General features: G+C 73.0%; 45 protein-coding genes (1 of these 45 running past the window's edge). 25 read left to right on the forward strand and 20 right to left on the reverse strand.

The features are described 5' to 3' along the window. The first annotated feature begins 317 nt into the window (after nt 1-317). Nucleotides 318-767, forward strand: coding sequence for a PTS sugar transporter subunit IIA (locus tag ACQB60_RS15940; protein WP_384848842.1), 450 nt, complete (start codon nt 318-320; stop codon nt 765-767). Between the two features lie 78 nt (nt 768-845). Continuing rightward, nucleotides 846-2,516, forward strand: coding sequence for a phosphoenolpyruvate--protein phosphotransferase (ptsP, locus tag ACQB60_RS15945; protein ID WP_496926651.1), 1,671 nt, complete (start codon nt 846-848; stop codon nt 2,514-2,516). Between the two features lie 75 nt (nt 2,517-2,591). On the opposite strand, the gene ACQB60_RS15950 is transcribed toward ptsP, so the two are convergent. Beyond that, nucleotides 2,592-3,485 carry a DUF8829 domain-containing protein gene (locus ACQB60_RS15950; protein ID WP_496926652.1) on the reverse strand — a complete coding sequence of 298 codons (894 nt, stop codon included), beginning with the start codon at nt 3,483-3,485 and terminating at the stop codon, nt 2,592-2,594. 87 nt (nt 3,486-3,572) lie between these two features. Then, the gene (locus ACQB60_RS15955) at nt 3,573-5,552 is read right to left on the reverse strand and encodes an acetoacetate--CoA ligase (protein WP_496926653.1); all 1,980 of its coding nucleotides are present in this window, start codon (nt 5,550-5,552) and stop codon (nt 3,573-3,575) included. Between the two features lie 214 nt (nt 5,553-5,766). On the opposite strand from ACQB60_RS15955, the gene ACQB60_RS15960 reads away from it, so the two are divergent. Continuing rightward, nucleotides 5,767-8,127 (forward strand): glycoside hydrolase family 31 protein, encoded by a 2,361-nt coding sequence (locus ACQB60_RS15960; RefSeq protein WP_496926654.1) that lies wholly within the window; start codon nt 5,767-5,769, stop codon nt 8,125-8,127. Between the two features lie 21 nt (nt 8,128-8,148). Here the strand turns inward: ACQB60_RS15960 and ACQB60_RS15965 are convergent, their stop codons facing one another. Further along, nucleotides 8,149-8,682 carry an NUDIX domain-containing protein gene (locus ACQB60_RS15965; RefSeq protein ID WP_496926655.1) on the reverse strand — a complete coding sequence of 178 codons (534 nt, stop codon included), beginning with the start codon at nt 8,680-8,682 and terminating at the stop codon, nt 8,149-8,151. 71 nt (nt 8,683-8,753) lie between these two features. Here ACQB60_RS15965 and ACQB60_RS15970 point away from each other — a divergent pair, with 71 nt between their 5' ends. The 6 genes from ACQB60_RS15970 to glpK all read left to right on the forward strand — a co-directional run bounded on the left by ACQB60_RS15970 (nt 8,754) and on the right by glpK (nt 14,668). Further along, nucleotides 8,754-9,563 (forward strand): M15 family metallopeptidase, encoded by an 810-nt coding sequence (locus ACQB60_RS15970; RefSeq protein WP_496926656.1) that lies wholly within the window; start codon nt 8,754-8,756, stop codon nt 9,561-9,563. A 117-nt stretch (nt 9,564-9,680) separates the two neighbouring features. Further along, a complete protein-coding gene (locus ACQB60_RS15975) occupies nt 9,681-10,175 on the forward strand; it encodes an FBP domain-containing protein (RefSeq protein WP_496926657.1) in 495 nt (164 codons plus the stop codon). Between the two features lie 198 nt (nt 10,176-10,373). Next, the gene (locus ACQB60_RS15980; RefSeq protein ID WP_496927091.1) at nt 10,374-10,799 is read left to right on the forward strand and encodes a Zn-ribbon domain-containing OB-fold protein; all 426 of its coding nucleotides are present in this window, start codon (nt 10,374-10,376) and stop codon (nt 10,797-10,799) included. After that, complete coding sequence (locus tag ACQB60_RS15985; RefSeq protein ID WP_496926658.1) at nt 10,796-11,986, forward strand: lipid-transfer protein; 1,191 nt, start codon at nt 10,796-10,798, stop codon at nt 11,984-11,986. Before ACQB60_RS15980 ends, ACQB60_RS15985 begins: the two co-directional genes overlap by 4 nt. 375 nt (nt 11,987-12,361) lie before the next feature. Continuing rightward, entirely contained in the window at nt 12,362-13,117 is a 756-nt protein-coding gene (locus tag ACQB60_RS15990; protein WP_496926659.1) for an MIP/aquaporin family protein, read from the forward strand. Nucleotides 13,118-13,144: 27 nt separating this feature from the next. Further along, nucleotides 13,145-14,668, forward strand: a complete 1,524-nt coding sequence (gene glpK, locus ACQB60_RS15995) for a glycerol kinase GlpK (RefSeq protein WP_496926660.1) — start codon at nt 13,145-13,147, stop codon at nt 14,666-14,668. Between the two features lie 134 nt (nt 14,669-14,802). On the opposite strand, the gene ACQB60_RS16000 is transcribed toward glpK, so the two are convergent. Genes ACQB60_RS16000 through ACQB60_RS16020 form a run of 5 tightly spaced genes read right to left on the reverse strand, consistent with a single transcriptional unit; the run spans nt 14,803 to nt 23,007 of the window. Continuing rightward, nucleotides 14,803-15,408, reverse strand: a complete 606-nt coding sequence (locus ACQB60_RS16000; protein ID WP_496926661.1) for a GTP-binding protein — start codon at nt 15,406-15,408, stop codon at nt 14,803-14,805. Further along, the gene (locus tag ACQB60_RS16005) at nt 15,389-19,072 is read right to left on the reverse strand and encodes a hydantoinase B/oxoprolinase family protein (protein WP_496926662.1); all 3,684 of its coding nucleotides are present in this window, start codon (nt 19,070-19,072) and stop codon (nt 15,389-15,391) included. The genes ACQB60_RS16000 and ACQB60_RS16005 overlap by 20 nt, the downstream gene beginning before the upstream one ends. Nucleotides 19,073-19,105: 33 nt before the next feature. After that, the gene (locus tag ACQB60_RS16010) at nt 19,106-19,501 is read right to left on the reverse strand and encodes a DUF742 domain-containing protein (protein WP_496926663.1); all 396 of its coding nucleotides are present in this window, start codon (nt 19,499-19,501) and stop codon (nt 19,106-19,108) included. Between the two features lie 9 nt (nt 19,502-19,510). Beyond that, complete coding sequence (locus ACQB60_RS16015) at nt 19,511-19,948, reverse strand: roadblock/LC7 domain-containing protein (protein WP_384848884.1); 438 nt, start codon at nt 19,946-19,948, stop codon at nt 19,511-19,513. Further along, a complete protein-coding gene (locus ACQB60_RS16020; protein WP_496926664.1) occupies nt 19,945-23,007 on the reverse strand; it encodes a sensor histidine kinase in 3,063 nt (1,020 codons plus the stop codon). The genes ACQB60_RS16015 and ACQB60_RS16020 overlap by 4 nt, the downstream gene beginning before the upstream one ends. A gap of 372 nt (nt 23,008-23,379) precedes the next feature. Here ACQB60_RS16020 and ACQB60_RS16025 point away from each other — a divergent pair, with 372 nt between their 5' ends. After that, nucleotides 23,380-23,823: a hypothetical protein gene (locus ACQB60_RS16025; protein ID WP_496926665.1), complete on the forward strand. Its 444-nt coding sequence runs from the start codon at nt 23,380-23,382 to the stop codon at nt 23,821-23,823. 137 nt (nt 23,824-23,960) lie between these two features. On the opposite strand, the gene ACQB60_RS16030 is transcribed toward ACQB60_RS16025, so the two are convergent. Both ACQB60_RS16030 and ACQB60_RS16035 read right to left on the reverse strand, forming a co-directional pair. Continuing rightward, the gene (locus ACQB60_RS16030) at nt 23,961-25,256 is read right to left on the reverse strand and encodes an NAD(P)/FAD-dependent oxidoreductase (RefSeq protein WP_496926666.1); all 1,296 of its coding nucleotides are present in this window, start codon (nt 25,254-25,256) and stop codon (nt 23,961-23,963) included. After that, entirely contained in the window at nt 25,253-25,573 is a 321-nt protein-coding gene (locus ACQB60_RS16035) for a bifunctional 3-phenylpropionate/cinnamic acid dioxygenase ferredoxin subunit (RefSeq protein WP_384848895.1), read from the reverse strand. Before ACQB60_RS16035 ends, ACQB60_RS16030 begins: the two co-directional genes overlap by 4 nt. Nucleotides 25,574-25,874: 301 nt before the next feature. On the opposite strand from ACQB60_RS16035, the gene ACQB60_RS16040 reads away from it, so the two are divergent. The 5 genes from ACQB60_RS16040 (at nt 25,875) to ACQB60_RS16060 (ending at nt 32,888) form a co-directional block, all read left to right on the forward strand. Beyond that, nucleotides 25,875-26,705 (forward strand): IclR family transcriptional regulator, encoded by an 831-nt coding sequence (locus tag ACQB60_RS16040; RefSeq protein WP_496926667.1) that lies wholly within the window; start codon nt 25,875-25,877, stop codon nt 26,703-26,705. A gap of 232 nt (nt 26,706-26,937) precedes the next feature. Further along, nucleotides 26,938-28,023 carry an S-(hydroxymethyl)mycothiol dehydrogenase gene (locus ACQB60_RS16045; protein ID WP_496926668.1) on the forward strand — a complete coding sequence of 362 codons (1,086 nt, stop codon included), beginning with the start codon at nt 26,938-26,940 and terminating at the stop codon, nt 28,021-28,023. Then, nucleotides 28,020-30,491 (forward strand): GcvT family protein, encoded by a 2,472-nt coding sequence (locus ACQB60_RS16050; RefSeq protein ID WP_496926669.1) that lies wholly within the window; start codon nt 28,020-28,022, stop codon nt 30,489-30,491. Before ACQB60_RS16045 ends, ACQB60_RS16050 begins: the two co-directional genes overlap by 4 nt. A 58-nt stretch (nt 30,492-30,549) precedes the next feature. Then, nucleotides 30,550-31,704, forward strand: coding sequence for an N-methyl-L-tryptophan oxidase (gene solA, locus ACQB60_RS16055; protein ID WP_496926670.1), 1,155 nt, complete (start codon nt 30,550-30,552; stop codon nt 31,702-31,704). A gap of 11 nt (nt 31,705-31,715) precedes the next feature. Continuing rightward, nucleotides 31,716-32,888, forward strand: a complete 1,173-nt coding sequence (locus ACQB60_RS16060; protein ID WP_496926671.1) for an aromatic ring-hydroxylating oxygenase subunit alpha — start codon at nt 31,716-31,718, stop codon at nt 32,886-32,888. Here the strand turns inward: ACQB60_RS16060 and ACQB60_RS16065 are convergent. The 4 genes from ACQB60_RS16065 to ACQB60_RS16080 form a co-directional block, all read right to left on the reverse strand. After that, complete coding sequence (locus ACQB60_RS16065) at nt 32,885-37,555, reverse strand: coiled-coil domain-containing protein (protein WP_496926672.1); 4,671 nt, start codon at nt 37,553-37,555, stop codon at nt 32,885-32,887. The two genes, ACQB60_RS16060 and ACQB60_RS16065, sit on opposite strands and share 4 nt — an antisense overlap. A gap of 116 nt (nt 37,556-37,671) precedes the next feature. Continuing rightward, entirely contained in the window at nt 37,672-38,565 is an 894-nt protein-coding gene (locus tag ACQB60_RS16070; protein ID WP_496926673.1) for a hypothetical protein, read from the reverse strand. A 103-nt stretch (nt 38,566-38,668) separates the two neighbouring features. After that, nucleotides 38,669-40,195 carry a hypothetical protein gene (locus ACQB60_RS16075; protein ID WP_496926674.1) on the reverse strand — a complete coding sequence of 509 codons (1,527 nt, stop codon included), beginning with the start codon at nt 40,193-40,195 and terminating at the stop codon, nt 38,669-38,671. Between the two features lie 178 nt (nt 40,196-40,373). Further along, nucleotides 40,374-41,066, reverse strand: coding sequence for a GntR family transcriptional regulator (locus ACQB60_RS16080; RefSeq protein ID WP_496926675.1), 693 nt, complete (start codon nt 41,064-41,066; stop codon nt 40,374-40,376). A 204-nt stretch (nt 41,067-41,270) separates the two neighbouring features. Here ACQB60_RS16080 and ACQB60_RS16085 point away from each other — a divergent pair, with 204 nt between their 5' ends. The 5 genes from ACQB60_RS16085 (at nt 41,271) to ACQB60_RS16105 (ending at nt 45,784) form a co-directional block, all read left to right on the forward strand. Next, on the forward strand, nt 41,271-42,572 hold the full coding sequence (locus tag ACQB60_RS16085) for an MFS transporter (protein ID WP_496926676.1): 1,302 nt from the start codon (nt 41,271-41,273) through the stop codon (nt 42,570-42,572). Continuing rightward, nucleotides 42,569-43,345, forward strand: a complete 777-nt coding sequence (locus tag ACQB60_RS16090) for a putative hydro-lyase (protein WP_496926677.1) — start codon at nt 42,569-42,571, stop codon at nt 43,343-43,345. The genes ACQB60_RS16085 and ACQB60_RS16090 overlap by 4 nt, the downstream gene beginning before the upstream one ends. Before the next feature lie 74 nt (nt 43,346-43,419). Continuing rightward, nucleotides 43,420-44,184 carry a LamB/YcsF family protein gene (locus ACQB60_RS16095; RefSeq protein WP_496926678.1) on the forward strand — a complete coding sequence of 255 codons (765 nt, stop codon included), beginning with the start codon at nt 43,420-43,422 and terminating at the stop codon, nt 44,182-44,184. Next, on the forward strand, nt 44,181-44,903 hold the full coding sequence (locus tag ACQB60_RS16100; RefSeq protein WP_496926679.1) for a 5-oxoprolinase subunit B family protein: 723 nt from the start codon (nt 44,181-44,183) through the stop codon (nt 44,901-44,903). The genes ACQB60_RS16095 and ACQB60_RS16100 overlap by 4 nt, the downstream gene beginning before the upstream one ends. Continuing rightward, nucleotides 44,900-45,784 carry a 5-oxoprolinase subunit C family protein gene (locus ACQB60_RS16105; RefSeq protein WP_496926680.1) on the forward strand — a complete coding sequence of 295 codons (885 nt, stop codon included), beginning with the start codon at nt 44,900-44,902 and terminating at the stop codon, nt 45,782-45,784. The genes ACQB60_RS16100 and ACQB60_RS16105 overlap by 4 nt, the downstream gene beginning before the upstream one ends. 69 nt (nt 45,785-45,853) lie before the next feature. On the opposite strand, the gene ACQB60_RS16110 is transcribed toward ACQB60_RS16105, so the two are convergent. The 5 genes from ACQB60_RS16110 to ACQB60_RS16130 all read right to left on the reverse strand — a co-directional run bounded on the left by ACQB60_RS16110 (nt 45,854) and on the right by ACQB60_RS16130 (nt 51,357). Further along, complete coding sequence (locus tag ACQB60_RS16110; RefSeq protein WP_496926681.1) at nt 45,854-46,708, reverse strand: SGNH/GDSL hydrolase family protein; 855 nt, start codon at nt 46,706-46,708, stop codon at nt 45,854-45,856. Continuing rightward, entirely contained in the window at nt 46,705-47,913 is a 1,209-nt protein-coding gene (locus tag ACQB60_RS16115) for a glycosyltransferase (protein WP_496927092.1), read from the reverse strand. Before ACQB60_RS16115 ends, ACQB60_RS16110 begins: the two co-directional genes overlap by 4 nt. Nucleotides 47,914-47,975: 62 nt before the next feature. Then, nucleotides 47,976-49,103: a glycosyltransferase family 4 protein gene (locus ACQB60_RS16120; RefSeq protein WP_496927093.1), complete on the reverse strand. Its 1,128-nt coding sequence runs from the start codon at nt 49,101-49,103 to the stop codon at nt 47,976-47,978. A 141-nt stretch (nt 49,104-49,244) separates the two neighbouring features. Further along, nucleotides 49,245-50,663: a HEAT repeat domain-containing protein gene (locus ACQB60_RS16125; RefSeq protein ID WP_496926682.1), complete on the reverse strand. Its 1,419-nt coding sequence runs from the start codon at nt 50,661-50,663 to the stop codon at nt 49,245-49,247. Between the two features lie 301 nt (nt 50,664-50,964). Beyond that, entirely contained in the window at nt 50,965-51,357 is a 393-nt protein-coding gene (locus ACQB60_RS16130; protein ID WP_496926683.1) for an ankyrin repeat domain-containing protein, read from the reverse strand. Between the two features lie 306 nt (nt 51,358-51,663). On the opposite strand from ACQB60_RS16130, the gene ACQB60_RS16135 reads away from it, so the two are divergent. Then, nucleotides 51,664-51,858, forward strand: a complete 195-nt coding sequence (locus tag ACQB60_RS16135) for a hypothetical protein (protein WP_496926684.1) — start codon at nt 51,664-51,666, stop codon at nt 51,856-51,858. A gap of 49 nt (nt 51,859-51,907) precedes the next feature. Next, entirely contained in the window at nt 51,908-53,527 is a 1,620-nt protein-coding gene (locus tag ACQB60_RS16140) for a hypothetical protein (protein ID WP_496926685.1), read from the forward strand. Between the two features lie 42 nt (nt 53,528-53,569). Here ACQB60_RS16140 and ACQB60_RS16145 read toward each other — a convergent pair whose 3' ends face one another. Further along, nucleotides 53,570-55,069 carry an SCO1417 family PLP biosynthesis transcription factor gene (locus ACQB60_RS16145; protein ID WP_496926686.1) on the reverse strand — a complete coding sequence of 500 codons (1,500 nt, stop codon included), beginning with the start codon at nt 55,067-55,069 and terminating at the stop codon, nt 53,570-53,572. A gap of 64 nt (nt 55,070-55,133) precedes the next feature. On the opposite strand from ACQB60_RS16145, the gene yczE reads away from it, so the two are divergent. The 3 genes in view from yczE to ACQB60_RS16160 are tightly spaced (at most 47 nt apart) and all read left to right on the forward strand, a layout consistent with a single transcriptional unit that may run on beyond the window. Then, nucleotides 55,134-55,859, forward strand: a complete 726-nt coding sequence (gene yczE / locus ACQB60_RS16150) for a membrane protein YczE (protein ID WP_496926687.1) — start codon at nt 55,134-55,136, stop codon at nt 55,857-55,859. Beyond that, a complete protein-coding gene (locus tag ACQB60_RS16155; RefSeq protein WP_496926688.1) occupies nt 55,856-56,623 on the forward strand; it encodes a glycerophosphodiester phosphodiesterase family protein in 768 nt (255 codons plus the stop codon). The genes yczE and ACQB60_RS16155 overlap by 4 nt, the downstream gene beginning before the upstream one ends. Before the next feature lie 47 nt (nt 56,624-56,670). Beyond that, nucleotides 56,671-57,671, forward strand: partial view of an MFS transporter gene (locus ACQB60_RS16160; protein ID WP_496926689.1) — the 5' portion only. It continues 361 nt past the right edge of the window; the window shows 1,001 of its 1,362 coding nt (coding positions 1-1,001); its start codon is at nt 56,671-56,673; its stop codon lies off the right edge, out of view.

The raw sequence follows: 57,671 nt of genomic DNA on the forward strand, positions 1-57,671 counted from the left end.
CAAACTCTATCAGGTCTTTTTCGGGCCTCTGACCACGGTCATCTGCGAACACGCAGAACCGCACTCAGAGACTAAGATCTGACTCGATGGATGCTGCCGAGCCTGGACGCTTGGGGCGTCGCTTGGCCTCAGGCAGGAGTCCGACTGTACATGGGGTATTGGGTCGACGCAAATCGTTTGTGCAGTGCCTCTACGGCTGCCAACCGGGACCTCTCGTGCGGAACCGGGACTTCTTATGACTTACCCTTCTGAACAGTGCGTCGTCCAGGACAGGTAGTGACGGCGGCTACGAATCTCCGCCCCCTGGGAGGCTTGCCATGACCAGCGTGACGTCCCCGCTTGCCGGACGCGCAATTGGGCTCTCTGCTGTACCGGATCCCGTGTTCTCCGGCGCGATGGTGGGTCCCGGTACCGCCATCGACCCCGCGCGTGAGCCCTCTGAGGCTGTCGCACCCGTGGACGGCATCGTCGTCTCGCTTCACCCGCACGCTTTTGTCGTGGTCGACGACCAGGGTCACGGCATCCTGACGCACCTCGGCATCGACACCGTGCAGCTCAACGGTGAGGGCTTCGAGCTGCTCGTCAGCAAGGGTGACACGGTGCAGCGCGGCCAGGGCGTGGTGCGCTGGGACCCGGCTGCCGTGGAGAGCGCCGGTAAGTCCCCGGTCTGCCCGATCGTGGCCCTCGAGGCCACGGCCGAGTCCCTCGCCGACCTCGTGGAGGCCGGCGACGTGAAGGCCGGCGACGCGCTCTTCAGCTGGAAGTGACGTCATCGCCGTCGCTGACGGCAGGTACGACATCCAACCGCGGCGGCTGGGCCCGTCGCACTATCGGAGACGGGTGAAATGGAGACAACGCTGCGAGGCGTCGGCGTGAGCCACGGGGTGGCGATCGGCGAGGTTCGGCACATGGGAACGGCGGTTCTTGAGCCGCCCGCCAAGCAGATTCCCGCGGAGGAGGCGGAGCGCGAACAGGGGCGCGCCCGTCAGGCCGTGGAAGCTGTGGCGGCCGACCTGATGGCGCGCGGCAATCTGGCCGGCGGCGAGGCGCAGGCGGTGCTCGAGGCCCAGGCCATGATCGCTCAGGACCCCGAGCTCATGTCCGACGTCGACCGTCGTATCGCGGTCGGCAGCACGGCGGAGCGCGGGATCTACGACGCGTTCTCGCACTACCGCGAACTGCTCGCCGGGGCCGGTGAGTACATGGCCGGGCGCGTCGCGGACCTGGACGACGTGCGGAATCGTATCGTCGCCCGGCTGCTGGGCGTGCCGATGCCGGGTGTGCCGGACAGCGACAAGCCCTACGTCCTGATCGCGCGTGACCTCGCGCCGGCGGACACCGCTCTGCTGGACCCGGCGCTGGTGCTCGGCTTCGTCACCGAAGAGGGCGGGCCGACCAGCCACAGTGCGATCCTCGCGCGGGCGCTCGGTGTGCCCGCCGTGGTCGCGCTCCCGGGTGCGGGTGAGCTGGTCGAGGGCACCGTGGTGGCCGTCGACGGCAGCACCGGTGAGATCTTTGTCGACCCGACCGCCGAGAAGCGCGAGCAGCTCGAGGCCGCCGCGGCCGAGCGGAAGGCCGCGCTGGCCGCCTCCACCGGGCCGGGCGCCACCTCCGACGGGCACAAGGTGCCGCTCCTTGCGAACGTCGGCGGTCCCTCTGATGTGCCGGCAGCCGTCGAGGCCGGTGCCGAGGGCGTCGGTCTGTTCCGTACCGAGTTCCTCTTCCTGGACGACAGCTCCAAGGCGCCGTCGGAAGAGAAGCAGGTCGAGGCGTACCGCAAGGTCCTGGAGGCGTTCCCCGAGGGCCGGGTCGTGGTGCGTGTGCTCGACGCCGGTGCGGACAAGCCGCTGGACTTCCTGACGCCGGCCGATGAGCCGAACCCGGCTCTGGGCGTGCGGGGTCTGCGGTCGCTGCTCGAGCACCCGGAGGTGCTGCAGACGCAGCTGACCGCGCTGGCCAAGGCCGTCGAGGGGCTGCCGGTCTACCTCGAGGTCATGGCGCCGATGGTCGCCGACCGTGCCGATGCCAAGGACTTCGCGGACGCGTGCCGCGAGGCGGGGCTGCAGGCGAAGTTCGGTGCCATGGTCGAGATCCCGTCCGCCGCTCTGCGGGCGCGCTCGATCCTGCAGGAGGTCGAGTTCCTGTCGCTGGGGACCAACGACCTCGCGCAGTACACCTTTGCCGCCGACCGTCAGGTGGGTGCGGTGTCGCGGCTGCAGGACCCGTGGCAGCCCGCGCTGCTCGACCTGGTCGCGCTGTCCGCCGAGGCGGCGAAGGCCGAGGGCAAGAGCTGCGGTGTCTGTGGTGAGGCCGCGTCCGACCCGCTGCTGGCGTGTGTGCTGACCGGTCTGGGTGTCACCTCCCTGTCGATGGGTGCGGCGTCCATTCCTTACGTGCGGGCGACGCTGGGCAAGTACACGCTGGCGCAGTGCGAGCGTGCGGCCGCGGCCGCACGGGCCGCGGACAGCGCCGAGGAGGCGCGGAAGGCCGCGCAGGCGGTGCTGTCCGGCGAGTAGTCGTGACGGCCGGCCGTCGGGCCGGTGTTTCCGAGGGGCGTTCCACCTATGTGGTGGAGCGCCCCTCGGGCGTTCTCAGTGGGTGTGTCCGGTCTCCGGTTCTCCGTCGTCCAGGTCCGGGGCCGCGCAGTAGTCGACGCCCGGCTCGGGAGGCAGGAGGTCGCCGGTGACGGCGTCGGTGCAGTAGGCGTCGAAGACTTCGGAGGCGGTGAGGGGCGTCAGGCGGGTGCCGTTGAGCCGCCAGCCCTGGACCCGGTCGGGACCGGCGTCGGTGGTGGTACGGAGCACGAGGCCCGCGCGTCGGTGGGTGGCGATGCCGAGGGCCAGGACCGTGGTGAATTCCAGGGCCTCGCTCTCGTCGATCAAGGTGCCTGTGGTGGGCCCGGTCGTGATGTGCAGGGCGGCGAGCACGGGCTCGGCTTCGGTGGGGACGCTGCAGACGAGGTGGCGGGCTCCGGGGTCGGAGGTGTCCAGCACCCGGGTCAGCAGGCTCGCCGCTCTGTTGAACGCGGCCCGGCCGATGTCCTCGCCGCAGTCGGTGCAGGTACCCGCGCGGGCCAGGACCACCGTCGCGTACTCCCACGTGGCGCGGCGCACCGATTCGTCGACCAGGTCCGGCAGGAGGTCGGTGAGCGGGCGGCCGTCGTACGGGAGTGTGGGGCCCGACGAGGCCAGTTCCGCGGTGAAGCGGGTGCGGCTCGCGGGCGCGTCCGGGTCGAGGCCGGCGTCGGAGCAGTACTCCTCGTACTCCACGGGGTCGAAGAGGGCGAGGCTGGTGTGGTTGCCCTGGGCGGCGAGCGCCCGGAGCAGGGCCTCGACCTCGCGGAGATAGGTCTCGTGGTCGTTGAAGGAAAAGGTGCGGTAGCGGCGCATCGCCGCGAAGTCTTCCTCGTCGGCCAACAGGCCGATCGTCCCGGCGACTTCGCGGCGCAGGACGCGTCGCATGGTCTGGTGCTGGCTGTTCGCCATGTTCCCCCCTGCGGACAGTCGATCAATGCTCACTCACCGTAATGGGAGGCACTGACAACGGCCGCGGGAAGGCGGCACGGGCCGGTGTCAGCCGCGGGTGCGGGCCAACTCCTCGTAGAAGCGCAGCAGGTCGAGGTTGTCCACCGAGCCCGGGTTGACCGCCTTTTCCATCGGAGTTCCCTGGAGCAGGCGTTTGACGGGGACCTCGATGCGCTTGCCGGTCAGTGTGTGCGGGATGCCGGGGACTTCGGTGATCTCGTCGGGGACGTGGCGCGGGGAGAGCTGATCGCGAATGGTCTGCTTGATGCGGGTGCGCAGGGCGTCGTCCAGAGTGGCGCCCGGGGCGAGATGGACGAACAGGGGCATCCAGTAGCCGCCGTCGGGCTGTTCCACGCCGATGACGAGGGACTCGCGGATCTCCGGCAGGCGTTCGACGGCCTCGTAGATGTCCGCCGAACCCATGCGTACGCCTTGGCGGTTGAGGGTGGAGTCGGAGCGGCCGTGGATGACGACCGAGCCGCGTGCGGTGACGGTGATCCAGTCACCGTGGCGCCAGACACCGGGGTAGGTGTCGAAGTAGCTGTCGTGGTAGCGGCTGCCGTCGGGGTCGTTCCAGAAGTGGATCGGCATGGACGGCATGGGGTTGGTGACCACGAGCTCGCCGACCTCGTCGACGAGGGGCTTGCCCTGGGGGTCCCATGCCTGGAGGTCGGTGCCGAGGCAGGGGGCCTGGAGCTCGCCGATGTGGACGGGGAGGGTGGGGACGGCCCCGGCGAAGCAGGAGCACACGTCCGTGCCGCCGCTCACGGAGGCGATCCAGAGGTCGCCCGCGGTCTCGGCGAACTCGTCGTGCAGCCACCGGAATCCGTCGGGCGGCAGCGGGGAGCCGGTGGTGGCCACGCACTGCACGCGGGAGAGGTCGAAGTCGCGGGCCGGGTGGACGCCGGCCTTGCGGCAGGCCATGACGTACGCCGCGGAGGTGCCGTAGAGGGTGGCTCCGGTGCGTTCGACCACGCGCCATTGGGCGCCGGTGTCCGGGTAGCCGGGGCTGCCGTCGTACAGGACGATCGTGGTGCCCGTGAGGAGGCCGGAGACGAGGAAGTTCCACATCATCCAGCCGGTGGACGTGTACCAGAAGAAGCGGTCCTCGGGGCCGAGGTCGCAGTGCAGGCCCAGCTGCTTGAGGTGTTCGACGAGGACGCCGCCCTGGGACTGGACGATGGCCTTGGGCAGGCCCGTCGTCCCCGAGGAGTAGAGCACCCACAGGGGGTGGTCGAAGGGGACCTGCTCGAAGACCGGGTCGGTGTCGGCGGACGTGAGGGCGGACCACTCCAGAGCGCCCTCGGGGGCCTCGGTGCCGAGGAGCGGGATGTGGACCACGGCGCGCAGGGTGGGCAGTTCACGGCGGAGCTCGGCGACGGTGTCGCGGCGGTCGTGTTCCTTGCCTCCGTAGCGGTAGCCGTCGACGGTGAACAGCACGACGGGTTCGACCTGTTGGAAGCGGTCGAGGACGGAGCGGGCGCCGAAGTCGGGGGCGCAGGAGGTCCAGACGGCGCCGACGGCGGCGGTGGCCAGGAGGGCGACCACGGACTGCGGGATGTTCGGCAGGTAGCCGCTGACGCGGTCTCCGGGGCGCACGCCGAGGGCACGGAGCTCGGCGGCCAGGGAGCCGACCTGGCGGCGCAGTTCGGCCCAGGTGACCGGGCGCGGCTCGTGCGTCTCGTCGACGTGGAGGAGAGCGGGGGTGTCCGCGCGCGCGGGTTCCTCGGCGGCGCGCAGGGCGTGTTCGGCGTAGTTGAGGGTGGCTCCGGGGAACCAGCGGGCGCCCGGCATGGAGCGGTCGGCGAGCACGCGCGTGTACGGGGTGCCGAAGCGCACGTCGAACCAGTCGGTGACGGCCTTCCAGAACATCTCCAGGTCCTCCACGGACCAGCGGTGCAGGGCCGCGTAGCCGCCGTCGGCGGGTGCTCCGTAGCGCTCGGCCCACGCCTGGAAGCGGGTGATCTGCGCCGTGGCGATCCGATCCTGGTCGGGCTGCCAGAGCGGCGAGGTGTTCGCTGGTGACATGGGGCGGCTCCCGGACTGTACGCGGCGTCTGCGTGTGCCGTGCGCACGAGCTGGGTGTGCGCGTGACACGACTGACACGGACCTTGCCACGTGATCGTCTTCCGCACCAGGGCAGGGCCCTGGTGGCCGAGATCACGACCCTGCCGGGAAACCGTGGGTGAACGGCGATTGAACGACTCACGCGCGCGGGCGGGCGAGTGGCAGGGTGAGCAGCATGAACGGTCGTGACCTGGTGCGTTCGGTGAAGGCGGTCGGCTCGGCGGGCCCGGCCCAGGGGCTGCGCTCGGTGCGCTCCGCGTGGCGCAGAAGGCGGGCCGACGCGACCGGGCTCACGCCGCGCGGGGCCGAGCGGGCCAGGGTGCCGGGCCCGGTGACGGGCGTCGAACCGGGTCCTGGCGGCGGTGTGGTGCGGTTCGCGCGGTCGGAGCTCAGGGTGCGGGTCACGGCGGGCGGCTCGGTGTTCTGGGGCTGGGACGGGGCGCTGCCCGAGCCGTCGTACGCGCTGGCCGGGGAGGCTCCCGAGCCGGATCCACGGGCCGTTCTGGAGCCCGACAAGGACGGCGGCTGGCGGGTGGTGGCGGAGCGCGCGACGGTGGTGGTGTCCCGGTACGGGGCGGTGGAGCTGCTCACTCCGGGTGGTGTGCGGCTGCGGCGTGACCTGCCGCCGCGCTGGTGGGAGCCGGTGGGCGGGGGCCCGGCGCGGTGGGTGCAGCGGTCCGAAGTGGCGGCGGACGCGCGGTTCTTCGGGCTCGGCGGGCGGGCTTCGGGGCCGCGGTTGCGGGACGGGGTCTACCGGTTGTGGAACACCGATCCGGGCGGGTCCTTCGGCCCCGGGGACGACCCCCTGTACATCACGATGCCGCTGCAGATGGTGGTCGCGGACGCGGGCACGCACCTGGTGTTCCACGACAACTCGTGGGACGGCACGGTGATGGTGCACGAGGGCGAGGAGGGCGCGGGTTCGGGCCATGACCGGGGCGGGTCGTGCGAGCTGCGGATGGGTGGGGGTCCGCTGCGGTGCTGGGTGATGGTGGGCACCCCCGCGCGCGTGTTGCACGCGTGGGTCTCCTTGACGGGTGCTCCGGCGCTGCCGCCTTCGTGGGCCCTCGGGCACCATCACGCGCGCTGGGGGTTCGGCAGCGAGCGTGAGGTGCGGCGGGTGGTCGCCGGCTATCGCAAGCGGGAGCTGCCGCTCGACGCCGTTCATCTGGACATCGACCACTTCTCCGGGCACCGGGTGTTCACGGTGGACCGGGAGCGGTTCCCTCATCTGCCGCAGCTCGCCGAGGAGTTGCGCGGGGACGGGATCCGGCTGGTGTCGATCGTCGATCCCGCGGTGGCGTCCGAGCCGGGCAACGAGGTGTACGACAGCGGGACGGCGGCGGACGTCTTCGTGCGGGACGCCGCGGGCCGGACGGTGCGTGGGGTGGTGTGGGCCGGGGAGTCGGTGTATCCGGACTTCACGGACGCGCGGGCGCGGAAGTGGTGGGGCGGGCTCTACCAGGAGCGGCTCGCGCAGGGCTTCGCGGGCTTCTGGCACGACATGAACGAGCCGGTGTCGTTCGCTGCCTTCGGAGAGGCCACGCTCCCCCGCTCGGCCCGGCACAGCCTGGAGGGCCGTGGCGGGGACCATCGGGAGGCGCACAACGTGTACGGCCTCGGGATGGCCCGCGCCGGTCACGAGGGGCTGCGTGAACTGCAGCCCCAGGAGCGGCCGTTCCTGTTCTCGCGGTCCGGCTGGGCGGGGATGCAGCGCTACGGAGGGACCTGGTCGGGCGATGTGGCCACGGGCTGGCCGGGGCTGCGGGCGTCACTGTCGCTGGTCCTGGGGCTGGGGCTGTGCGGGGTTCCGTACTCGGGGCCGGATGTGGGGGGCTTCGACGGCAGCCCGTCCGCGGAGCTGTATCTGCGGTGGTTCCAACTGGGCGCGTATCTGCCCCTGTTCCGTACGCACGCGTCGCTGCGGGCCGGGCGCAGGGAGCCCTGGGAGTTCGGGCCCGAGGTGCTCGGGCACGCGCGTGTGGCGCTCGTGGAGCGGCGGCGGCTGCTGCCGTACTTCATGACGCTCGCGCAGGTGGCACGGCGCACGGGGGCTCCGTATGTGCGTCCCTTGTGGTGGGGCTGTCCCGAGGACCGGGCGCTGCGCGACTGCGAGGACGCCTTCTTGCTCGGTGACTCCTTGTTGGTGGCGCCGGTTCTGGAGCCGGGTGCGCAGCGGAGGTCGGTGCGGCTGCCGCGGGGCCGCTGGTACGACACGGCGACCGGGAAGGCGTACGAGGGGCAGGCCCAGGTGGTGCTCGATGCTCCCTTGTCGCGGATTCCGGTGCTCGCGCGCGCGGGTGCGGTGCTTCCCGTGCGGGGCGCGGACGGGGGCGTCGAGCTGGAGGCGTGGGCTCCGGCTCGGGGCGGCGCCGGGGGCGGTCTGTTGATCCGGGACGCGGGTGACGGGTGGGAGGAGTCCGCGGTCGAGCGGTTCACCTCCCGGTGGCGGGACGGCAGGGTGGTCGTGGAGCGGGAGGGCCACGAGGGCGGGGAGGCCGGGTGTCCGGTCCGGGTGCGGGGGGCCGCGACCTGACCGTGGGGCCTGCGCCCCCGGTCAGATGTAGCGGCCCTCGAACCAGGCCCTGACCGCCGACGTGTGGAGGGGGAAGGCGAGGTCGGTGGGGCGGCGCAGCAGGTCCCAGCCGTCGGTCTCGTCCGTGGCCACGGAGGGTGGGAAGTCGGCTGCCGGGCGCTCGGGCAGCAGCCCGAACAGGAGCAGGTGGCCGTCCGGCGCGCTGAGGGCGTCGGCGAGGCGGACGTCGTGGCTCGCAGCGCTGATGCCCGTCTCCTCCTTGAGTTCACGGACGATGGCGTGCCGCCAGTCCTCCCTGTCGTCGACGTAGCCTCCGGGGAGGGCCACTCCCCCGCGCGCGGGTGCGATGGTGCGGGTGATCACGACGAGGCCGGTGCCCTGGGTGTCGTACGCGGGCTGGAGGGCCACGGCGACGGGCAGCGGGTTGCGGTAGGCGGTCGCACCGCAGTCGGTGCAGGTGCGGGGCCAGCCGGAGACGTGCTCCTCGTAGGGTGCGCCACAGCTCGAACAGTGGGAATCCGGGACGGGGTTGGCGCGGTGCTGGGATGCGGACACGCGCGGACTGTATCCGATGGCGGGGCTTCCGGTCTTTCGCCCCCGGCCCCGGCCCTGATAGACGCAGGGGCATGACAGGACTCGCCTCCGCCCTGCGGAGCCTCACCGCCGCCGCTGCCGCCCTGCTGGCCGTCGCCGCCGCTCCCGCGCCCGCTCAGGCCCACTCCGGGCCGAAGGCGCCGAGGGAGTTCGTGGCCCTCAGCGACGTCGACCCGACGATCATCCAGGAGATCCGGTACTTCACCCCGCACAACTTCGTGGGTGAGCCCGTCGACGGCTACAAGAAGCCGATGTGCATCCTCACCGAGCCCGCGGCGAAGGCCCTGCACCGGGCGCAGCATTCGCTCCTGCGGCGGGGCTACTCCCTGAAGGTGTACGACTGTTACCGGCCCCAGCGGGCGGTCGATCACTTCGTGCGGTGGGCGGAGGACCTCAAGGACACGCGCATGAAGGCGGAGTTCTATCCCCTTGTCGACAAGTCGCGCCTGTTCGAGGACGGTTACATCGCCGCGAAGTCCGGCCACAGCCGAGGGTCGACGCTCGATCTGACCGTGGTCCGGCTCCCGGCGAAGCCCACGCGGCCGTATGTGCCCGGCGAACCGCTCTCTCCTTGTTTCGGCCCGAAGGAGCAGCGCTTCCCCGACAACTCCGTGGACATGGGTACGGGCTTCGACTGTTTCGACCCCAGGGCGGGTGAGACCAAGGACGATCAGTTCACTCCGAAGCAGCTGGCGAACCGGCAGTTGCTGCGGTCGACCATGGAGAGGGCTGGTTTCGTGAAGCTCCCCGAGGAGTGGTGGCACTTCACGTACAAGCCGGAGACCTTTCCCGACACGTACTTCGACTTCCCGGTCTCCCGGAAGTCCCTGTCGCGGCGCTGACCTCGCTTAATTCGCTGGAGTCAGACGGCCGGGGCTCGCTACGGTGCCCGTAACCTAGAGGTCCTAGGTTACGGGCACCGCCCGTCTCGCACCCCCTCACGCCCTGGAGGCTCTCTCGTGCGCCCGCTGACCGAGCAGGACATCCGTACGTCGTTCATCAACTGCTCCAAGGGCGAGGCCAAGCGCCTCGCCGTCCCCCGCGACCTCGACCGTTTCCCTTGGGAGGACCTGGACTTCCTGGGCTGGCGAGATCCGGGGGCTCCCGACCGCAGCTACCTGGTGACCGCACACGAGGGGCGCCTCGCCGGTGTCACGCTCCGCTTCCCCTCCCGCCAGCGGGGCTTCCAGCACCGGAGCATGTGCTCACTGTGCCTGACCACGCACCCGGGAAGCGGCGTCTCCTTGATGACCGCCCGCAAGGCGGGCGCGGCCGGACGTGAGGGCAATTCGGTCGGCGTCTACATGTGCACCGACCTCGCCTGTTCGCTCTACGTACGCGGCAAGAAGCCACTGGAGCCGGGAGCGCGCTTCGAGGAGACCCTCACCGTGGAGCAGCAGATCGCGCGGACCACGGGCAACCTGACAGCCTTCCTGGAGCGGCTCCACGACTGATGGCACCACCCGCGCGCGAGAGGGCGTCCGGGGCCACCCCCGTCGGCTCCGGACACCCTCTCCGATACTCGGACGCGAAAGCGGTGTCCAGGGTTCAGCCGATTCACCCCGGTGACGGCGCGCCGGGAGCGTGGCACACTTCTGACGTTCCGTCAGATCCAGTGCTGTGGAGGGACCTTGTCGCGTACGCGCACACCCGTGGTGCCCCAGTGGTTCGGCGGCGAGGGGGATGCCTTCCGGCTCCTCGGCACCCGCTGCTCGGCCTGTGAAGCCGTGTTCTTCCCCCGGGAGGACGCCTTCTGCCGCAACCCCGGCTGCTCCGGCGGCGAGCTGGTCGAGGTGCCGCTCTCCCGGCGCGGCACGATCTGGTCGTACACGGACGGCCGCTATCGCCCTCCCGCGCCGTATGTGTCCGATCCGGAACTCACCTGGCAGCCCTACACGTTGATCGCTGTGGAGCTGGCGGCGGAGCGCATGGTGGTGCTCGGCCAGACGGTTCCCGGGATCACCCCGGCCGACCTGGAGATCGGCATGGAGGTGGAGGTCGTCCCCGGCGTCCTGAACGAGGACGAGGAGACGACCTGGACGACGTGGCAGTGGCGGCCGGTGGGGGTGGGCGCATGAGCGGCGAGGTGGCCGTGCTCGGCGCGGGGATGCATCCGTGGGGCAAGTGGGGCAAGGGGTTCATCGAGTACGGGACGGTGGCGGCCCGGGCGGCGCTCGCCGACGCGGGCGTCGACTGGCGCGACGTCGGCTCGATCGTCGGCGCGGACACGGTGCGCGGCGGCTATCCCGGATACGTGGCGGGGGCGACGTTCGCGAAGGCGCTCGGCTGGCAGGGCGCGCGTGTGGCGAGCGTGTACGCGGCCTGCGCCTCGGGGGCACAGGCCGTCAACACGGCCCGCGCGCAGATCCTTTCGGGGCTCGCGGACGTGGTGCTCGTGGTGGGCGCCGACGCCGCTCCCAAGGGATTCTTCCGGCCCGCGGGCGGCGACCGCCCCGACGACCCCGACTGGCTGCGCTTCCGCGTCCTCGGGGCGACCAACCCCGCGTACTTCGGGCTCTACGCGCGCCGCAGGATGGCCGTCCACGGGGACACGCTGGAGGACTTCGCCCAGGTCAAGGTGAAGAACGCGGCGGCGGGCGCGCTCAATCCGAACGCGCGCTACCGCAAGGCCGTCACGGCCGAGGAAGTGGCGGCCTCAGCCGTCGTCGCCGACCCGCTGCGGCTGCTCGACATCTGCGCCACCTCGGACGGCGCGGCCGCGCTCGTGCTCTCCAGCATGGAGTTCGCGCGCCGGCACGGCGCGGCCGACCCGGTGCGCATCCGCGCGGTCTCCACGGTCACGCCCACCTACCCGACCACCGTCCTGGACCTCCCGGACATCGCGACGGACTCCGCCGCCGTGGTGGAGCCGGGCGGCAGGTCCTTCCGGGCGTCCATCGCCCACGCCGCGTACGAGGAGGCGGGCATCGGCCCGGAGGACCTCTCCTTGGCGGAGGTGTACGACCTCTCCACCTCCCTGGAGCTGCAGTGGTACGAGGAGTTGGGGCTGTGCGGCGAGGGTGAGGGCGCCAAGCTGCTGCGCGAGGGCGCGACGGCTCTGGGCGGACGGATACCCGTCAACACCAGTGGCGGTCTCGCGTCCTTCGGAGAGGCCGTCCCGGCCCAGGCGATCGCCCAAGTCTGCGAGCTCACCTGGCAGTTGCGGGGCACGGCGGGCGACCGGCAGGTCGAGGGCGCGCGGGCGGGGATCGCCGCCAACCAGGGCCTGTTCGGGCACGGTTCATCGGTCGTGGCGGTGCGCTGAGGCGGCCTTCGGCGTTCGGGGCGGGCCCTGGGGTGAACGCGGCGCACCGGTTGAGCCGGTGCCGTCCGCGACCTTGACGCTCCATCACGGCCGGTGAACACTTCCGGGTGTCAGTCGGCATCGCCGCCCTCGGCTCCGCGCCGCTGAGCTCCTGCTCCGCGCGATGGGTCTGCACAAAGGCCCAGCTCAACCGGGTATCCCCCATGGGCGATTCGACTGCGACGGCACGCTCGCCATGGAGGCCGGGCGGGGCGCGGGACGACCCCTGCCTCGGGCCGACGTAGCCAGCGGTAGTCAGGCAGTAGTCGTGGGAACCGCACCCTGCACGGAGTACCGGGGGCGCACCAACCCCCGGGCGAGGGCCTAGGAGCCGCCATGTACTCGAATAGGGACATCTTCGTCGGTGAGACCATCGGCACCGCACTCCTGATTCTTCTCGGCGCCGGCGTGTGCGCCGCCGTCACCCTCAAACACTCGAAGGCGAAGGCGTCCGGGTGGATCGTCATCGCCTTCGGCTGGGGTTTCGGCGTGCTGGCCGGCGCCTACACCGCGGGGCCGCTCTCCGGCGGGCATCTGAACCCCGCCGTGACGCTCGGCATCGCCATCGACACCGACAAGTGGGACCAGGTCTGGGTCTATCTGCTCGGTCAGATGGTCGGCGCGATGCTGGGCGCCATACTCGCGTATCTCGTGTACATGGCGCAGTTCAACGCCAATGTGGCGCGGGGCGTCAAGGACGACGACCCGGCTCCGGACGAGCCGACGCCGACGCTCGGGATCTTCTCGACCATCCCCGAGATCCGTAACCCCGTCGCCAACCTGATCACCGAGATCATCGCCACGATCGCCCTGGTGCTTCCGGTGCTCGCCTTCGGCCTCACCAAGGGCCTCGGCCAGTCCGGCACGCAGACGCTGATGGTCGCCTTCGTAGTCGTCGGCATCGGTCTCTCGCTCGGCGGCCCGACCGGATACGCGATCAACCCGGCGCGCGACCTGGGCCCCCGCATCGTGCACACCTTCCTGCCGATCCCCAACAAGGGGACATCCGACTGGAGTTACGCCTGGGTCCCGGTGGCCGGGCCGCTGATCGGCGGCGCCCTCTCGGGGCTCATCTACAACGCAGCGTTCTGACCGCAGCCTTCTGAGCAAGGGGTAGCCATGCCGGACAGCTCCGAGAAATTCGTCGCCGCGATCGACCAGGGCACCACCTCGAGCCGCTGCATCATCTTCAACCAGGACGGCGCGATCGTCGCGGTCGACCAGCGGGAACACCGCCAGATCTTCCCCAAGCCGGGCTGGGTGGAGCACGACGCCACCGAGATCTGGTCCAAGGTGCAGGCGGTCGTCGCGGGGGCGATAGCCAAGGCCGGGCTCCGCGCCGATCAGCTCAGCGCCCTCGGCATCACCAACCAGCGCGAGACCACGGTCCTGTGGGACCGCGCCACGGGCAAGCCCGTGCACAACGCGATCGTGTGGCAGGACACCCGCACGTCGGCGCTCTGCAACGAACTGGGCGGCGCGGACGGGCAGGATCGATTCCGCGAGCGTACTGGTCTGCCGCTCGCCAGCTACTTCTCCGGGCCCAAGGCCGCCTGGCTGCTCGACAACGTGCCGGGCCTCAGGGCGCGCGCCGAGCGGGGCGAGATCGCCTTCGGCACCATCGACTCCTGGCTGATCTGGAACCTCACGGGCGGCACGGACGGCGGCGTCCACGTCACGGACGTCACCAACGCCGGGCGCACCATGCTGATGAACCTGGAGACCCTCCAGTGGGATCCGTCCATCCTGTCCGCGATGAACGTCCCCGAGGCGGTCCTGCCGGAGATCAAGTCCTCCGCGGAGGTCTACGGGACGGCCGTCGGGCAGCTCTCCGGGGTCCCGGTGGCCTCGGCGCTCGGCGACCAGCAGGCGGCGATCTTCGGGCAAGCCTGCTACGACACGGGGACGGCGAAGAACACGTACGGGACGGGCAGCTTCCTGCTGCTCAACACCGGCAACCGGCCCGTCGCCTCCAAGAGCGGGCTGCTGACCACCATGGGCTACAAGATCGGCAGCGAGGCCCCGGTGTACTGCCTGGAGGGGTCGATCGCCATCACGGGCGCCCTGGTGCAGTGGTTCCGCGACCAGCTCGGCATCATCCGCCACGCGGACGAGATCGAGCCGCTCGCGGCGAGCGTGGAGGACAACGGCGGCGCCTACATCGTCCCCGCCTTCTCCGGTCTCTTCGCCCCCTACTGGCGCTCGGACGCGCGCGGGGTGGTCACCGGGCTCACCCGGTACGTCACCAAGGCGCACCTCGCGCGTGCCGTCCTGGAGGCGACGAGCTGGCAGACCCGCGAGGTCGTCGACGCCATGTACCAGGACTCCGGGGTGCAGATCACCACCTTGAAGGTGGACGGCGGCATGACCAAGAACAACCTCCTGATGCAGCACCAGGCGGACGTCCTCGGAGTGCCGGTGATCCGCCCGAAGGTGGCCGAGACGACCTGTCTGGGGGCCGCGTACGCCGCCGGGCTCGCGACGGGCGTGTGGAACGACCTGGACGAGCTGAAGGCGCACTGGCAGCGCGACGCCGAGTGGGCCCCGCAGATGGACGCGGAGGCCCGGGACCGCGAGTACCACAACTGGCACAAGGCGGTGGAACGCAGCTTCGGCTGGCTGGAGGACGGCCAGGAGGGCTGAGGCCCCACTGACGGCACGCGCGCGGGGTGGCTCTCGCGCGCCACGCGCGCGTGGTCGAGACTGCGGCCCGTACCCCGGTCGGCGGGGGTGCGGGCCGTAGCAATGTGCGGGGGGGGCGTGCGGAGGGGCGGGGCTCAGGTGGTCGCGGGCTGCCGGGCGGACGCCGCCGTCGCCATGGCGTGCTCCACGACGCCGATGAGGACGTCCTTGACGGACTGCCTGTCGCGGGCGTCGCAGAGGACCACCGGCACGCCGTCGTCGAGGTCCAGGGCCTGCCGCACGTCCTGGGCGGGGTAACGGGCCGCGCCGTCGAAGCAGTTGACGCCGACGACGAAGGGTATGGAGCGGCGCTCGAAGTAGTCGACGGCCGCGAAGCAGTCCTCCAGGCGGCGGGTGTCGGCGAGCACGACGGCGCCGAGGGAGCCGGTGGAGAGCTCGTCCCAGAGGAACCAGAAGCGGTCCTGGCCCGGGGTACCGAACAGGTAGAGCACCAGGTTCTCGCGCACCGTGATGCGGCCGAAGTCCATCGCCACGGTGGTGGTGTTCTTGTTCGCCACGCCACTGGTGTCGTCGACGGGGCGGCCCGCCTCGCTCAGGGGCTCCTCGGTGCGCAGCGGCTTGATCTCGCTGACGGCGCCGACGAGCGTCGTCTTGCCCACTCCGAAGCCGCCTGCCACCAGGATCTTCAGCGTGACCGGCTCGACGGGTGCGGTGCCGCGCTCAGAACGCTTGAAGATCATCGCTCGTTTCTCCTGCTGCCGTTGTGTCGGGGGCTTCTTGGGTGTCGGGGGTTTCGTCACGGGGCGGCGGCCCGTATCCGCCGCCCCCGGGGGTCTCGATGACGAGGACGTCGCCGGGACGCACGTCCGCCGAGTCGCTGCCGCCGAGGTGGTCCACGGTCCCGTCGGCGCGCTCCACGCGGCCCGTGCCCAGGGCGCCGGGGGCACCGCCCGCCATCCCGTACGGCGCGACCGTGCGGTGCTGCGCCAGCGTGGAGACGGTCATGGGCTCGCGGAAGCGAATGCGGCGCACCGCCCCGTCCCCGCCCCGCCAGCGGCCCGCGCCGCCGCTGCCGCGCCGCACCGCGAACTCCTCGAGCAGGACCGGCAGTCGCCACTCCAGGACCTCGGGGTCGGTGAGCCGCGAGTTGGTCATGTGGGTCTGTACGACGGACGCGCCGTCGAAGCCGTCGCCCGCGCCGGAGCCCGAGGCCACCGTCTCGTAGTACTGATGGCGGTCGTTGCCGAACGTGACGTTGTTCATCGTGCCGGAGCCCTCGGCCTGCACGCCCAGGGCCGCGTAGAGGGCGCCGGTGATGGCCTGCGAGGTCTCCACGTTGCCCGCGACGACCGCGGCGGGCGGCTCCGGGGCGAGCAGGGAGCCGGGCGGCACGATGATGCGCAGGGGACGCAGACAGCCGTCGTTCAGGGGGATGTCGTCGGCCACCAGGGTGCGGAAGACGTACAGGACGGCCGCGTTGACCACGGCGAAGGGCGCGTTGAAGTTGGTGGCGAGCTGCGGTGACGTACCGGAGAAGTCGATGGTCGCCGAGCGCTCGGCGCGGTCGACGCGGACGCGGACCCGGATGACGGCTCCGGAGTCGGTTGGATAAGCGAACTCGCCGTCTTCCAGGGCGTCGATGACGCGTCGCACCGCTTCTTCGGCGTTGTCCTGGACGTGCTTCATGTACGCCTGGACCACGTCGATCCCGAAGTCCCCGATCATGCGGGTCACTTCGTCGACGCCCTTCTGGTTGGCCGCGATCTGGGCGCGCAGGTCGGCGAGGTTGGTGGCGGGATTGCGGGAGGGATAGGGCGCCTCGGTGAGCAGGGCGTGCGTCTCGGCCTCGCGGAAGCGGCCGCCCTGCACGAGCAGCCAGTTGTCGAAGAGGATGCCTTCCTCGTCGATGGTGCGGCTGTCGGCGGGCATGGACCCGGGGGCGATGCCGCCGAGCTCGGCGTGATGGCCGCGGGAGGCGACATGGAAGAGCACCCGCTCCCCCGGAGAGTCGAAGACCGGGGTGATGACGGTGACGTCGGGCAGATGGGTGCCGCCGTGGTAGGGGTCGTTGACCGCGTAGGTGTCGCCCGGCCGCATGCCCTCGCCGCGGCGCCGGATGACCTCCTTGACGCTGGTGCCCATGGAACCCAGGTGGACCGGGATGTGGGGGGCGTTGGCGACGAGGTTGCCGTCCGGGTCGAAGAGCGCGCAGGAGAAGTCGAGCCGCTCCTTGATGTTGACCGACTGGGCGGTGGACTCCAGACAGGCGCCCATCTGTTCGGCGATCGACATGAAGAGGTTGTTGAAGACTTCCAGCAGCACGGGGTCCGCTTCCGTGCCGACTTCGGAACTCTGCGTGACCGCCACCCGTTCCATGATCAGGTGGCCGTCCGCCGTCCTGGCGGCCTGCCACCCGTCGTCCACGACCGTCGTCGAGCCCGCCTCGGCGATGATCGCGGGTCCGGTCACGACGTCTCCGGCCGGCAACTCCTCACGCCGGTACAGGAGTACGTCACGCCAGGCGCCCCGCGTGTGCAGGCGCACGGTGTCGGGGGCGGAGGACGTCGGCTGCCCGGTGTCCGCGGCGCCGAGGGCGGAGAGGTCGGGGGGCCGGGTGAGGCCGGTTGCCTCCACGGAGAGGGCCTCCACGACCACGGGGCGGTCCAGGGTGAAGGAGTAGGTGGTCCGGTGCAGCTCTTCGAAGGCGCGTTTCATGGCGCCGGGCTCGCCGAGCTCGACGGTGAGCACGGTGTCGGTGCCGTCGTAGCGCAGTTGGGCGCGGCGGGCGACGCGGATGCGGTCGGCGGGCACGTCCTCGGCGAGGAGTTCGGCGCGCGCCGCCTCCTCCAGGTCGTCGGCGGTCTTGTGGACCTGCGGCATGGCGGCGGCCTCCAGGGGCGCCTCCACGGACTGCTCCCGCATGGCCGTCGTGTCGGCGAGCCCCATGCCGAGGGCGGAGAGCACGCCTGCCATGGGCGGCACGAGCACGGTGCGGATGCCGAGCGAGTCGGCGACCATGCACGCGTGCTGCCCGCCCGCGCCGCCGAAGGTCGTGAGGGCGTACCGCGTGACGTCGTGCCCCTTCTGGACGGAGATCCGCTTCACGGCGCCCGCGACGTTGGCCACGGCGACCTGGAGGTAACCCTCGGCCGCCTGCTCGGGCGTGCGGTCGTCGCCGGTCCGCTCGCTGATGTCGCGGGCCAGGGACGTGAACCGCTCGCGCACGAGCGCCTCGTCCAGGGGCTGGTCGCCTTCGGGGCCGAACACCCGGGGGAAGTGCGCGGGTTGGATCCGGCCGAGCATCACGTTGGCATCCGTGACGGTGAGCGGGCCGCCGCTCCGGTAGGCCGCGGGCCCCGGGTCCGCGCCCGCCGAGTCGGGGCCCACGCGGTAGCGGCTGCCGTCGAAGTGGAGGACGGAGCCGCCGCCCGCGGCGACCGTGTGGATGTCCAGCATCGGGGCGCGCAGCCGCACCCCGGCGATCTGCGAGGTGAACACGCGCTCGTACGCGCCCGCGTAGTGCGAGACGTCGGTCGAGGTGCCGCCCATGTCGAAGCCGATCACGCGGTCGAACCCGGCGAGCCCCGACATCCGGGCCATCCCCACGATGCCGCCCGCGGGACCCGAGAGGATCGCGTCCTTGCCGCGGAACTGTCCGGCCTCGGTGAGCCCTCCGTTGGACTGCATGAACATCAGCCGCACGCCGTGGAGTTCGGCGGAGACGTGCTGGACGTAGCGGTGCAGGACCGGCGACAAGTAGGCGTCGACCACGGCGGTGTCCCCGCGCGGGACGAGCTTCATCAAGGGGCTGACCTCACTGGAGAGCGAGATCTGCGGAAAGCCGGTGCGGGCGGCGAGTTCACCGATCGCCTGTTCGTGCGCGGGGTACAGGTGGCTGTGCATGCAGACGACGGCGACGGCCCGGATTCCGTCGTCGTACGCCTTCTGGAGGGGTCCGGAGAGTGCCTCCAGATCGGGCTCGCGCAGCACGTCGCCCTCGGCGCCGACGCGCTCGTCGGCCTCGATCACGCGCGCGTACAGGAGCTCGGGCAGCGTGATGGAGCGGGCGAAGATGTGGGGCCGGTTCTGGTAGGCGATGCGCAGTGCGTCGCGGAAGCCCCGGGTGATGACCAGGGCGGTGGGTTCGCCCTTGCGCTCCAGGAGGGCGTTGGTGGCGACGGTGGTGCCCATCCGGACGGAGTCGATCCGCGCGGGGGCGACCCGTCCGCACTCCGACTCGCCCGCCTGTTCCAGGAGTTCGCGGATGCCTTCGACGGCCGCGTCCGCGTAGCGGGAGGGGTTGTCCGAGAGGAGCTTGTGGCTGAGCAGGCGGCCGTCAGGGGGGCGGGCGACGATGTCCGTGAACGTGCCGCCCCTGTCGACCCAGAACTGCCAGCCAGTCACGTCTCACTCCCGCTTTCGCGCAGATCGCGCTGTTCAGAGCGCCCGGAGGCCGTTGATCACGTCGCGCAGAATACTCTCGTCGACCAGCTCGGCGGGGGGTACGGGACGTGTCACGTGCACCAGTTCGTCGTCGACGAGATCTCCTATGAGGACGCGTACGACTCCTATGGGGAGGTCGAGTCCGGCCGCTATCTCGGCGACCGACTGGGGACTGTCACGGCACAGCCCGACGATGTCGACGTGTTCCGGGGACAGCGTCTGGTCCGCCTCCGTGTCGTTCGCGCGCGACTCCGCGACGACGACCGCGATGAGGTCGAGGCGGTGCTGTGCCGTGCCCTTGGTGCGGCCGCGCGTCATCGCGTACGGGCGCACCACGGGCCCGGCCTCGTCGTCGAACCAGCGGGGCGTGCCGTGACCGTCTTCGCTCATGTCCTCCCACTACCCTCCCGTGGGCAGGTCGGTGCGCGGCGCCGTCGCCAGATGCGCACCGACCCTCTTGACCAGCAGCGTCATTTCGTACGCCACCAGGCCGACGTCGGAGTCCGCGTCCGCGAGGACGGCGAGGCAGCTGCCGTCGCCCGCGGCCGTGACGAAGAGGAAGGCGTCGTCGAGCTCGACCACGGTCTGGCGGACCCTGCCCGCCTCGAAGTGGCGCCCGACCCCCTTGGCGAGGCTGTGGAACCCGGAGGCGACGGCGGCGAGGTGCTCGCTGTCCTCTCTGGTGAGGTCCCTGGACACGCCGGTGGGCAGGCCGTCGCCGGACAGGACGATCGCCTTGCGGATGCTGGCGATCCTGCCCACCAGGTCGTCGAGCAGCCAGTTGAGCTCTCTCGATCCCCCGGTCGCGGCGTGTGCGTCGGCCTTCGGTGCGGTCATCGACCGTCCCCCTCAGATGTCGTTCCTGGTGCTGTGCCACCGGCGGGGTCATCGCCCGCGGCGTTCTCGTCCCGCCCCCGCTGCCACCCACGCTGGAGTGAGGCCATGCGGCTGCGTACTTCGTCGGCGTCCCGCTCCTCGGGCCCGGTCCCGGCCGGGGCGGACCCGCGCTCGGTGCGGCGTTCGGGCCCGTCCTTCAACTGCGGGGCCAGGTTGGCCTGCCGGACCCGGCGGGGCAGTCCGGAAGGGGCCGCATCGCCGGGTGCCCGGGCGGTGTCCGCGCGGGTCTCCGGGGCTTCGGAGCGGGCCGGGAGGGTGTCGGGCCGGGAGTTGCGGCCGCGGCGCCTGGGGAGGCCGGACGGGGCGATCTCGGGCTCGGTGGAGCCCGTCGATTGCGCGGCCTCTCCCGGAGAGCGGTCCGTGGCGCCCAGGGCGCTGCCCGCGCGCGGGGGCGTGAGGTCGGGCCAGCCCGACTGCGGCTCCGGGCGGCGGGGCCGGTCGAGGGCCTCGGCCTCCGTGGAGGTCTCGGTCCGCTCCGGAGTCCGGCTGTCCGAAGTCCGGCTCTCCGGAGTGCGGCTCTCCTGGAGCCCGCTGGGCTTCTCCGGAGACCTGTCGGCCTTCTGCGGAGCCCAGTCGGCGTGTTCCTCGCCGGTGCCGGTGCCGCTGCCGGTGCCGGTGCCATTTCCGGTGCCGGAGTCGGAGCCGGGCGTCGGCCGGGACCTCGTGTGGTTGACGGGCCGGCCGTGCGAGGTCACCAGCTTGGGGGTGCTGCGGCGGGGCAGCGGCACGGGTGCCGCCGGGTCCGCGGAGTCGTCGTGGGCCTCGTGCGTGTCGCGGCCGAGCAGACCCTCGGGGCGGCGGGCCTCGCGCTCGTCCGACTCCCGTTCGTCGCGGGCCTGTTGGTGCTGCTCGCCGGGGACTCCCGCGACGCGGCGGCGCGGCCGGAAGAGGCCGCCGCGCTCGCTGTCCTCGTCGCCGATGGCCCCGGGGAAGCTGTCGAGGTCCGCCATGCCGACGGGCGCCTCCAGCTCGACCGGCCCGTCGAGCAGGGACGCGGGCAGCCCGGGAAGCTGGGCGGACGAGCTGCCGAGCGGCGTCGAGCGGCCGCTGCCCGCCTCCTGGCGTTGCGGCCGGTCGAGCCGGAAGCCGATGCCGTTCGTGTCGGGAACGTCGTCGGTGAGGAGCGTCTCCGGGATGAAGACGACGGCGGTGGTGCCTCCGTAGGGCGACGGCTGCAAGGAGACGCGCACGTTCTGCCGCTGGGCGAGGCGGCTCACCACGAAGAGGCCCAGCCGGTCGGTGTCCGAGAGCTCGAACTCGGGGGTCTCCGCGAGGCGCAGATTGGCATCGAGGAGGGCGTCGGCAGCCATGCCGAGGCCACGGTCGTGGATCTCCAGGGTGAAGCCGTTGGCCACGTGCTCGCCGAGGACCTGCACCGCGGTGTGCGGGGGCGAGAACACCGTGGCGTTCTCCAGGAGTTCGGCGAGGAGGTGGGTGAGGTCGGCGACGGCGGGGCCGGTGACCGCGATGCGGGGCAGGCGGCGCACCTCGACGCGCTCGTAGTCCTCGACCTCGGCGACGGCCGCGCGGACCACGTCCATGAGCTGCACGGGTTTGCGCCACTGCCGTGAGGGGGCGGCCCCGGAGAGGATCACCAGGCCCTCCGCGTGGCGGCGCATGCGGGTGGTCAGGTGGTCCAGGCGGAAGAGGTCGGCGAGTTCGTCGGCGTCCTCGGTCCTGCGCTCCATGGTGTCCAGGAGGGTGAGCTGCTTGTGCAGCAGGACCTGGCTGCGCCGGGCGAGGTTGACGAAGACCTCGGAGACGCCACGGCGCAGGTCGGCCTGTTTCACGGTGGCCTCGACGGCGGCCCGCTGCAGGGTGTTGAGGGCCGCGCCGACCTGGCCGATCTCGTCCTTGCCGTACGTCAGGCGCGGCGCCTCGGTCTCGACGTCGAGCTGCTCGCCCGCCGCGAGCCTGCGCAGCACCCCGGGGAGGCGGACGCCGGACGCCTCGTGGGCCTCCAGGCGCAGCCTGCGCAGGTCACGGACGAGGCTGCGGCCGATGCGCACGGACAGGAAGATGGAGACGAGGAGCGCCAGCAGGCCGAGCACGCCCGCGATGGCGAGCCGCACGATCACGCCGACGGCTTCCGGTTCGACCCGGTCCTTCAGGCGGTCGCCCGCCTCCTTGTCGCGCTGGGACAGGTCCTTCAGGACGGCCGCCGACGCCTCGTTCCACCGGTCCGACGTGATGCCTCGGGGGGCGCCCGCCGAGGACTCGACGACCGACTGCTCCATCGACCTGAGCTCGGTGGTCTCGGCGCCGTTCAGGTAGCGCTCGTAGCGGCTGCGGTCGTCCTCGGGCAGCTGCTGGAGGCTGACCTCGTACAGCAGGTCGCGCTGTGCGATCAGGTCGGAGACCTGTCGGATCTCCTTGTCGCTGATCCGGCGCAGCACGAGGGCGGAGCCGAGCAACGCGTCCTCGCGGGACAGCAGTTCGCGCGCGCGGGTGACGCCGACGAGTGCGCGGCCCTGCTGGTCCAGGCTCACGTTGTCGAGGGCGTGCAGGGTCATCAGGAACTCGTAGCAGGGGTCGATCAGGCGCGTGTAGAGGCGCAGGGCGGTGGCCCGGGTGATGGTGCCCTCTTCGACGGTGCGGCGCAGCGACTCGATGCCTCCGAGGGCTTCGAGGAGCGAATTCAGCCGTTCCTCGGACTTGCCGTCGACCTCGTCGCGGAGCTCCGAGTCCCCTGCCCGGGACTCGACTTGGGCCACCTTCTCGTCCGTGGCGTCCCGGCTGCGGCGCAGGGCCGCCAGCGCGTCGGACGAACCGGGGTCGGCCAGGTAGGCGAGCGTCCGGCGGCGCTCCTCCTGGATGACGGTGGCCGTGTCCTCGATGGGGTAGCCGATCTTGTCGACTACGTAGGACGCGTTCAGAAGCTTGTCGGCCGAGCGTCCGGTCAGATAGGTGGCGAATCCCCACATCGCGGTGAGCGACACCAGCGGCACGAGCAGCAGCGCCACGATCTTCCGGCGGATGGACTTCCCGCGAAAGCGCATGGCCTCCCCCAGATCGACCCCTTCGGTCATGCGGTGCGACCGGGGGTACACACGTGCGTCAACAAACGGCGCGAGCCTACTACTGACACAGGGACAACTCGAAGGTGCGTCCGGACACCTTTCGGCCGTGACGTGAAAGGGACGTCCCATGTTGTCCGGGCATTACGGGAGATCGCCTCCGGTCATGTGGCACATGCCACCCCATGTCATCCCCCTTCCCCGCACGCCCAGTTGGCCGGAAGCTTTCGCTCCGTGTGCGGGAATCTTTCGTGGCACTTGTTCGTCTTTGAAAGGGGGACAGGGTACGTACCGGATGACATACCGGAGTCCTCGTGGTGAAGGTGCCGCGGGGCGGTAGGGGGAGTGACCACAGTGGCGGGCACGGCAAGCAGGGCGAGAGAGCGCGGCGGAGCGGCACAGGAGCAGCGTCCGCCGTTGTGGGTGGAAGAGCCCGCACGCCGCAGAAGGCTCCCCGATCCGGTGCGGACGGCGGCCGTCCGCGCGGTGATCATCGTGTCCCTGACGCTGATACAGGCGATGATCGCCTTCCTGTGCGCCGTCGCCGGCTCCTGGCTCTCCTTCCCCATGGTGCTCAGCAGCGTGGGCAGCACGGTCGTCGCCACGTGGGCGGTCCTCGACGTGTGGGTGACGCGCCAGGTGTGGAACCAACGGCATGGAGTGGTCTCCGTACCGAGCAGCACGGCACGGCAGTTGAGGCGCGAGCGCCGCAAGGCACGCAGGCAGGCGCGGGTGGCGGCGCGCGCCAAGGACCGGATACGACGGCGTGGCGGGACCGGGCAGTTGTCGCACTCGTGAGGCCGGACAGCTGTCACGCTCGTGAGGCCGGGTAGCTGTCGCACTCGCGAGGTCGTGACGCACGCGTGCGGCTGTGACATCGCGGCCTTGCCGCAAGGAGGACTCAACTCCCCGCCGTTATGCCGCTATACGGTCGGTCATACGCCCGTCACTGCTGTCGGTCGCCCGAGCGCCCTTCGCGCCCGCGCGAAGCCCCGGGGCCGGTCGACGGCCAGCACGCCCGTGACGGCGCCCCCTCTCTCGTACGAGACGAGGAAGCCCTCGTCCCCCTCCTCCCCCAGCACGGGGAGTCCGCCCCCGTCGGACTGCCCCTCCATGACCCGGACCGTCGCTCCGTCGTCCCGGCGCCCGGCGAACTGGATGCGTGATCCGTACTGGTCCGACCAGAAGTACGGCGGCCGGGACGCGGTCTCGACGGTGTGTCCAGCGAGCAGGTTGCGCACGGCGACGCGGGGCTGCTCCGTGGCGCTGGTCCAGTGTTCGGCGCGGACGCCGCCCACGCGCGCGACGTCCCCGACGGCGGCCACCTGGGGCACCTCGGTGAGGCACCCCGCGTCGCAGACCACCCCGTCGCCCAGGGCGAGTGAAGTACCCCTGAGCCAGGCCGTGTTGGGGCGCGCCCCGATGCCGATGACGACCACGTCGGCGGGGAGGGTCCGACCGTCGGTGAGTTCCACCTGACGTACGGCATGAGCGCCCTCCCCGTGCCGCATCGCGCTCCCGCGCAGCGCCGCCACGCCCACCCCGGTGAGGAGCCGCGCCCCGCCTCTGCGGTGCAGCCCCGCGCAGACCGCCGCCAGCTCCGCACCCAGTTGGGGCACCAGGGGCAGCGGGGCCGCCTCGACCACGGTGACGTCGTGGCCGAGCCGCACGCACGACGAAGCGGTCTCGGCGCCGATGAACCCGCCCCCGATCACGACGACGCGGCACGGGCCGCGCAGCAGGTCGGCGCGGAGCGCGCGGGCGTCGTCGAGGGTGCGCAGGGTGTGCACGCCCGCGAGGTCGTGGGCCGGGCCCGGCAGGCGGCGGGCATGGGCGCCGGTGGCGATGACCACGGCGTCGCTCTCCAGGGCGCGGCCGTCGTCGAGCAGCACGGAGCGGGCGCGGAGGTCGAGGCCGGTGGCCCGGGTGCCGAGGAGCCACCGGGCGTCGATCTCGGCGGTCTCCTCGCTGTCGGTGAGGGCGAGTTCAGCAGGGGCGAGCTGAGGGCCACCGGCAGAGGATTCGTCACCCTCAGCCCCGGCCGCCACCCCCTCGCCCGCCGCAGCCCCGGAGCCCGCCATCAGGAACCCCTTGGACAGCGGCGGCCGGTCGTAGGGCTGATGCGGCTCCGCCCCGACGACCACCAAGCGGCCGTCGAAGCCCTGGGCGCGCAGCTCTCGGGCCGTGTAGAGCCCGGCGAGCGAGGCGCCCACCACCGTGACGGCCTTCATGCCGCGGAACCCTCCTCCGCGGTCAGGTGCACCTGGATCGTGCCGTTCACGACGGTGACCTGGTGGGTGCGGACGGAGCGGCGCGCGGGCAGGCAGGTCGCCTTGCCGGAGCGGAGATCGAATGAGGCGGCGTGGAGCGGGCATTCGACCAGACAGCCCTCCAGCCATCCCTCCGACAGGGAGGCGTCCTGGTGGGTGCAGGTGTCATCGATGGCGAAGAGCTCGCCGTCGGCGTTGAACACGGCGATGGGCGGCGTGGTGTCGATGCGGATGGACTCGCCCGCGGGGAGGTCGTCGAGGCGGCAGACGGGAATCATGGTCCCCCCAATAGGTCCCTGGTTCCTGGGTCGTTGAAGAGAGGTGCGGGGCGCCGAGCAGACCGAGCGGAGCACACCCGGTGTCGAACCGAGGTGATCCGTATGGGGTGTCGTGCCCTGGAACAGCCTGTTCCCGAGACCGGTCGGGAACAGGACCCTTCGGTAACATGATGTTTCGCATGGCGCACGATGAAGCGCTGTGCGCAACAGAATCCGGTCGGGGCGCCCGCCGCGTCAAGGGCTTCCCGAAGATGCGGCCAGATGCGGCTTCGACGAGCCGCCGGACGGTGAGAGTTGAGATATGACCGGCACGCGGAAAGACGCTGACCAGAGCGGCAACGGGGACGGGCGGACGGCGGCGCGGCAGTCCAGAGGGGCCGCGGGATCCGTCCAGTCCGTGGACCGCGCGGTGAGCGTCCTGGAGATCCTCGCCCGGCACGGCGAGGCCGGAGTCACCGAGATCGCGGACGAGTTGGAGGTGCACAAGTCGACGGCCTTCCGGCTGCTCGGGGTCCTGGAGAGCCGGGGCCTCGTCGGCCAGGCCAAGGACCGCGGCAAGTACTTCCTCGGCGCGGGGATACTCCGCCTGGCCGGGGCGGCGGCCGTGCGCATGGACATCTCGCAGGAGGGCGGCCCCGTCTGCCGTGAACTCGCCGACGAGCTGGGCGAGACGGTCAACATCGCGGTCCTCGACGACGACGCGGCGGTCAACATCATGCAGGCGCGCGGGCCGGCGTCCGTGACCGCGCAGAACTGGCTGGGCAGACGCACTCCGCTGCACGCCACCTCCAGCGGCAAGGTGCTGCTCGCGCACCTCCCGACGACGCTGCGCGAGGGCCTGCTCGCCCGCACCCTGCCCCGCCTGACCGAACACACGGTGACCGGAACGGCCGCGCTGCGCGGCGAGTTGGAGTCCGTCACCGACCAGGGATACGCGATCGCGGTCGAGGAGCTGGAGATCGGCCTGGCCGCCGTGGCCGCCCCGGTGCGCGCGCACGACAGCAAGGTGATCGGGGCGCTCAGCGCGTCCGGGCCCGTCTACCGGCTGACCGAGGACCGGCTCATCGAGCTCGCCAAGCGCACGGTGGCCGCCGCGCAGGAGCTCTCCCGCCGCATGGGGTACGGCTTCTGAACGCCTACGGCTCCTGACGGAGCCGCCCTGTCGACTCCCGTACGAGGGCGGGGCCGGGAATTCCCGGCCCCGCCCTCACGTGTGTCAGCCGCGTTTCGGTCCGCCGAACCGTTTTGCGAAGGCTTAACTCCGGCCCCTTGACGGCCTCTTGATGGCGCTTCCACGATGTCTCCCATAGCGCAACTGATCGTGGAGTACGCAACAACTGTCCACAGCGCAGAGGAGACTGGCCGTGCCACACGAGGTCCGAGCCGTCGTCGCCCTGAAGAAGGGCGCACCCGTCGAGGTGCAGACGATCGTGGTGCCCGATCCCGGACCGGGAGAGGCACTGGTGTCCGTGCAGTCCTGCGGGGTCTGCCACACGGATCTGCACTACCGGGAAGGCGCGATCAACGACGACTTCCCGTTCCTGCTCGGCCATGAGGCGGCAGGCACCGTCGAGGCGGTCGGCCCGGGCGTCACCGGCCTCACCCCCGGCGACTACGTGGTCATCGCGTGGCGGGCCCCCTGCGGCGCCTGCCGCTCCTGTTCCCGGGGTCGCCCGTGGTACTGCTTCGACTCCCGCAACGCCGCCCAGCCCATGACCCTCCCGGACGGCACCCCGCTCAGCCCCGCTCTCGGGATCGGCGCCTTCGCCGAGAAGACCCTGGTCGCGGCCGGGCAGGCGGTGAAGGTCGACCCGGCGGCCCGCCCCGAGGCCGCCGGCCTGATCGGCTGCGGCGTGATGGCGGGATACGGGGCGGCCGTGCACACGGGCGGCGTCAGCCGCGGCGACACCGTGGCCGTCATCGGCTGCGGCGGGGTCGGCGACGCCGCCATCGCCGGGGCGTCCCTGGCCGGTGCCCGCCGCGTCATCGCCGTCGACATCGACGACGCGAAGCTCGACGGAGCCACCCGGTTCGGCGCCACCCACACCGTGAACTCCCGCGGCACGGACCCCGTGGCGGCCGTGCGCGAGCTCACCGGCGGCTTCGGCGTGGACGTCGCCATCGACGCGGTGGGCCGCCCGGAGACGTACAAGCAGGCGTTCTACATGCGGGACCACGCGGGCGTCCTGGTCCAAGTGGGCGTCCCGGAGCCGGACATGGCGATCGAGCTGCCCCTCATCGACCTCTTCTCGCGGGGCGGCGCACTCAAGTCCTCCTGGTACGGGGACTGTCTGCCCGCGCGGGACTTCCCGATCCTCATCGACCAGTACCTCAGCCGCCGCCTCGACCTGGGCGGCTTCGTCACCGAGACGGTCTCCCTCGACCAGGTGGAAGAGGCCTTCGCACGGATGCGGCAGGGCCAGGTGCTGCGATCGGTGGTGGTCCTGTGAGCGGCCTGAACAGCAGCCCGCGCGCGGGTGCGTCCCCGCGCGTGATCGTCATCGGCGCCGGGATCGTCGGCTGTTCGCTCGCCGACGAGCTCACCGCGCGCGGGTGGACGGATGTGACCGTCCTCGAGCAGGGGCCGCTGCCCGCCCCCGGAGGCTCCACGTCGCACGCTCCGGGGCTCGTCTTCCAGACGGGGCCCTCCAAGACCCTCACGTCCTTCGCCGCGTACACCGTCCAGAAACTGAACTCGCTCTCCGTGGACGGGCTTTCGTGTTTCAACCCCGTCGGCGGTCTCGAACTCGCCACCACGCCCGAGCGCTGGGCCGATCTGCACCGCAAGGCCGGTTACGCCGCTTCCTGGGGCGTGCGCGCCGAGCTGGTCGGACCGGAGCGCTGCAAGGAGCTGTGGCCGCTGATCGACGCGGACAAGGTCCTCGGCGGTCTGCACACCCCCGACGACGGGCTCGCCCGCGCCGTCCTGGCCTGCCGCGCCCAGATGGAGCGGGCCGAGCGGCGCGGCGCCCGCTTCCTGGACCGGCACACCGTGACCGGGATCGACCGGGAGGGCGGCCGCGTCACCGCCGTCGTCACCGACCGGGGCAGCTTCCCGGCCGACCACGTCGTCTCGGCCGCCGGGTTCTGGGGGCCGGTCATCGGGCGGATGGCGGGCGTCGACGTGCCACTGCTGCCGCTCGCCCACCAGTACGCGAAGACGGCGCCGCTGCCCGAGCTGGCCGGCGTCAACGACCCGCGCGCGGAGGCCACGCGGCCCATCCTGCGCTTCCAGGACCGCGACCTGTACTTCCGTGAGCACACCGACCGCATCGGCATCGGCTCGTACGCCCACCGGCCGCTGCCCGTCGACCCGTTCACCGTCGCCACGTACGACGAGGCGACCGCCCGCGCGCAGGACATGCCCTCCTCGCTGCCCTTCACTGACGACGACTTCGCACCGAGCTGGCGGGACAGCCAGTGGCTGCTGCCCGCCCTGGGCGCCTCGGCCATCGAGGAGGGCTTCAACGGGGTCTTCTCCTTCACGCCCGACGGCATGCCGGTCCTCGGCGAGTCCCGCGCCCTGCGCGGCTTCTGGCTGGCGGAGGCGGTGTGGGTCACGCACTCCGCGGGCGTGGGGAAGGCGGTCGCCGAGTGGATGGTCGAGGGGCGTGCCTCCGTCGACCTGCACGACTGCGACCTGGCCCGCTTCGAGGAGGCCCAGCGCTCCCCCGCGTACGTCGCCGAGCGGGGCGCGCAGCAGTTCGTCGAGGTGTACGACGTCCTCCATCCGCTGCAGCCCATGGAGCAGCCGCGCCCGCTGCGCGTCAGCCCCTTCTACGCCCGGCAGCAGGAGCTCGGCGCCGTCTTCCTGGAGGGCGGCGGCTGGGAGCGCCCGCACTGGTTCGAGGCCAACGCGCCCCTCCTGGAGGGCCTCGACGTGCCCGCACGGGACGACTGGTCGGCCCGCTACTGGTCGCCGATCGCGGCGGCCGAGGCCCGGGCCACCCGCGAACGCGTCGCGCTCTACGACATGACGCCGCTGCGCCGCCTGGAGGTCACCGGGCCCGGAGCCCTCGACTTCCTGCAGCGGATGACCACCAACAACCTCCGTAAGAAGCCCGGTTCGGTCACCTACACGCTGCTCCTCGACGAGGCGGGCGGCGTCCGCTCCGACCTGACGGTGGCCCGGCTCGCCCCCGACCGCTTCCAGGTGGGCGCCAACTCCCCCGCCGACCTGGACTGGCTGCTGCGCCACGCCCCCGCCGACGTGCACCTGCGGGACATCACCGCGGGCACCTGCTGCGTCGGCGTCTGGGGGCCGCTCGCGCGCGACCTGGTGCAGCCGCTCACCCGCGACGACTTCTCGCACAAGGCGTTCGGCTACTTCAAGGCCAAGGAGACCCACATCGGCCACGTCCCGGTCACCGCCCTGCGCCTCAGTTACGTGGGCGAGCTGGGCTGGGAGCTGTACACCGGCGCCGACCTGGGGCTGCGGCTGTGGGACACGCTGTGGGAGGCGGGGCGCGCGCTCGGGGTCATCGCCGCGGGGCGGTCCGCGTTCAACAGCCTCCGCCTGGAGAAGGGCTACCGCGCGTGGGGCGTCGACATGACCACGGAGCACGACCCGTACGCCGCGGGGCTCGGTTTCGCCGTGCGCCCCGACAAGGGCGAGTTCGTCGGGAGCGCGGCCCTGTCCCGACTCGGCTCCCCCGAACGGAAGTTGACGCCCCTCCTTGTCGACGATCCGGCCGCCGTCGTCCTCGGCAAGGAGCCGGTGTACGTCGGCGGGACGCCCTCCGGGTACGTCACCAGCGCCTCGTACGGCTACACGCTGGGCCGCTGTGTCGCGTACGCCTGGCTGCCGCCTCTGGAGTCCGGCACCGGGGTGCACATCGAGTACTTCGGAGAGAAGGTCTCCGCGACCGTCGCCGAAGAACCCCTGTTCGACCCGGAGATGACCCGCATCCGCCGCTGACGGCCCCTCCTTGTCGCCCTTCTCGCCGATTTCCCCTTCCTCGCCTCCTGGAGGCCCTGTGTCCCCCACCTACGACGTGATCGTCATCGGCCTCGGCGGCATGGGGAGCGCCGCCGCCCACCACCTCTCCGCGCGCGGGGCCCGCGTGCTCGGCCTGGAGAAGTTCGGCCCGGTGCACGCCCGCGGCTCCAGCCACGGCGGGTCGCGGGTCACCCGCCAGTCGTACTTCGAAGACCCCGCGTACGTCCCGCTGCTGCTGCGCTCCTACGAGCTCTACGAAGCCCTGGAGCGGGACACCGGCCGCGACATCGCCACCCTGTGCGGCGGCGTGATGGTCGGCCGCCCGGACAGCCGCACCGTCGCGGGCTCGCTGCGGTCGGCGCGGCAGTGGGACCTGCCCCACGAGATGCTGGACGCCCACGAGCTGCGCCGCCGCTTCCCCACGCTCGCCCCGCGCGAGGACGAGGTGGCCCTCTACGAGGCGCGCGCCGGGTTCGTGCGTCCCGAGAACACCGTCGCCGCCCATCTGCAGCTCGCCGGGCAGCACGGCGCGGACCTGCACTTCGAGGAGCCGATGACGCGCTGGGAGCCCTGCGGGGGCGGTGTGCGCGTGCACACCGCCGAAGACACCTACACCGCGGGCCAGTTGGTGATCTGTCCGGGCGCCTGGGCGCCGCGCCTCCTCACCGACCTGGGTGTGCCGTTCACGATCGAACGGCAGATCATGTACTGGTTCCAGCCCACCGGCGGCGTCGGCCCCTTCCTCCCGGAGCACCATCCGATCTACGTCTGGGAAGACGCACAAGGAGTGCAGGTCTACGGCTTCCCGGCCATCGACGGGCCCGAACTCGGCGCGAAGGTCGCCTTCTTCCGCAAGGGGACCGTGTGCACTCCGGAGACCATCGACCGGACGGTGCACGACCACGAGATCGCGGCGATGGCCGGCCACATGTCCCGGCAGATCCCGCTGCTACCCGGCCGCTTCCTGAAGGCGTCGACCTGCATGTACTCCAACACCCCCGACGAGCACTTCGTCATCGCCCGGCACCCGGCCCACCCGGAGTCCGTCACCGTCGCGTGCGGCTTCTCCGGCCACGGCTTCAAGTTCGTGCCCGTCGTCGGGGAGATCGTCGCCGACCTGGCCCTCCAGGGCCGCACGCACCACCCCATCGAGCTCTTCGACCCCAGCCGCCTCGCCGGTGCGCCCGCCTGAGGAGTACGACCGTGACGACCTCGCCCACCACCTCGAACCCGGCCCGCACGGACCCGGCCGGGCCGTCCGCCGCCCCCGCGCGCGACGCCAGCCTGATCGCCACCCTGCCCGGCCGCTCCTACACCGACCCCGAGCTCTTCCGGCGCGAACAGCAGCACGTCTTCGAAGCGCTGTGGTGCTGCGCGGTGCGCTCCGCCGACCTGGAGAAGCCCGGCGCCTTCCGCACCGTCCAGATCGGCCGTGAGAGCGTCCTGGTGACCCGCACGCGCGCGGGTGAGCTGAGGGCCTTCCTCAACGTCTGCCGCCACCGCGGCGCCCGGCTGTGCACCGAGGAGTCCGGCGAGGTCCGCCGCGCCCTCCAATGCCCGTACCACGCCTGGACGTACGCCCTGGACGGCCGCCTCGTCGCGGCCCCGAACCTGGTGAAGATGCCGGACGTGGACCGCTCCGCGTACGGGCTGCACTCCGTGGCCCTCAGGGAGTGGCTCGGCTACGCCTGGGTGTGCCTGGCCGAGGAGCCGCCCTCCTTCGAGGAGACCGTCATGGGCGCGGCCGTGGAGCGGCTCGGGGACCCCGCCGCCATCGAGCACTACCGCACCGAGGAGCTGGCCCTCGGCAAGCGCGTCCGCTACGACGTGCGGGCCAACTGGAAGCTCATCGTCGAGAACTTCATGGAGTGCTACCACTGCGCGACCATCCACCCCGAACTCACCGAGGTCCTGCCCGAGTTCGCGGACGGCTTCGCCGCGCAGTACTACGTGGGACACGGCGCCGCCTTCGGAGAGGACGTCGAGGGCTTCACCGTCGACGGCAGCTCCGGCTTCGGGCGACTGCCCGAGGTCGCCGAGGAACAGGACCGCCGCTACTACGCGATCACGGTCCGGCCGACGGTCTTCGTGAACCTCGTCCCGGACCACGTCATCCTGCACCGCATGTTCCCGCTCGCGGTCGACCGCACGGTCGTCGAGTGCGACTGGCTGTACGCACCCGACGTCGTCGCGTCGGGCGCCGACCTGTCCAAGTCGGTGGAGCTCTTCCACCGGGTCAACACCCAGGACTTCGCGGCCTGTGAGCGCACCCAGCCCGCGATGGCCTCACGGGCCTACCGCGCGGGCGGGGTCCTGGTGCCGACGGAACACCACATCGGGGACTTCCACGCGTGGCTCACGGAGCGGCTCTCCTAAGCGCCGGGCGCCGCCTCCTTGGCCGGCGGACGCTTGAACATCCGCGTCGCCGTGATCTCCCCGTGCACGGTCTCCCCGGCCGGGTCCTGCTGCTGCGGCAGGCCCGGCCGCAGGTGCTCCTCGACGCTGATGTACTTGAGCCCGGCCCGCAGGTCCGCGTCGTTGCGCAGGCGGATGACCAGCGGGAACTCGGCGAGTGCCGTCGTGTCGAACAGGCCGGTGGTGTACAGCAGCTGCACGCCCAGCGCGTCCGACACGGCCCGCTGGAGCTCCAGGAGGTACGTCGCGTTGGCGCGGCCGATGGGGTTGTCCAGGAACAGCGTGCCCGCGTGCCGGTGCTTGTCCCGGCCCCGGTCGTTGCTGCGCAGGGCGGCCATCGTGCAGTACAGGGCGATCGCGGCGGTGAGCAGCTGGCCACCGGAGAAGACGTCGCCCATCTGCCCGACGGGGACCCGCTCGGCGCGCAGCACGGCGTCCGGCTTGAGGATCTCCACGGCGACGCCGCGCGGCTCCAGGGCGGCCTGAACTCCGCGCAGCAGCAAGGACATTCCGTCCCGCCGCATGTCGGAGTTCTTCTTGACGGCCGCGCGCGTGGCCTCGTCGATGACCTCGCCGAGCCGCTCGGTCAGCGTGGCCTGGTCGGGCTCTTCGAAGCGGACGCGCAGGAACTCCTGGCCCGACCACTCCCCCAGGCCCTCCGGCAGCCGCGACAGGCGCTGCGCCGAACGCAGCGTGGCCAGGGCCGACTCGACCAGTCCGCGCAGCCGGTCCACGATGCTGTCGCGGTTGCGCTCCAGCTGCTCCAACTCGTCGGTGAGGACGCGAAGTCGGGGTGCGAAGGCGTCGGCCCACTTCTTGGCGTGCTCCGGCAGCGCGGACGCGGGCAGTTCGCGGATCTGCTGGCGTGCGGGGGTGCGCACCTGTTCGTAGCGGGTGGAGTTGGCGTGGCGCACCAGGATGTCGCTGGCCTCGCGCACGGCCGCCTCGGCGGCGGACAGGTCGGCGGCGCAGCCCCGCAGAGAGCGGCGGGCCTCGGCAGCGGCCTGACGGCCCTCCTCGAGGGCGCCGGGGTAGGGCTCGGGCTCCTCCTCGGCCTCGTCGTGGTGCTCGCGCAGCAGGTCGCGCAGGAGCGCGGCCGTCTCGTCGAAGCCTCCGGCCGCGTCCTCGGTGGCGCGGTGGGTCTGCAGGAGTACGGCGTGCGCCTCCTTCGCCCGGCTCAATGCCTCGGTGCGCGCGGCCAGTTCACCGGTGGCGGTGCGCAGCAGCGCCTGGGCCTGCTCGGCGTCGGCGGGCACCAGGTCCTCGGGGAGCTCGGTGTGCGCGTCGCCGTCCTCGGGGGCATGCCGCTCGGCCTCGCCGCGCAGTCGGCCGAGCTGCTCGCTGGCGGCAGAGGCACGGGTCTCGATGAGCTGGACCTGGGCCTCCGCGCGCGCGGCGGCGGCCTGCCGGGACGGCCCGTCCGCGCCGTCGGTGCCCTCCAGGAGCTGGGCGGCGCGGGTGCGGACCTTGTTGCTGAGCCGGTCGAGCTCGGCGAGGGCGGCGGACTCGTCGCTCTCGGCGCGGGCCTGTTCGGCGCGCAGGTCCGCGCCGACGCCGACCTTCTCGTACAGCTGTGAGGCGGCGCGGTACGCCTCGCGCAGCGCCGGGAGGGACGTCTTGGGGGCGCCCGCATCCGCCGGTACGTCCTCGGGGGCGCCCGCGATGTCGGCGCGCTCGGCGCGCAGGGCTCGCGCGGTGCGGCGGGCGTCGTCGGCGGCGCGCTGGGCGGCGCGGCGGTCCTCGTCGGCGGCGCGGGCGCGGTCCAGGCAGGTCTGGGCGCGGGCCTCCGACTCGACGGCGTCGTCGGCGAGTTCGCGCAGGGTGGTCTGCCAGCCGGCGCGCTCCCGGAGGCGGAACGCGAGTCCGGCGAGGGCGTCGGCGGCGCGCCGCGCCTTCTGGGCGGCCTCCTGGCGCTCGTCCCGGACCCGGGACGCCTCCGCGGCCGCCTCGTCGGCCTCCGCGCGCGCGGTGCGGGCCTCGACGAGCTCGGCCTCGCTCTCCTCGGCGAACTCGCGTGCCTCGCGGGCGGCCTGGGCCAGCTCGGCGAGCCGTCCCGCCGGGCAGCCGGTGCGCCAGGAGCCGAGCCGGGCGGCGAGCTCGCGGTCCTTGGCGAGCCGGACCGCGAGGGCGCGGATCTCCTCGTCCCGCCGGCCGGCCCGCGCGCGGAGGGCCTGGCGCTCCTCGTCGGCGGCGTGCTCGTCGTGCATGGCCGGGTTCGGCGGCACCAGGAAGACTCCGGAGGCGCCCGCCTCGGAGTCGGACTCGGCCGGGGTCGGGGCGAGCAGGGCCGCCGCGGTGCCCACGGCGACGGCGGAGCGGGGCAACAGGGCGGCACCGTCCAGCACTTGGCGGGCGCGCGCGTGGGTGTCGGGCTCGGTGATGACGACGCCGTCGACGAGCTCGGGGCGGGCGGCGAGCACGCGCGCGTGGTCGGCGGGGTCGACGGCCTGAGCCAGGTAGCGCCAACCGGGCAGGGCGGGGATGCCGTGCTCGCCGAGGTACTCGACGGTGGCCAGGACGTCGGGTCCCGGGGGCAGCAGCCCACCGTCACCGAGGGCGCCGAGGATGCGGGCGTCGTCGGCGGCGGCGGTCCTGAGCTCGAAGAGCTGCCGCTCGGCCGTGCCGACGCCGTCCTCCAGGAGGGTGCGCAGGTCGTCGGCGCCGCGGTCCAGGTCCTCGGGGGTGAGGCGGGCGCCCTCGGCGGACCCTTCGAAAGCGGGCTCCGACTCGACCGTGCCGTCGGCGTCCGTACGGGCCCTGGGCACTGCGGCGGCGCCGGACTCGCCCTCCAGACCGAGGAGTTCGGCGATGCGCTCCTCGGCTGCGAGGGACTCGGCGGCGCGGCGCTCGGCGTCGTGGGCGCGCTCGGCGGCGGCCGCCGCGTCCGAGGCGCGCGCCGCGGTGAGTTCGGCGCGGGCCTCGGCGGCGGCGGTCTCCCTGGCGTGGTCGGTGGCGCGCCGGGCCGCCTCGCGCGCGGTGTCCCAGGCGGCGACGGTGGTCTTCTCGGCGTCGCTCGCGGCGAGCGCGGCGCGGGCCGGGTCGGCGTCGGGCGCGGTGTCGTCGATCCAGCCCGCGCGGACGGCCTCGGCGGTCTCCTGCTCGACCTCGCTGAGGCGCTGGCGCAGGTGTCCGGCCTCGCTGCGGGCGCGCTGCGCCTCGGTGGCGGCGGCGGTGGCGTCGCGGTGGGCGGTCTCGCCGGTCTCCTGGAGAGCGGCGGAGCGCTCTTCCTCTTCGTTGGCGAGGTTCTCCGCGTCCTCGGCGGCGGTGTGCAGGGCCCGTACGAGATCGGAGGCGGCCTTGGCGCGGGCGGCGAGGGCGGGGGCCGCGTCCCGCTCGGCCTCGCGGATCGCGGCGGCCACGCGCGCGGAGCGGTCGGCGGCCGCCCGGTGGCGCAGGACGGCCTCGGCGGCCTGCCACGCGGAGTGCAGCGTGCGGGCCTCGGTGAGCTCGCGGCGCTGGGCCGCGGCGGCCTTCTCAGCGACGGTGAGCGCCAAGGAGGCGTGCCGGTAGGCGAGTTCGGCGGAGATCAGGGCGCTGGTGCCGCGCGCCTGTTCGGCCTCGGTGACCGTGTGGGCGGCGGCCGTGACCTGCTCGGCGAGCTCGGCGGCGCGGCCCCGCTCCTGGGCTCCGCGCGCGGAGAGCCTGCGGGCGAGGGTGCGGGTGCGCCGCTCGGCGCCCGCGTGCACGTCACGCGCGCGTGCCCGGGTGTCGGCGGCGTCGACGATGCGGCCGAGGAGGTCCACGGAGCCCGCGGTGAAGTCCCGCTCGGCGATGAGCTCGGCGCGCCGCCCCAGCTTGTTGCCGAAGCCGTGGACGAGGTCGGCGAGACCGTCCGTGTCGCGGGTGTCGGTGACGGCGCGCAGCAGCAGGTCGGTGAAGTCGGAGTCCTTCTTGACCGCGAACAGGCCGGCGGCCTCGCCCTCGTCGGCGTTCATCTCGCGCTGGTAGCGGAAGAGTTCGGGGTCCAGGCCGAGGTCGCCGAGGTGCTCGTTCCAGCGGTCGTGGATCTCCTCCCAGTGCACTTCGAGATGGGGATACGCCTTGACCGCCTCGGTCAGTGCGTCCCGGAAGCCCTTCATGGTGCGGCGCCGCCCCTGGGCCCCCGAGGCGCCCTCGACGGGGGCGCGGACGGCGGTGGACTCGGCGACCGGCAGCGAGTCCAGGCTCATGCCCGGGCCGGGCCGGAACGAGTACCACGCCTCGGCGAACTTCCGCGGGTCGTTCGAGACCTGCCGCCCGCGCCACTCGCTGACCTTGCCGACGACCACGCACTCCCCGGTCAGGGTGTGCTGCCACTCCAGGGCGACGTGTCCGCAGTCGTCGGCGAGGAGGAACTTGCGCAGCACGCCGGAGCTGGCGCCGCCCAGGGTGTTGCGGTGGCCCGGCAGCATCACCGAGAAGATCAGCTTGAGCAGGACGGACTTCCCGCCGCCGTTCTCCAGGAAGAGCACGCCGGCGGGTGCGGGGCGGCGCGGCGGCCCGACCGGCTCGTCCTCGAAGAACTCCGCCTGGGCGGGCGCGGGGTCGGGCACAGGCTCGCCCACGCCGCGCAGGTCAAGCACGGTGTCGGCGTAGCGCGCACCGGCGGGGCCGATGGAGTAGAGGCGGACCCGGGACAGCTCGTACATGGCGGCGGACTCTCGTCGTAAGTCGTGTGGAACGGCAGGAAGTTGAGGGGGGCGGGGGCGGGGCAGGCCCCGGGGGGGCAGGGGCCGGGCGGCGGTGCGGGGCGCCGCCGAGTGCGTCAGGAGTGGAACGGCAGGCCCGCGCCCTCGGCCAGCTCCAGGTCGTCGGTGTCGTCGGGCGGCAGCAGCGTCGCCGAGCCGTCGGTGACGGGCACGATGCCCAGCTCCAGGAGCTCGGCGAGCGCCGCGCTGCCCGCCATGTCGCGGACCTGGAGCTGGTAGCGCGCGGTGGTCCGGTAGGTGCCTCCGGAGTCGTCGCCGGTGCGCTGCAGGAAGCCGGAGTCGGTGAGGAACGCGACGGCCTTGCCGACGATGCCGGTGGTCGAACCGGCCAGACGGCGGGCGTCCTTGGTGGCTCCGGTGGCGCTGCGCCGCGCCCAGATCCGCCAGGCGGCCTCCAGGCCCGGGGCGTCACTCGCTGGGTCGGTGTTCTCGCCCTGCTCCTCGGCGCGCTCCTCCAGGCGGCGGCATGCCTGGCGGACGAACGCGTCGACCCCGTTGACGCTGACGCGTCCGATGTAGCCGTCGTCCGCGAGGTCCTCGGGGCGCGGGAACGCCATGGCGGCGACGGAGAGATGGGCGAGGCCGTGCAGGAAGCGGTCGGTCGAGTCGGCGGAGGCCCGGCGGGCGTAATCGCCCATGCGGACCGCGAAGACCGAGTCCTCGGCGGCCGTCACGGCCATCCCCGCGCGCGCGGACACCTCCAGGACGACGAGCCCGAGCCCGGCGGCGACGGCGTCGGCGAGCCGCGCGAAGGGCGGGTCCTCGCGGTAGCGGCGCAGCAGTTCGCCGTACTCCTGGTCGCGGGCGGGCTGGAGCTTGGGCTGGAGGCCGAAGGCGACGAGCCGCGCCGCGTCGGCGGCGTCGGCCGGGGTGACGGGGGCGTTCGGAGCGGGTGCCTCGGAGGCTTCCGGCTCGCCCCACGCGGCGTGCTCTGCGGGGTGCTCGGTCACGGCTGGTGCTCCTTGCGGCAATGATGCGGTCGTACGTCGCCAAAGGCGCCCGGCGCCTCGGCGCGGGCCCCGTGGATCTTCGGAGGGTTCGGCTCGGCGGCCATCAGGCGGCCTCCGTCCGGTCGGCGGCCATCCCGACGGCGTCCAGGAGGGCGGTGCCCACGATGAGGTCGGCGCCGCCGAACTCCGCGTCGTCGAGCTCCGTGCCGTCGTCCACCGCGAACAGCAGCTTCTCCTCGCCCTGGCGGTAGGCGGTGCCGACCGGCGGGCTGGCCGCGTGGACGGCCAACAGGGCGACCAGGTACGGCAGTTCGGGGTCGCGGCGGCGGGCCTCGGCGAGCAGCCCGGACAGGCGCCGGGGCGCGTCCGAGGGCAGGTCGAGCAGCTCCATGGCGGACGCGAGCTGCTCCTCGCTGAACCGGCTGTCGTCCGGGGTGGCGATCAGGTCCGGCTCGGGCATCTCGGCGCCGAGGTGTTCGCGCTCTATGGGCGGCGTCAGCAGTATGTCCACGAGGTCGCCGACGCGGACCGAGACGGGCGTCCGCAGGCCGGTGCCGCGCGCGAAGAAGGCGTCCGTGACGCGGATCGCCTGTTCGACGGGGAGCGGCAGGACGGGCGCCACGAGCTGCCCGTACAGGTCGAGGCCCGCGCGCGCGGTGGGCGTGGCGAACGCCTGCCGGTCCTGCTCGGCCCGGAACAGGGGCCCGGCCTCCAGGAGCCGGGACTGGAGCTGGGTGTGGCGGCGGATGCAGTCCTTGACGATGTCGACCAGCTCGGCGGCGCGGCGCTTGTGCTCGGGGTCCTCGGACTCGTCGCGGGCCTTGCGGATGTTGGTCAGGATCGCGTTCTCGTGGCGGTAGCGGTCGGCGACGTGGTCGAGCGCCTCGGCGATCATGTCGGGAACGGCCTCGAGCCAGTCGACCGCCCGGACGTTGCGCCGGGTCGCGTCGAGGGCCTTGCGGAGCGTCTCCGAGTACTGGACGGTCCGGTAGCGGGCCTGCTCGGCGGCGAGCTGGGCGTCGGCCAGACGGCCGCGGCTGATCAGGACCTCGAGCTTGACCTCGGCGGCGATCTGGGCGCTGGTGACGTCCGTGTCGAGGGCGCCGACGAGGACGTTGACCGCTTCGTCCGTCGTACGGAGGTACACGCTCCCCCCGTAGCCGGGGACCTCTTCGATGAGCTTGAAGTCGTAGTCCCTGCGGACATACGAGCCGTCCGGCGCGAACGTGCCGTACACCGCGCGGAAGCCGCGGTCGACACTGCCGACGTTGATCAGGTTCTCCAGGACCCAGCGGGCCACGCGCTCATGCTCGGCGGCCGGGCGCCGCGGGGCCTGGGCGGCGACGCGCGGGAGCAGCCTGGCCACCACCTGCTCGTGGTCGGCCCCGGTGTCGAAGTCCATGTTGAGCGTGACGAGGTCGATGGCGGAGAGGGCCACCTCGGCCATCGCGTAGCCCGAGTACTCCCCCGCGAGGTTCGCCTTGCGCGCGTCCAGGTCGTGCAGCGGGGCGGTGCAGGCGAGCGCGCGCAGGCGGCGCGCCAGGCCCTCGTCGGCGGCCGGGCCCAGAGCGGGCCGCGGTCCCGCGCTGAGCTGGGGCGGAGCGGTGTCCGTTGCGGCAGGCGAAGTCACGGTGCACAGACTAGGTCCTCGGTCTGACAACGGTCGAAACGGCGCAGAATCGACCGCTTCGGCTGCGGCTCGGGCCCGACGGGATCGACCGCTTCGGCCGCGGGTCGGGCCCGGCAAGATCGACCGCTTCGGCCGCGGGTCGCGCGGGAACCTCAGCCGTCCGCCCCGGCCGCCGGCCTCACCCCTCCGCCGCCACCCGCTGCCCGTACGCCTCGACCAGCCCGCGCCGCGAGTCGTCGAGGTACTCGGCGAGCAGCCCCTCGGCCCCGACCGCGTCGCCGTCGCGCAGGCTCCGCAGGATCTTCCGGTTGCGGACGAGGTAGGGCTCGTGCAGCCGCCGCGGGTCGTCCACCACGTGGAAGGCGAGGCGCAGTTCGGCGAAGACGCTGCGCATCACCTCGTCGGTGCGCGCGCTGCCGGCGAGGGCCACGAGGGCGCGGTGGAAGTGGATGTTGGCCGTGGAGACGCCCTTCCAGTCCCCGGCGCGCGCCGCCCTGCCGCCCTGCTCCACCGCCTCCACCACCGCGTCGAGTGCGAACGGCGGCTCGCCGAGCGCCCGGACGACGGCGCACTCCACGAGGCGCCGGGTCCGGTAGATGTCCTCGACGTCCTCGATGGTGAGCACGCGCACGAAGACGCCCCTGTTGAGCTCGTGGACGAGCAGGCGTTCGTGGGTGAGCAGCCGGAACGACTCGCGCAGGGTGTTGCGGGAGACGCCGAGGGCGCCGCCGATGCTGTCTTCGGAGAGCCGCGTTCCGGGCGGGAAGAAGCCCTCCGCGATGCGGCTCCGCAGGATGTCCGCGACGCGCTCCGCGGTGCTCGTGCGGCCCAGGAGCGCGCGGTCGTCGGCGAGACCCGTCAGTTCAGCCATGCGCAGCCATCCCCTCAGCCATGCCCGGATTCAACCGCAGACTCAAGAACGAAACAACATGGGTATTGAGGGATCGTTCAACGATCCTCTACCTTGTCGACTCATCAGCACACGCACAGCACGGCTCAGCACACGCACAGCACGGCCCAGCACACGCACGGCCGACAGCACTCACAGCACCGCCCACCCCTCTGCGAGGTGCCCATGAGTACGACCCCACCGCCCCACGCCGTCACCGCCGACTCCCAGGGAGCCACGGGCGAACTCGCCGACCAGGAGGGCGCGTTCGGCTGGCTCCGCGCCCTCGGCCCGCGCGGGCGACGCGCCTTCGCCGGCGCCTTCGGGGGGTACGCCCTCGACTCCTACGACTACTTCACGCTGCCGCTCAGCATGGTCGCGCTGTCCGCCTACTTCGGCCTCAACAGCGGCCAGACCGGCCTGTTCACCACGGTCACGCTGGTCGTCTCGGCGGTGGGCGGCGCCGTCGCGGGCGTGGTCGCCGACCGTGTCGGCCGCGTCAAGGCGCTCATGATCACCGTCATCACGTACGCGGTGTTCACCGTCGCCTGCGGGTTCGCGCCCACCTATGAGTGGCTGCTGGTCTTCCGCGCCCTCCAGGGGCTCGGTTTCGGCGGCGAGTGGGCGGTCGGCGCCATCCTGGTCGCCGAGTACGCGACGGCGAAGAACCGCGGGCGCACGCTCGGCGCGATCCAGAGCTCCTGGGCCGTGGGCTGGGCGCTCGCCGCGGTCGTCTACACCCTGGTCTTCGAGTTCCTCGACGACGACCTCGCCTGGCGGGTGATGTTCTGGACCGGCGCGCTCCCCGCGCTCCTGGTGATCTATGTGCGCCGCCGGGTCACCGACGCCCCGGAGGCGGCCGAGAAGCGCAAGCACAGCTCTACGAAGGGGTCGTTCACGGCCATCTTCCGGCCGGACCTGCTGCGCGTCACGCTGTTCGCCGTGCTCCTGTCGACCGGTGTCCAGGGCGGCTACTACACCCTCGCCACCTGGGTGCCCACCTACCTCAAGGACGAGCGCGGGCTCACGGTCGTCGGCACCGGCGGCTATCTCACGTTCCTGATCTCCGGGGCCTTCCTCGGCTACCTCACCGGCGGCTACCTGACCGACAAGCTGGGCCGCAAGCGCAACATCGCGCTCTTCGCGTTCCTCTCCGCGCTGAGCATCCTCGCCTACACGAACATCCCCGAGGGCTCCAACGGCCTTCTCCTTGTGCTCGGTTTCCCGCTCGGCTTCTGCATGTCGGCCATCTTCAGCGGGTTCGGCTCCTTCCTGAGCGAGCTCTACCCCACGGAGGTGCGCGGCACGGGGCAGGGCTTCACGTACAACACCGGCCGGGCCGTGGGCGCCGCCTTCCCCACCCTGGTGGGCTTCCTCGCCGACAGCTGGGGCGTGGGCGGTGCGCTCGTCTTCGGAGCGATCGGCTACGGCCTCGCCGTGATCGCGCTCTTCGGCCTGCCGGAGACGCGGGGAAGGGAGCTGGTGTGACAGCGAAGGCCCCCAAGGAGGCGCGGGCGCGCTTCCGTTCCGGAGTGAGCGGACCGACCGCGGGCCAGGCGGCGGGCCACACGCAGGCCAACCTGGTGGCGGTCCCCGCCGACTGGGCGTACGACATGCTCCTGTTCTGCCAGCGCAACCCGAAGCCCTGCCCGGTGCTCGACGTGACGGACGCGGGTGCCTGGTCGACGCCGCTGGCGCCGGGCGCCGACCTGCGCACGGACCTGCCGCGCTACCGCGTGTGGGAGCACGGCGAGTTGGTCGACGAGCCCACCGAGGTGGTGGCGCGCTGGCGCGGCGACCTGGTGTCCTTCCTGATCGGCTGCAGCTTCACCTTCGAGTGGGCGCTCGCGTCGGCGGGCGTACCGCTGCGCCACATCGAGCAGGGCCGCAACGTCGCGATGTACGTGACCGACCGGCCCTGCCGGCCTGCGGGGCGCCTGCGCGGTCCCCTCGTGGTCTCCATGCGCCCCGTGCCGCCCCGCCACCTGGCCGCCGCGATCAAGGAGAGCGCCCTGCTGCCCGCGGTGCACGGCTCCCCGGTGCACTGCGGCGACCCGTCCGGGCTCGGCATCGCGGACCTCGCACGGCCGGACTTCGGCGACCCGGTGGACGCCGAGCCTGACGACATCCCGGTCTTCTGGGCGTGCGGGGTGACTCCGCAGGCGGCCGTGATGGCCTCCCGGCCGCCGTTCGCGATCACCCACGCACCGGGGCAGATGTTCATCACGGACGCCCGTGACGAGCAGTACCGGGTCGCGTGAACCACCGCGAACCACCAGCACGTTGTGCACCACCAGCACCAGGAACCACCCAAGTACCGCGAGAAACGGACGACATGAGCACAGGCACCATCGATCTGAACGCCGACCTCGGGGAGGGCTTCGGCCGCTGGCGGCTCACCGACGACGAGGAGCTGCTCTCCGTCGTGACCAGCGCCAACGTGGCCTGCGGCTTCCACGCGGGCGACGCGGCCACCATGCGCCGCGTCTGCGGGCTCGCAGCGGAGCGCGGCGTGCGGATCGGCGCCCAGGTCTCCTACCGCGACCTGGCGGGCTTCGGGCGGCGCGCGATGGACGTGCCGCCCGAGGAGCTGGCGGCCGAAGTGGCGTACCAGATCGGCGCCTTGGAGGTGTTCGCGCGCGCGGCCGGTACGCGCGTGTCCTACGTGAAGCCGCACGGCGCGCTCTACAACCGCGTGGTCGACGACGGCGAGCAGGCCGCCGCCGTCATCGAGGGCGTCCTGCTCGCCGACGGCACCCTCCCTGTGCTCGGGCTGCCGGGATCGCGTCTCCTGGAGACGGCGGAGAAGGCCGGACTCCCGGTCGTGACCGAGGCGTTCGCGGACCGCGCCTACACCGCGCGGGGCACCCTCGTGCCGCGTGGCAGCGACGGCGCGGTCATCACCGAGGCGGACCAGGTCGTCGAACGCTCCGTCGACATGGCCCGCGACGGAGCCGTCACCGCGCACGACGGCGACCGGATCACCGTCCGCGCCCGCTCCCTGTGCCTGCACGGCGACACCCCGGGCGCCGTGGCCCTGGCCCGCCGCGTACGGGCCCACCTGGAGTCCGTGGGCGTGCGCGTGGCGGCCTTCGCGTGAGGGCGCTGCCGGTCGGCGCGCACGCGCTGCTCGTCGAGGTCGCCGACGGCGCCGCCGCCGAGGCGCTCCACGCCGAGCTGCTGCGCCGCCGCGCCACGGGCGCCCTGCGCGTACGGGAGATCGTCCCCGCGGCCCGCACGGTGCTGCTCGACGGCCTGGACGACCCCGCCCGCCTCGGTACCGAACTCCCGGACTGGCACATCCCCCCGCTGTCTCCGCGCGCGGAGGACGTCCTGGAGATCCCCGTCCGCTACGACGGCCCCGACCTGGCGGACGTCGCGGCGCACTGGGGGGTGCCCGTCGCCGAGGTCGGCCGGATTCACGCGGCGGCCCGGTTCCGCGTCGCCTTCTGCGGGTTCGCGCCCGGCTTCGGCTACCTGACCGGGCTGCCCGAGCGGCACGAAGTACCGCGCCGGGCCACGCCCCGCACGACGGTGCCCGCCGGCGCGGTCGCGCTCGCCGGCCCGTACACCGGGGTGTATCCGCGTCCTTCTCCGGGCGGCTGGCAGCTGATCGGCTCCACGGACGCGGTGCTGTGGGACCACGCGCGCGTGCCCGCCGCGCTCCTGACGCCGGGCGTCCGCGTCCGGTTCGTACCGCTCACGCCGTCCGGGCGAGCTGACGCTCCCACCTCGCCCGCACAAGAAGACACCTCCGTACGCGGAGACACCTCCGCACGAGGAGCCGCACCCCTCCCGTCGCCCCCGGAGCCACGATGACCGACCGTGCCTTCGCCGTCGTACGGGCCGGAGCCCTCACCACCGTGCAGGACCTCGGCCGCCCCGGCCACGCCCACCTGGGAGTGCCCCGGTCCGGCGCGCTCGACCCGCCCGCCGCCCGCCTCGCCAACCGTCTCGTCGGCAACCCCCAGGACGCGGCCGTCCTGGAGACCACCCTCAACGGCTGTGCGCTGCGGCCGCGTTGCGCGGTCACCGTCGCGGTCGTGGGCGCGCCGTGCCCGGTCCGCGTCGACGGACGCCCGGCGCCCTGGGGTGCTCCCGTGCGCATCCCTGCGGGGGCGCTGCTCGACGTCGGCACGGCCACCTCCGGAGTACGTGCCTATGTCGCGCTCAGCGGCGGCGTCGCCGTCGAGGAGGTCCTGGGGAGCCGGGCCACGGACCTCCTGTCCGGTCTCGGCCCGCCCCCGCTGGCCGACGGGACCGTGCTCCCTCTGGGCGGGCCGCCCCCGACCGCCCCACACGCGCGCGTGGACACCGTCCCGCACCCCGCAGCGCCCCGCGAGCTGATCCTCCGGGTCGCCCTCGGACCCCGCGCCGACTGGTTCACGGCCGGGGCCCTGCGGACGCTCACCACGCGCGCGTACCGGGTGTCCTCGGCGAGCAACCGCATCGGGCTGCGCACGGAGGGGCCGTCCCTGGAACGGACCGCGCGGGCCACGACGCGTGAACTGCCCAGCGAGGGCATGGTGTTGGGCGCGGTGCAGGTGCCGCCGGACGGAAGACCCGTGGTGTTCCTCGCGGACCATCCGACCACCGGGGGCTACCCGGTGGTGGCTGTGGTCCGGGAGGGGGATCTCGCGGCGGCGGCCCAGTCAGTGCCGGGCACGACGGTGCGCTTCGTGCCCGGCACCCGGCACTGAACGACCGCCCACCGCCCGACTGACCCGTCACGCTCGCCCTCAACGGCCGGTCGCCACCGCACCAGCCGGTCAGGCCGCGTCAGGCTGCCCCGGCCCGGACAACGCCGCAAGCGCGGCGGACACCGCATGCGCGGCGCTCAGGTCGAGCCGGGCGCTGGTGCCGCGCACGTGATGGCGCAGCTCCGTGGCGGCGAGCCCGACGAGTTGGGGCAGCAGGTCGGTGCAGCGGCGCGCCACCCAGCCGGTGCCCGCGGTGGCCAGCCACCACAGCCGCGCCGACCGGGTGGGCGGCGGGAGTTGGGGCTCGCACGCGGGGGCCCCGCCGTGGGCGAGCCCCTCGACGGTGAGCAGCGCGTGGAAGCGGGCGGCGAGGAGCCGGTGGCCGCGCTCCCCGGGATGCAGCCGGTCGGCGCTCCACAGGGCGCGGTCGGCGACCCACTCGCCGTCCGCCGCGTGCAGATGGACCGCTCCATGGCGCTCGGACAGCGCGTGCACGACGGCGTTGACCGCGCGCTGTCTGCGGGCCAGCGGGCGGGCCAGGGCACCGGGCAGGCCGAGCATCGCCCCGGGGTCCGGCAGACAGGCGGTGAGCAGCACGGCGCCCCGCTCCCCGCACGCCGCGTAGACGGCGTCGAGCCGGGCCGCCACGGCGTGCACGTCGAACGTGCAGCGCAGCGTGTCGTTGACGCCGACGACCACGGACACGACGTCGGGGCGCAGGGCGAGCGCGGCGGGGGTCTGGCGCCGCAGCACGTCCTCGGTCTGGGCCCCGCTCGCGGCGATGTTGTGGAACTCCACGCGCGTGCCCGCACCCGCAAGCCCTTCCGCGAGGAGCGCGGCCCAGCCCCGCCAGCCGGTCTCGACGGGGTCGCCCACCCCCTCGGTGAGCGAGTCCCCCATGGCGACGAACCGGAGGGTCCTCATCCGACGGCCCTCGCCGGGACATCGGCGGCGCCGCCGGACACTCGTACGGGCGCGTCGTGCGCCTGGAGGAAGGCCGCGACGGACGCGTCCCAGCCGAAGCGCTCGGCACGCGCGCGTGCCGCCGCCCGCCGCTGCCCCTCCGGCCGGGCGAGGAGCGACATCACGGCCGCCGCGAACGCCTCGCCACGATCGGCCGCGACCTCTCCGGCCCCGCCCACGATCTCGGAGAGCGCCGACGACGCGCTCACCACGACGGGCGTCCCACAGGCGAGCGCCTCCAGGGCGGCGAGCCCGAACGTCTCGACCGGGCCGGGTGCCAGGCACACGTCGGCGGCGGCCTGGAGCGCGGCGAGCCCGCCGGGGTCCGGTACGTGGCCGAGGAAGGTCACGGGCAACCTCCGCTCCCGCGCCCGCTGTTCGAGCCGGGCGCGCAGGGGCCCGTCGCCCGCGACGACGAGCACGGCGGGCACGCCACGCCCCCGCAGCGCCGCCAGCGCGTCCAGGGCCGTGCCGGGGCGCTTCTCCACGGAGAGGCGGGAACAGAGCACCAGCAGCACCTCACCCACGCGCGCGTGGCGGTCGCGTACCCGCGCGTCCCGCAGCGCGGGGTGCCGGGCGTCGAGGTCGACACCCAGCGGAGCCCGTACGACATTGCGCGCGCCCACGCGCAGGAACTCCCGCTCCGCCCAGGCCGTGGTGCACACCACGCGCGCGTAGACGCGTGCCGTACGGGAGTTGAGGGCGTCGGCGGCGCGCCGGGCCGCCTCCGGAGGCAGTCCCCAGGTGCCGAGCACGCCGTCCGCCGTCTCGTGGGAGACCATCACGGCCGGTATGCGGGCCTGCCGCGCCCACGCGCCGGTCCAGCGCAGCGTCGTGCGGTCGGAGACCTCCAGCCGGTCGGGCGCGAGGCGGCGAAGGACCGCGGCGACTCGCCGCCGGTCCGCGAGCACCCGGTAGCCGCCGGTGCCGGGCAGCACGGGCCCCGGCAGGGTCACCACGCGCCCCTGCTCCGTCTCCCGCACCCCGGCCCGCTCCCCGGGCACGACCAGGACGGGTTCATGGCCCGCGGCGCGGTAGCCGCGGCCCAACTCCCGCAGCGCGGTGCGCAGTCCGCCCGACGCGGGCGTCACGAAGTTGGCGATCCGCACGATCCGCAGCGGGCCCGCGCCGGGCGGGCCCTCGCCGGGCGTGCCCGCGCGCGCCATGCCGTCGGCGCGCCTCTCCGCCCTCTCCGCCCTCAACGGCCTCTCCGGCCTCTCCGGCGCGCTCATGCCGCCACCACCGTCCGCGCCGCGAGCACCTCGGTGTAGTGCCCGATGAGCCGGTCCCCGACGGCCGCCCAGGTGCGCCCCTCGACGGCGGCGCGCCCTGCCGCCCCGTACGCCTCCCGCAGGCCGGGGTCGGCGGTGAGGGACCAGACGGCGTCCCGCACCGCCGAGGCGTCGCGCGGCGGTACGAGAAGCCCGGTCCTGCCGGGTGCGACGAGGTCGAGCGGGCCGCCCGCGGCGGGCGCGACGACCGGGACTCCGCTGGCCATGGCCTCCTGCACGGTCTGGCAGAACGTCTCGTAGGGCCCGGTGTGCACGAACAGGTCCAGCGAGGCGAAGATCCGGGCGAGTTCGTCGCCGGTGCGGCGGCCGAGCAGCACGGCACCGGGGAGGGCCGCGCGCACCGACGCCTCGCTCGGCCCGTCGCCCACGACGACGACCCGCACCCCGTCGAGCCCGCACACTCCGGAGAGCAGCTCCACCTGCTTCTCGGGGGCGAGGCGCCCTACGTAGCCGACGATCAGCTCACCGCCGGGCGCGAGCTCACGGCGCAGCGCCTCGTCCCGCCGCCCCGGGTGGAAGCGGACGGTGTCCACGCCGCGCGGCCACAGGCTGACCCGGGGCACCCCGTGGGCCACCAGGTCGCCCAGGGCGGCCGTGGAGGGCGCGAGGGTGCGGTCGGCGGCGGCGTGGACACTGCGTATGCGCCGCCAGGCGGTGGCCTCGCCGAGGCCCATGTACGTGCGCGCGTACCCGCCGAGATCCGTCTGGTAGACGGCGACGGCGGGGATCCCGAGGCGCGCGGCGGCCGCCATGCCGCGCACACCGAGGACGAACGGGCTGGCCAGATGGACCAGTTGGGCCCGGTGCGCGGTCAGCGCCGCGGCCACGCGCCGACTGGGCAGCGCGACGCGGACCTGCGGGTAGCCGGGCAGCGGCAGGGAGGGGACGCGGACGACGGGGCAGGGCGCGGCGGCGTCCTGGCCGGGCTCGGCGGCCGCGGTGGCGGGGGCGATGACGAGCGGGTCGTGGCCGCTCGCGGCGAGGTGCCGGGCGGTCTGGAGGGCGCAGTGCGCCACTCCGTTGACGTCGGGCGGGAAGGATTCGGTGACGATGACGACGCGCATACCGGTGGTGGGTCGCATACCGGTGTTGTCGTCGGGCGGGGCGTGGCCGCGTCAACGTGGATCTTTCCTGGCGAGGAACGTCCCATGAGCGTTCCCCTCCGCGCCCCGCGCGGCGGGGCGCCACGTCTCATCCGGAGGGGCTCATACGGCGGGCGCGTCGGGCCCGATCCTGCTGCGCACCGCGTCCTGCACCTCGTCCTCCTCGGCGGGGTCGGCGGCGAGCCTGCGGAGCTGCGTGACGACGCGGGCGTCTCCGGTCTCGGCGTGCAGGGCGGCGACCTCGCGGGTGGACTCCTCGCAGTCCCAGAGGCACTCGACGGCGAATCCGGCGGCGAAGGAGGGATCGGTGGCGGCGAGCGCGCGGGCGGCGCGGCCGCGGAGGTGGGAGGAGGCGGTCTCGCGGTAGACGTGCCGCAGGACGGGGGCCGCGCAGGCGATGCCGAGCCGTCCGGCGCCGTCGACGAGGGTCCACAGGGTCGGTGCGTCCGGGCCTTCGCCGCGCACCGCCTCGCGCAGGGCGGCGAGGACCAGCTTGCTGTCCTTGGCCCCGCCCCGGCAGGCGAGCATCCGCCCGGCGGCGGCGCCGAGGGCGTCCGGCCGCCCGGCCCAGCGGCGGGCCTGCTCGACGGCGGCGACGCTGCGCATGCGCTCGAAGGCGTCAACGGCGGCGTCCACCACGACCGGTGAGGGGCTCCCGACGGCTTGCTCGACGAGAGCCAGCACATCGGGATCGTGCGCGTCGGCGAGGTAGCGCAGAGCCGTGCCCCGGGCGCCGTCCGAGCCGCTGCGGGCGGCCTCGAGGATCTCTTCCCGGTCCTCGGGTCCGGCGACGGCGGTCAGGCAGCGGGCGGCCGGCACATGGAGCACCACACCGCGCTCGAGCCCTTCCTGCGCCCACTCGAAGACGGCCTGGACGCTCCAGCCGGGACGCGGCCCCGAGGGCCGCATCTGCCGCTGCCAGCGGTCGAAGGAGCCCCGCTCGCCGGCGGCCCGCACCCGGGCGCCGATCTCCTCGCGCGGGTCCTCCGCCCACAGCCGCCAGGGCCGGGGCTCGAAGGCGTCCCGCACGGCGGCGGCCAGCTCGGCCTCGCCCTCGGCGTCGGCCGGGAAGCGGGCGAGCACGGGCCCCGCGAGGGCGCGCAGACCCGCGTCGTCGTCGCGCAGCGCCAGCTCGTCGAGGGCCCAGGCCCAGTTGGCGCCGAAGGCCGCGTACCGGCGCAGCAGCTCCAGGGCGTCGCGCCTGCCGTACGAGGCGAGGTGACCGAGGACCGCGAGGGCGAGGCCCGTGCGGGAGTCCTCGGTGTCGAGGACGTCCTCGGAGTCGAACAGGTGCCGCTCGATCTCATCGATCTCGCCGTGGAGGTCGAGGTAGAGCCGGGCGTAGTACAGGGAGCGGTTCTCCACCTGCCAGTCGTGGCGGGGGTCCCGCAGAACGCAGTGGTTCAGAGCCGCGAGCGCCTCGGCGCGCGGCGCCGTAAGGGCGTGCAGCGTGCCGTCGCCGCGACCCCGCTGAAGCAGGCCGAGCAGCGTACCGCTGGGCGCTATGAACGGTTCGAACATGGGAAACAGCCTCACATCAAGCGTCGACGCAACCGGGAATCGTGCTTTACCTGGCCGCGCGCCAACACGTCGGGCCGCCCGCCGTCTGCTGCTTGTTGAAAGCCATTGTCCTCTGCCTTTCGTCGGTGGCCCGCACGGGATCCGGCCGGATCCCGCGAGGTGGGCCGCTCACGGTCCGCGCGGTGCGGCAACACCTGCCCCGCCGTCGCGTCCGTAAATCACGTCGTCATGATGACCCAGCGGTTCTCTCCGCCGCGACCACATTTCCGGCGCCCCCGCCGCCGCAGGTCAGCTACCCCGTTCAGGCCGCCCCGAACAGCCGGAGCAGCTCCTCCTTGCCGAACATCCGGGCGGTGTCGACCGCGGAGGGCGTGCCCGCGGCCGGATCGGCGCCCCCGTCGAGGAGGGCCCTGATGACGTCGTCGGCGCCCTTGAAGACGGCCCCGGCGAGCGGCGTCTGGCCCCGGTCGTTGGCCCGGTCCGGGTCGCCGCCACGCTCCAGGAGGGCGCGGACCGCGTCGGCGTGACCGTGATAGGCGGCGAGCATCACCAGCGTGTCGCCCCGGTCATTGGTGAGATTGGCCGGAACTCCGGCGTCCACATAGGCGGCGAGCGCGTCGGTCTCGCCCTGGCGCGCGAGATCGAAGATCTTGCCCGCCAGCTCCACGACCTCCGGGTCGGGGGCTTCGCTCATGGTCAGGCCGCCTTTCAGATACGGGATTCGCCTACAGGTGACGCGGCGACAAGGTGCGTACGACCTGCAGCCGTACGAGTGAATCGACAGGGTACTGCCCGTCACGGCACATGACGGGGCCCGCCCGAGGCAAAGATCACCGCAGGCCCCACGTGCCGCTCCGACCGCGCCCGTACGGCCCAGCAACCCGCTGCCATCGGGGGGAAATATCCAAGATTTCCCCCATTTGCACCTTTTATCGTATGGATACATGCTGTGAGCCTGGAAGAACTCATGGTGACTGTCCCCCCACTCAGGAGAACTCTCATGGTCCTGTCCATCTCAGGCGTCGTGCTGCTCGGAATCATCGCCTTCCTGTTCTTCCGCAAAGACGGCCTCAAGGCGTCCCACGCACTGGTCTGCGCACTCTTCGGCTTCTTCCTCGCGGGCACCGCCATCGCCCCGAGCATCAAGGCGGGCAGCGCGAGCCTCGCGAGCCTCCTCGGCGGGATCAAGTTCTGACGTCCCCCTCTCCCTCGTAACACCCCGTACGCACCATCAGGAGACAGACGTGGCACGGCGCCCCCTCCCCCGCATTCTCAGCAGCGGGTCCGCCCCGATCGCCCGCGGCCGGGAGACCATCGCCCGCAGCCGCGAGACGATCACCCGCAGCAGGGAGATCGCGCGGTCGGCCGCCGACAGCGCCACCGACGTCCTCCACCCGCTGATCACGATCACCCGCGGACTGCGGCGGCTCGCTGCGGCCGGGCGGCGCAGATGGGCCGCCACCCCCAAGGACCGGCGCGGACCGCTGCTGTTCCTGGTGGCCTCGGTGATCCTGGTCGTGGCGCTCGTCCCGTACGGTCCGCTGCTGGCCGCCATCTGCCTGATGGCGGCCGCCGCATGGACCGGCCGGGAGCGCACCGCGCCCGCCCCCACGGGCCCGGACGACTCCCAGGTGGAGCGCCTCCAGTCGCTCTACGAAGCACTCGTCCCGTACTTCTCCGTCCCCGAGGACCCGAGCCCCCTGTACGCGCACGGCGGCGAGTGGGAGAAGGCGTTCCCCACCTACGACTTCGACGAGACCGGACGCGTCTCGCGGCTCGTGGTGCGCTACCCCGCGTACTTCACGGACGGCGAGGCCGACTCACGCGCGCGGATCGAGCAACTGCTGCACGCCAAGTCGGGCCGCGGCCGCGAGTACCACTTCGAGTGGGACGAGGAGGGCAACCAGCTGACCGTCGCGGTGCTGCCCCCGCTGCCCACCGACATCGCCGCCCAGCGCTTCGTCACCGCCCCCGGTGAGACGGTGCTCGGCTTCACCGACCCGACGGTCGTCCAGCGCACCCTCCCGGTCGCCGACGGCGACGACCGGCGCGATGTGCCCCCCGTCATCTGGCGCACCGGGATCCGCTCCACCGAACCGCACCTCCTCGTCGTCGGCCAGCCCGGCAGCGGCACCACGACGCTCCTGCGCTCCATCGCCCTGCAGGCCCTTCAGCACGGGGACGTCCTGGTCGTCGAGGGCAACGGCACGGGCGACTACGCCTGCCTGTCCGGGCGCGACGGCGTACTCGCCGTCGAGTGCGGCCTCGCCGGGGCGCTCGCCAGCCTGGAGTGGGCGGCACACGAGACGGAGCGGCGGCTCATCGCCGCCAACCGCGCCCGCCAGGCCGGCCACCCGCCGCCGGAGGACACCAAGCGCCCCCTGTGGCTGCTGCTCGACCACCCCAGCGTGCTCGGCCACCTCGCGGCCGCCGACGGGGACCGGGACCCGCAGTCCCTCCTCCAGGTGCCCCTGCGGCACGGCCGGGCGGCCCACGTCACGGTCGTCGTGGCCGATCAGTTCGACAGCCTGGACACGCTGAGCGACGCGGTCCTGCAGCACACCCGCGCGCGCGTGGTGCTCGGCCCCGCCGAACTCGACCAGGTGGAGGACGTCCTCGGCGTCCCGCCGCACACCACGCCCACCCGCGACGTGCCGCCGGGCCGCGGCTACGCCCGGCTCGGCACCGGCCCCGTGCACCGCCTCCAGGTGCCCGCCACCCCCGACCCGTACGACGACGCGACGAGCGAGTCGCACCGGCGCGCGGTCATGGAGCTCCTTCCGGAGCGCACCATGCCCGCCGACGCGACCGACGCCCCTGCCGAGCACGACGCCGAGGCGGAGCCGGTCCCGGCCGAGGGCTGAGCCGCTCCCGTACAGGCCGCAGGCAACGCGTCCGTACGGGCCTCAGGCCACGAACGTGCGCGGCGGCTCGGCGCCCGAGCCCGCCCCCGTCTCGACCAGCCGCGCGGCCGCAGCGAGCCGCACCGCCGCCTCCTCGGCGACCGCGCCGCCCACGGTGAACGGCAGCCGCACATAGCCCTCGAAGGCGCCGTCGACACCGAAGCGGGGCCCGGACGGGACCCTGACCCCCACCCGCTCGCCGACTTCCGCGAGCCGGGACCCGGAGAGTCCGCCGGTGCGCACCCACAGGGTCAGCCCACCGCCCGGGACCTCGAACTCCCAGTCGGGCAGCTCGCGGCGCACGGCGGCCACCAGGGCGTCGCGGTTCTCCCGCGCCTGGGCCCTGCGCACGTCGACGGCCTCCTGCCAACCCCCGGTGTTCAGGAGCCAGTTCACGGCCAGCTGCTCCAGGACGGGGGTGCCCAGGTCGGCGTAGGCGCGGGCGGCGACCAGGCTGCGGATGACGTCGGGGGCGGCCCGCACCCAGCCGATGCGCATGCCCGCCCAGAACGCCTTGCTCGCCGAGCCGACGGTGATGACGGTCGAGCCGGCCGGGTCGAACCCGCAGACGGGGCGCGGCAGTTCAAGGTCGTCGTCCAGGCGCAGCTCGCTCATCGTCTCGTCCACCACGAGCACCGTGCCCGCCGAGCGCGCCGCGTCCACGAGCCTGCGGCGCTGGTCCTCGTCGGCGAGGGCTCCGGTGGGGTTGTGGAAGTCGGCGACGACGTACGCGAGCCGGGGCGCCGCGTCGCGCAGCACCTGCCGCCAGCGGTCCAGGTCCCAGCCGCCGAGGCCCTCGGCCATCGCGACGGGCACAAGCCGGGCCCCGGCCTCGCGCATCAGCTGGAGGATGTTGGCGTACGAGGGCGACTCGACGGCGATGCGCTCGCCGCGGCCCGCGAAGAGGTGGCAGATCGCGTCGATCGCGCCCATGGCGCCCGTGGTGACCATGATCTGCTCGGGCATGGTGGGGATCCCGCGCGCGGTGTAGCGCTCGGCGAGCATCTCGCGCAGCGCGGGCAGCCCCGCCGGATAGTCGCCGTGCGTGTGCGCGTAGGGCGGCAGCTCTTCGAGGGCGCCCTGCACCGAGCGGGTCAGCCAGGGCTCGGGGGCGGGCAGGGCCGCGCAGCCCAGGTCGATCATGGAGCCGAGCGCCTCGGGCGGCAGCGGTTCGAGCCCGCGCGCGGGCAGGGGGTTACCGGCCGGGACGGCGGTCCAACTGCCCGCTCCCCTGCGGGACTCCAGGAACCCTTCGGAGCGCAGCGCCTCGTAGGCGGCGGCGACCGTGGTCCGGCTCACGGAGAGGGAGACGGCGAGCTCGCGCTCGGCCGGCAGCCGGGCGGCGACCGGGACGCGCCCTTCGAGGACGAGCAGCCGGATGCCGTCGGCGAGCGCGCGGTAGGCGGGCGGGCGCCGGGTGCCGGTGCCCGCGGGGCGCGCCTGCTGGGACGTGAGCAGCCTGGCGAGCTGGGCCGACCCCACCGCCGAAGTCCACTGAGCCATCTCGACCAGTCCACCTTCCCCGAATTGGCCATGGTTGCGACCTGGATCCAAGCCACAGGGTGTCATGCATCAGGCCATTAGCACGATCGGGGGGCACTCCTTGTCCGCGAAGACACCGCGTCGCACACCAGCCACAGCCGGGGAGAAGCCCTATCTCGCACGGCGGCTGTGCCAGCTGTACGCCGGTCTGACGCTCTACGGAGTGAGCTCCGCGCTCATGGTCACGGCCGGGTTCGGGCCGGAGCCGTGGAACGTGCTGAACCAGGGGCTCGCCGAGCTGACCGGCCTCTCCATAGGCACCATCTCGATCATCGTGGGCGCCGCGGTCCTGCTGCTCTGGATCCCGCTGCGCCAGCGCCCGGGGCTCGGCACCGTGTCGAACGTCTTCCTGTGCGGCCTCTCCATGGACGCCACCCTGGCGCTCCTGCCGGACTCGGACTCCTACGCCGTGCGCATCCCGCTCCTGGCCGCCGGGATCCTCCTCAACGGGCTCTCTACGGGTCTGTACATCACGGCCCGGTTCGGCCCCGGCCCGCGCGACGGCCTGATGACCGGCCTGCACCAGCGCACCGGCCGCTCCATCCGCCTGATGCGGACGGTGATCGAGGTGGTGGTGGTCGCGACGGGCTTCGCGCTCGGCGGCACGGTGGGCATCGGAACCGTCCTGTACGCGGTGTCGATCGGCCCACTCGCCCAGTTCTTCCTGCGGGTGTTCGCCATCCCGGGAGCACCCTCGCGCAGCGTCGTGGCCGCCGGCGGGCAACCGGAGCAGGCGATACTGCAGCGGTGACCCCGCGCGTACGCCACCCCTACCTCGACCACCGGCACCCGCTCGCCTTCGCCCACCGGGGCGGGGCGGCGGACGGCCTGGAGAACACCGCCACCGCCTTTCGACGCGCCGTCGACGCGGGCTACCGGTACATGGAGACCGACGTCCACGCCACGGCCGACGGCAGGCTCGTCGCGTTCCACGACACGACGCTCGACCGGGTCACCGACGCGGCGGGCCGGATCGCGGACCTCCCCTGGAGCGAGGTGCGCCACGCGCGCGTGGCGGGCAGCGAACCGGTCCCCCTCTTCGAAGAGCTCCTGGAGGCGTTCCCCGACGCCCGCTGGAACATCGACGTGAAGGCCGAGCCCGCGCTGCTCCCGCTCCTCGACCTGATCCGGCGGACCGGCTCCTGGGACCGGGTCTGCGTCGGCTCCTTCTCCGAGTCGCGCGTCGCCCGCGCCCAGCGGATCGCGGGCCCGCGCCTCGCCACCTCGTACGGCACCAGGGGCGTGCTCGCGCTGCGCCTGCGGTCGTACGGGCTGCCCGCCCTCCCGCGCGGGACGGCGGTCGCCGCGCAGGTGCCGGAGGTGCACGCGGGCGTCCGCGTCGTCGACCGGCGCTTCGTGCGCACCGCCCACGCGCGCGGGCTGCAGGTCCACGTCTGGACCGTGAACGACCGCGATCGGATGACGGCTCTCCTGGACCTCGGTGTGGATGGCATCATCACTGATCACATCGAGACGCTGCGCGAGGTGCTGAAGGACCGGGGGACCTGGGCCTGACCGCCCAGGAGCGGGCGCGGACCACGGGGAACAGCGAGGGGGCACGGGTGAGCAGCGACACCGTGCGGACGGCCGAAGCCGCCGAAGAGGCGGCCGGAGCCGCCGAGCGCAGACGCGAGCAGCGCGGCTGGTACTTCTACGACTGGGCCTGCTCGGTCTACTCGACGAGCGTGCTCACCGTGTTCCTCGGGCCCTATCTCACCGAGGTCGCCAAGTCGGCCGCGGACCCCGAAGGGTATGTGCACCCGCTGGGCATCCCGGTCCGCGCGGGCTCCTTCTTCGCGTACTCCGTGTCGGCCTCGGTGATCCTGTCGATCCTGGTGATGCCCCTCGCCGGCGCCGCCGCCGACCGCACCGGCCGCAAGAAGCCGCTGCTCGCCACGGCCGCCTACCTGGGGGCGGCGGCCACGGCGGGCATGTTCTTTCTGGACGGCGACCGCTATCTCCTGGGCGGGCTGCTCCTGATCGTCGCCAACGCGTCCCTGGCCGTGTCGATGGCGCTCTACAACTCCTATCTGCCGCAGATCGCGCCGCCCAAGGAGCGCGACGCGGTCTCCTCGCGCGGCTGGGCCTTCGGATACGCGGCGGGCGCCCTCGTCCTGATCGCGAACCTGGTGCTGTTCACGGCCCACGACAGCTTCGGCGTCTCCGAGGCCACGGCGGTGCGCATCTGTCTGGCCTCGGCGGGCGTGTGGTGGGGCGCCTTCACCCTCGTACCGCTGCGGCGGCTGCGCGACCGGGCGGTGGCGCCGTCGGACCGGAGCGGGTCCCAGGGGTGGCGGCAACTGGCCGCGACCGTGCGGGACATGCGCCGCCATCCGTACACGCTGGCCTTCCTCCTGGCGTATCTCGTCTACAACGACGGCGTCCAGACAGTCATCTCCCAGGCGTCCGTGTACGGCTCGGAGGAGCTGGGGCTCGGCCAGTCCACGCTGATCGTGGCGGTCCTCCTGGTGCAGCTGCTCGCGGTGGCGGGGGCCCTCGGGATGGGGCGCCTCGCGCGCAGGTACGGGGCGAAGCGGACCATCCTCGGCTCGCTGGTCGCGTG

The sequence above is a fragment of the Streptomyces odontotermitis genome, assembly GCF_050510915.1.
Classification (GTDB): Bacteria; Actinomycetota; Actinomycetes; order Streptomycetales; family Streptomycetaceae; genus Streptomyces.

What these genes read in the sequence shown, in the direction of transcription:
- ACQB60_RS15940 (WP_384848842.1), top strand. Translation starts at nt 318, where the DNA reads ATGACCAGCGTGACGTCCCCGCTTGCCGGACGCGCAATTGGGCTCTCT.
- ptsP (WP_496926651.1), top strand. Translation starts at nt 846, where the DNA reads ATGGAGACAACGCTGCGAGGCGTCGGCGTGAGCCACGGGGTGGCGATC.
- ACQB60_RS15950 (WP_496926652.1), bottom strand. Translation starts at nt 3,485, where the DNA reads ATGGCGAACAGCCAGCACCAGACCATGCGACGCGTCCTGCGCCGCGAA.
- ACQB60_RS15955 (WP_496926653.1), bottom strand. Translation starts at nt 5,552, where the DNA reads ATGTCACCAGCGAACACCTCGCCGCTCTGGCAGCCCGACCAGGATCGG.
- ACQB60_RS15960 (WP_496926654.1), top strand. Translation starts at nt 5,767, where the DNA reads ATGAACGGTCGTGACCTGGTGCGTTCGGTGAAGGCGGTCGGCTCGGCG.
- ACQB60_RS15970 (WP_496926656.1), top strand. Translation starts at nt 8,754, where the DNA reads ATGACAGGACTCGCCTCCGCCCTGCGGAGCCTCACCGCCGCCGCTGCC.
- ACQB60_RS15985 (WP_496926658.1), top strand. Translation starts at nt 10,796, where the DNA reads ATGAGCGGCGAGGTGGCCGTGCTCGGCGCGGGGATGCATCCGTGGGGC.
- ACQB60_RS15990 (WP_496926659.1), top strand. Translation starts at nt 12,362, where the DNA reads ATGTACTCGAATAGGGACATCTTCGTCGGTGAGACCATCGGCACCGCA.
- glpK (WP_496926660.1), top strand. Translation starts at nt 13,145, where the DNA reads ATGCCGGACAGCTCCGAGAAATTCGTCGCCGCGATCGACCAGGGCACC.
- ACQB60_RS16000 (WP_496926661.1), bottom strand. Translation starts at nt 15,408, where the DNA reads ATGATCTTCAAGCGTTCTGAGCGCGGCACCGCACCCGTCGAGCCGGTC.
- ACQB60_RS16010 (WP_496926663.1), bottom strand. Translation starts at nt 19,501, where the DNA reads ATGAGCGAAGACGGTCACGGCACGCCCCGCTGGTTCGACGACGAGGCC.
- ACQB60_RS16015 (WP_384848884.1), bottom strand. Translation starts at nt 19,948, where the DNA reads ATGACCGCACCGAAGGCCGACGCACACGCCGCGACCGGGGGATCGAGA.
- ACQB60_RS16020 (WP_496926664.1), bottom strand. Translation starts at nt 23,007, where the DNA reads ATGCGCTTTCGCGGGAAGTCCATCCGCCGGAAGATCGTGGCGCTGCTG.
- ACQB60_RS16030 (WP_496926666.1), bottom strand. Translation starts at nt 25,256, where the DNA reads ATGAAGGCCGTCACGGTGGTGGGCGCCTCGCTCGCCGGGCTCTACACG.
- ACQB60_RS16035 (WP_384848895.1), bottom strand. Translation starts at nt 25,573, where the DNA reads ATGATTCCCGTCTGCCGCCTCGACGACCTCCCCGCGGGCGAGTCCATC.
- ACQB60_RS16040 (WP_496926667.1), top strand. Translation starts at nt 25,875, where the DNA reads ATGACCGGCACGCGGAAAGACGCTGACCAGAGCGGCAACGGGGACGGG.
- ACQB60_RS16065 (WP_496926672.1), bottom strand. Translation starts at nt 37,555, where the DNA reads ATGTACGAGCTGTCCCGGGTCCGCCTCTACTCCATCGGCCCCGCCGGT.
- ACQB60_RS16080 (WP_496926675.1), bottom strand. Translation starts at nt 41,066, where the DNA reads ATGGCTGAACTGACGGGTCTCGCCGACGACCGCGCGCTCCTGGGCCGC.
- ACQB60_RS16085 (WP_496926676.1), top strand. Translation starts at nt 41,271, where the DNA reads ATGAGTACGACCCCACCGCCCCACGCCGTCACCGCCGACTCCCAGGGA.
- ACQB60_RS16095 (WP_496926678.1), top strand. Translation starts at nt 43,420, where the DNA reads ATGAGCACAGGCACCATCGATCTGAACGCCGACCTCGGGGAGGGCTTC.
- ACQB60_RS16105 (WP_496926680.1), top strand. Translation starts at nt 44,900, where the DNA reads ATGACCGACCGTGCCTTCGCCGTCGTACGGGCCGGAGCCCTCACCACC.
- ACQB60_RS16110 (WP_496926681.1), bottom strand. Translation starts at nt 46,708, where the DNA reads ATGAGGACCCTCCGGTTCGTCGCCATGGGGGACTCGCTCACCGAGGGG.
- ACQB60_RS16115 (WP_496927092.1), bottom strand. Translation starts at nt 47,913, where the DNA reads ATGGCGCGCGCGGGCACGCCCGGCGAGGGCCCGCCCGGCGCGGGCCCG.
- ACQB60_RS16120 (WP_496927093.1), bottom strand. Translation starts at nt 49,103, where the DNA reads ATGCGCGTCGTCATCGTCACCGAATCCTTCCCGCCCGACGTCAACGGA.
- ACQB60_RS16125 (WP_496926682.1), bottom strand. Translation starts at nt 50,663, where the DNA reads ATGTTCGAACCGTTCATAGCGCCCAGCGGTACGCTGCTCGGCCTGCTT.
- ACQB60_RS16130 (WP_496926683.1), bottom strand. Translation starts at nt 51,357, where the DNA reads ATGAGCGAAGCCCCCGACCCGGAGGTCGTGGAGCTGGCGGGCAAGATC.
- ACQB60_RS16135 (WP_496926684.1), top strand. Translation starts at nt 51,664, where the DNA reads ATGGTCCTGTCCATCTCAGGCGTCGTGCTGCTCGGAATCATCGCCTTC.
- ACQB60_RS16145 (WP_496926686.1), bottom strand. Translation starts at nt 55,069, where the DNA reads ATGGCTCAGTGGACTTCGGCGGTGGGGTCGGCCCAGCTCGCCAGGCTG.
- yczE (WP_496926687.1), top strand. Translation starts at nt 55,134, where the DNA reads ATGCATCAGGCCATTAGCACGATCGGGGGGCACTCCTTGTCCGCGAAG.